The sequence below is a fragment of the Kribbella sandramycini genome (assembly GCF_013131805.1).
Taxonomy (GTDB): Bacteria; Actinomycetota; Actinomycetes; order Propionibacteriales; family Kribbellaceae; genus Kribbella; species Kribbella sandramycini.
The window spans coordinates 690,680-746,480 of record NZ_JABJRC010000001.1 but is presented as its reverse complement, the minus strand read 5'-3'; the positions used below and the strand labels follow the sequence as shown (position 1 = coordinate 746,480).

55 protein-coding genes and 2 tRNA genes (2 of these 57 cut by a window edge) are annotated in these 55,801 nt (G+C 69.3%); 31 read left to right on the top strand and 26 right to left on the bottom strand.

The window, feature by feature from the left end:
- On the bottom strand, window positions 1-262 hold the 5' end (the start) of the coding sequence (locus HPO96_RS03250) for a TetR/AcrR family transcriptional regulator (RefSeq protein ID WP_171670848.1). Its footprint begins 311 nt before the window's first position; the window shows 262 of its 573 coding nt (coding positions 1-262); the start codon lies at window positions 260-262; its stop codon lies off the left edge, out of view.
- A gap of 119 nt (window positions 263-381) precedes the next feature.
- Here HPO96_RS03250 and HPO96_RS03245 point away from each other — a divergent pair, with 119 nt between their 5' ends.
- Window positions 382-1,311 carry an alpha/beta hydrolase gene (locus HPO96_RS03245; protein ID WP_171670846.1) on the top strand — a complete coding sequence of 310 codons (930 nt, stop codon included), beginning with the start codon at window positions 382-384 and terminating at the stop codon, window positions 1,309-1,311.
- Here the strand turns inward: HPO96_RS03245 and mug are convergent.
- The 4 genes from mug to HPO96_RS03225 form a co-directional block, all read right to left on the bottom strand.
- Window positions 1,304-1,804 (bottom strand): G/U mismatch-specific DNA glycosylase, encoded by a 501-nt coding sequence (mug, locus tag HPO96_RS03240; protein ID WP_171670845.1) that lies wholly within the window; start codon window positions 1,802-1,804, stop codon window positions 1,304-1,306. The genes HPO96_RS03245 and mug overlap by 8 nt on opposite strands.
- A 110-nt stretch (window positions 1,805-1,914) precedes the next feature.
- The gene (locus tag HPO96_RS03235) at window positions 1,915-2,601 is read right to left on the bottom strand and encodes a hypothetical protein (RefSeq protein ID WP_171670843.1); all 687 of its coding nucleotides are present in this window, start codon (window positions 2,599-2,601) and stop codon (window positions 1,915-1,917) included.
- On the bottom strand, window positions 2,589-2,873 hold the full coding sequence (locus HPO96_RS03230) for a hypothetical protein (RefSeq protein WP_171670842.1): 285 nt from the start codon (window positions 2,871-2,873) through the stop codon (window positions 2,589-2,591). The genes HPO96_RS03235 and HPO96_RS03230 overlap by 13 nt, the downstream gene beginning before the upstream one ends.
- Window positions 2,870-3,184, bottom strand: coding sequence for a hypothetical protein (locus HPO96_RS03225; RefSeq protein WP_171670840.1), 315 nt, complete (start codon window positions 3,182-3,184; stop codon window positions 2,870-2,872). Before HPO96_RS03225 ends, HPO96_RS03230 begins: the two co-directional genes overlap by 4 nt.
- 89 nt (window positions 3,185-3,273) lie before the next feature.
- Between HPO96_RS03225 and HPO96_RS03220 the strand changes: the two genes are divergently transcribed.
- The 6 genes from HPO96_RS03220 to HPO96_RS03195 are packed head-to-tail and all read left to right on the top strand — an operon-like array spanning window position 3,274 to window position 10,458.
- Window positions 3,274-3,804 carry a hypothetical protein gene (locus HPO96_RS03220; RefSeq protein WP_171670838.1) on the top strand — a complete coding sequence of 177 codons (531 nt, stop codon included), beginning with the start codon at window positions 3,274-3,276 and terminating at the stop codon, window positions 3,802-3,804.
- 10 nt (window positions 3,805-3,814) lie between these two features.
- Window positions 3,815-5,050 (top strand): protein kinase domain-containing protein, encoded by a 1,236-nt coding sequence (locus tag HPO96_RS03215; protein ID WP_171670836.1) that lies wholly within the window; start codon window positions 3,815-3,817, stop codon window positions 5,048-5,050.
- A 51-nt stretch (window positions 5,051-5,101) separates the two neighbouring features.
- The gene (locus tag HPO96_RS03210) at window positions 5,102-5,797 is read left to right on the top strand and encodes an ATP-dependent Clp protease ATP-binding subunit (RefSeq protein WP_171670835.1); all 696 of its coding nucleotides are present in this window, start codon (window positions 5,102-5,104) and stop codon (window positions 5,795-5,797) included.
- 10 nt (window positions 5,798-5,807) lie between these two features.
- Entirely contained in the window at window positions 5,808-7,082 is a 1,275-nt protein-coding gene (locus HPO96_RS03205; protein ID WP_171670833.1) for a serine hydrolase domain-containing protein, read from the top strand.
- A 29-nt stretch (window positions 7,083-7,111) separates the two neighbouring features.
- On the top strand, window positions 7,112-8,509 hold the full coding sequence (locus HPO96_RS03200) for an ATP-binding protein (RefSeq protein ID WP_171670831.1): 1,398 nt from the start codon (window positions 7,112-7,114) through the stop codon (window positions 8,507-8,509).
- Complete coding sequence (locus HPO96_RS03195; protein ID WP_238354683.1) at window positions 8,509-10,458, top strand: vWA domain-containing protein; 1,950 nt, start codon at window positions 8,509-8,511, stop codon at window positions 10,456-10,458. The genes HPO96_RS03200 and HPO96_RS03195 overlap by 1 nt, the downstream gene beginning before the upstream one ends.
- A 110-nt stretch (window positions 10,459-10,568) precedes the next feature.
- On the opposite strand, the gene HPO96_RS03190 is transcribed toward HPO96_RS03195, so the two are convergent.
- Window positions 10,569-11,423, bottom strand: a complete 855-nt coding sequence (locus HPO96_RS03190) for a TroA family protein (RefSeq protein ID WP_171670830.1) — start codon at window positions 11,421-11,423, stop codon at window positions 10,569-10,571.
- 222 nt (window positions 11,424-11,645) lie between these two features.
- Between HPO96_RS03190 and ppdK the strand changes: the two genes are divergently transcribed.
- Window positions 11,646-14,297 (top strand): pyruvate, phosphate dikinase, encoded by a 2,652-nt coding sequence (gene ppdK, locus HPO96_RS03185; RefSeq protein WP_171670828.1) that lies wholly within the window; start codon window positions 11,646-11,648, stop codon window positions 14,295-14,297.
- A gap of 308 nt (window positions 14,298-14,605) precedes the next feature.
- Entirely contained in the window at window positions 14,606-14,887 is a 282-nt protein-coding gene (locus tag HPO96_RS03180; RefSeq protein WP_171670827.1) for a YciI family protein, read from the top strand.
- Window positions 14,888-14,954: 67 nt separating this feature from the next.
- Here HPO96_RS03180 and HPO96_RS03175 read toward each other — a convergent pair whose 3' ends face one another.
- Window positions 14,955-16,172 (bottom strand): hypothetical protein, encoded by a 1,218-nt coding sequence (locus tag HPO96_RS03175; RefSeq protein WP_171670825.1) that lies wholly within the window; start codon window positions 16,170-16,172, stop codon window positions 14,955-14,957.
- Between the two features lie 153 nt (window positions 16,173-16,325).
- Between HPO96_RS03175 and HPO96_RS03170 the strand changes: the two genes are divergently transcribed.
- From HPO96_RS03170 to HPO96_RS03150, 5 genes are all read left to right on the top strand, one after another.
- Window positions 16,326-17,852, top strand: a complete 1,527-nt coding sequence (locus tag HPO96_RS03170; protein WP_171670824.1) for a helix-turn-helix domain-containing protein — start codon at window positions 16,326-16,328, stop codon at window positions 17,850-17,852.
- Between the two features lie 61 nt (window positions 17,853-17,913).
- Window positions 17,914-18,513 carry a RibD family protein gene (locus tag HPO96_RS03165; RefSeq protein ID WP_171670822.1) on the top strand — a complete coding sequence of 200 codons (600 nt, stop codon included), beginning with the start codon at window positions 17,914-17,916 and terminating at the stop codon, window positions 18,511-18,513.
- Between the two features lie 44 nt (window positions 18,514-18,557).
- Window positions 18,558-18,935 carry a nuclear transport factor 2 family protein gene (locus tag HPO96_RS03160; RefSeq protein WP_202885473.1) on the top strand — a complete coding sequence of 126 codons (378 nt, stop codon included), beginning with the start codon at window positions 18,558-18,560 and terminating at the stop codon, window positions 18,933-18,935.
- Between the two features lie 47 nt (window positions 18,936-18,982).
- On the top strand, window positions 18,983-20,215 hold the full coding sequence (locus HPO96_RS03155; RefSeq protein ID WP_171670821.1) for a deoxyguanosinetriphosphate triphosphohydrolase: 1,233 nt from the start codon (window positions 18,983-18,985) through the stop codon (window positions 20,213-20,215).
- Window positions 20,216-20,281: 66 nt separating this feature from the next.
- Window positions 20,282-21,511, top strand: a complete 1,230-nt coding sequence (locus HPO96_RS03150; RefSeq protein WP_171670819.1) for an NAD(P)/FAD-dependent oxidoreductase — start codon at window positions 20,282-20,284, stop codon at window positions 21,509-21,511.
- Between the two features lie 74 nt (window positions 21,512-21,585).
- Here HPO96_RS03150 and HPO96_RS03145 read toward each other — a convergent pair whose 3' ends face one another.
- On the bottom strand, window positions 21,586-22,455 hold the full coding sequence (locus HPO96_RS03145) for a TolB-like translocation protein (protein ID WP_171670817.1): 870 nt from the start codon (window positions 22,453-22,455) through the stop codon (window positions 21,586-21,588).
- A gap of 10 nt (window positions 22,456-22,465) precedes the next feature.
- Window positions 22,466-24,055 (bottom strand): glycoside hydrolase family 99-like domain-containing protein, encoded by a 1,590-nt coding sequence (locus tag HPO96_RS03140; RefSeq protein WP_171670815.1) that lies wholly within the window; start codon window positions 24,053-24,055, stop codon window positions 22,466-22,468.
- A 52-nt stretch (window positions 24,056-24,107) separates the two neighbouring features.
- Between HPO96_RS03140 and dnaG the strand changes: the two genes are divergently transcribed.
- Genes dnaG through HPO96_RS03120 form a run of 4 tightly spaced genes read left to right on the top strand, consistent with a single transcriptional unit; the run spans window position 24,108 to window position 27,779 of the window.
- The gene (dnaG, locus tag HPO96_RS03135; protein ID WP_171670813.1) at window positions 24,108-26,012 is read left to right on the top strand and encodes a DNA primase; all 1,905 of its coding nucleotides are present in this window, start codon (window positions 24,108-24,110) and stop codon (window positions 26,010-26,012) included.
- Between the two features lie 47 nt (window positions 26,013-26,059).
- Window positions 26,060-26,347 (top strand): YiaA/YiaB family inner membrane protein, encoded by a 288-nt coding sequence (locus tag HPO96_RS03130; protein WP_171670811.1) that lies wholly within the window; start codon window positions 26,060-26,062, stop codon window positions 26,345-26,347.
- A 44-nt stretch (window positions 26,348-26,391) separates the two neighbouring features.
- Complete coding sequence (locus HPO96_RS03125; RefSeq protein WP_171670809.1) at window positions 26,392-27,192, top strand: metalloregulator ArsR/SmtB family transcription factor; 801 nt, start codon at window positions 26,392-26,394, stop codon at window positions 27,190-27,192.
- Window positions 27,189-27,779 carry a dihydrofolate reductase family protein gene (locus HPO96_RS03120; protein WP_171670808.1) on the top strand — a complete coding sequence of 197 codons (591 nt, stop codon included), beginning with the start codon at window positions 27,189-27,191 and terminating at the stop codon, window positions 27,777-27,779. Before HPO96_RS03125 ends, HPO96_RS03120 begins: the two co-directional genes overlap by 4 nt.
- On the opposite strand, the gene HPO96_RS03115 is transcribed toward HPO96_RS03120, so the two are convergent.
- Entirely contained in the window at window positions 27,761-28,324 is a 564-nt protein-coding gene (locus HPO96_RS03115; protein ID WP_171670806.1) for a DUF4232 domain-containing protein, read from the bottom strand. The two genes, HPO96_RS03120 and HPO96_RS03115, sit on opposite strands and share 19 nt — an antisense overlap.
- Before the next feature lie 116 nt (window positions 28,325-28,440).
- Here HPO96_RS03115 and HPO96_RS03110 point away from each other — a divergent pair, with 116 nt between their 5' ends.
- The gene (locus HPO96_RS03110; RefSeq protein WP_171670804.1) at window positions 28,441-29,613 is read left to right on the top strand and encodes a DUF1684 domain-containing protein; all 1,173 of its coding nucleotides are present in this window, start codon (window positions 28,441-28,443) and stop codon (window positions 29,611-29,613) included.
- A 6-nt stretch (window positions 29,614-29,619) separates the two neighbouring features.
- On the opposite strand, the gene HPO96_RS03105 is transcribed toward HPO96_RS03110, so the two are convergent.
- The 4 genes from HPO96_RS03105 to HPO96_RS03090 all read right to left on the bottom strand — a co-directional run bounded on the left by HPO96_RS03105 (window position 29,620) and on the right by HPO96_RS03090 (window position 31,639).
- A complete protein-coding gene (locus HPO96_RS03105; protein ID WP_171670803.1) occupies window positions 29,620-30,306 on the bottom strand; it encodes an SRPBCC family protein in 687 nt (228 codons plus the stop codon).
- Window positions 30,299-30,895, bottom strand: coding sequence for a helix-turn-helix domain-containing protein (locus HPO96_RS03100; RefSeq protein ID WP_171670801.1), 597 nt, complete (start codon window positions 30,893-30,895; stop codon window positions 30,299-30,301). Before HPO96_RS03100 ends, HPO96_RS03105 begins: the two co-directional genes overlap by 8 nt.
- A 42-nt stretch (window positions 30,896-30,937) precedes the next feature.
- Window positions 30,938-31,246 (bottom strand): hypothetical protein, encoded by a 309-nt coding sequence (locus tag HPO96_RS03095; RefSeq protein ID WP_171670800.1) that lies wholly within the window; start codon window positions 31,244-31,246, stop codon window positions 30,938-30,940.
- A 102-nt stretch (window positions 31,247-31,348) separates the two neighbouring features.
- Window positions 31,349-31,639 (bottom strand): hypothetical protein, encoded by a 291-nt coding sequence (locus tag HPO96_RS03090; protein WP_171670798.1) that lies wholly within the window; start codon window positions 31,637-31,639, stop codon window positions 31,349-31,351.
- Between the two features lie 178 nt (window positions 31,640-31,817).
- On the opposite strand from HPO96_RS03090, the gene HPO96_RS03085 reads away from it, so the two are divergent.
- The gene (locus HPO96_RS03085) at window positions 31,818-32,678 is read left to right on the top strand and encodes a phosphotransferase enzyme family protein (RefSeq protein WP_171670796.1); all 861 of its coding nucleotides are present in this window, start codon (window positions 31,818-31,820) and stop codon (window positions 32,676-32,678) included.
- A 60-nt stretch (window positions 32,679-32,738) separates the two neighbouring features.
- Here the strand turns inward: HPO96_RS03085 and HPO96_RS03080 are convergent.
- A tRNA-Ile gene (locus HPO96_RS03080) sits at window positions 32,739-32,815 on the bottom strand.
- A 93-nt stretch (window positions 32,816-32,908) separates the two neighbouring features.
- Here HPO96_RS03080 and HPO96_RS03075 point away from each other — a divergent pair.
- A complete protein-coding gene (locus tag HPO96_RS03075) occupies window positions 32,909-33,079 on the top strand; it encodes a hypothetical protein (protein WP_171669883.1) in 171 nt (56 codons plus the stop codon).
- Window positions 33,080-33,332: 253 nt separating this feature from the next.
- Here HPO96_RS03075 and HPO96_RS03070 read toward each other — a convergent pair.
- The 4 genes from HPO96_RS03070 to HPO96_RS38905 form a co-directional block, all read right to left on the bottom strand.
- Window positions 33,333-33,408 (bottom strand) — tRNA-Asn (locus HPO96_RS03070).
- A gap of 127 nt (window positions 33,409-33,535) precedes the next feature.
- Window positions 33,536-34,084 carry a hypothetical protein gene (locus HPO96_RS03065; protein WP_171670794.1) on the bottom strand — a complete coding sequence of 183 codons (549 nt, stop codon included), beginning with the start codon at window positions 34,082-34,084 and terminating at the stop codon, window positions 33,536-33,538.
- Between the two features lie 168 nt (window positions 34,085-34,252).
- The gene (locus tag HPO96_RS03060) at window positions 34,253-35,140 is read right to left on the bottom strand and encodes a sigma-70 family RNA polymerase sigma factor (RefSeq protein ID WP_171670793.1); all 888 of its coding nucleotides are present in this window, start codon (window positions 35,138-35,140) and stop codon (window positions 34,253-34,255) included.
- 84 nt (window positions 35,141-35,224) lie between these two features.
- Window positions 35,225-36,781, bottom strand: a complete 1,557-nt coding sequence (locus HPO96_RS38905; RefSeq protein ID WP_171670791.1) for an amidohydrolase family protein — start codon at window positions 36,779-36,781, stop codon at window positions 35,225-35,227.
- Window positions 36,782-36,817: 36 nt separating this feature from the next.
- Between HPO96_RS38905 and HPO96_RS03050 the strand changes: the two genes are divergently transcribed.
- The 3 genes from HPO96_RS03050 to HPO96_RS03040 all read left to right on the top strand — a co-directional run bounded on the left by HPO96_RS03050 (window position 36,818) and on the right by HPO96_RS03040 (window position 39,923).
- Entirely contained in the window at window positions 36,818-37,684 is an 867-nt protein-coding gene (locus tag HPO96_RS03050; RefSeq protein WP_337796493.1) for an exodeoxyribonuclease III, read from the top strand.
- Window positions 37,681-38,802, top strand: a complete 1,122-nt coding sequence (locus tag HPO96_RS03045; RefSeq protein ID WP_171670789.1) for a hypothetical protein — start codon at window positions 37,681-37,683, stop codon at window positions 38,800-38,802. Before HPO96_RS03050 ends, HPO96_RS03045 begins: the two co-directional genes overlap by 4 nt.
- A 125-nt stretch (window positions 38,803-38,927) precedes the next feature.
- Window positions 38,928-39,923: an IS481 family transposase gene (locus HPO96_RS03040; protein WP_171670787.1), complete on the top strand. Its 996-nt coding sequence runs from the start codon at window positions 38,928-38,930 to the stop codon at window positions 39,921-39,923.
- On the opposite strand, the gene HPO96_RS03035 is transcribed toward HPO96_RS03040, so the two are convergent.
- Genes HPO96_RS03035 through HPO96_RS03025 form a run of 3 tightly spaced genes read right to left on the bottom strand, consistent with a single transcriptional unit; the run spans window position 39,920 to window position 42,341 of the window.
- Window positions 39,920-40,420 carry a mycothiol transferase gene (locus tag HPO96_RS03035; protein WP_171670785.1) on the bottom strand — a complete coding sequence of 167 codons (501 nt, stop codon included), beginning with the start codon at window positions 40,418-40,420 and terminating at the stop codon, window positions 39,920-39,922. The two genes, HPO96_RS03040 and HPO96_RS03035, sit on opposite strands and share 4 nt — an antisense overlap.
- A gap of 22 nt (window positions 40,421-40,442) precedes the next feature.
- Window positions 40,443-41,147 carry a M50 family metallopeptidase gene (locus tag HPO96_RS03030; protein ID WP_171670784.1) on the bottom strand — a complete coding sequence of 235 codons (705 nt, stop codon included), beginning with the start codon at window positions 41,145-41,147 and terminating at the stop codon, window positions 40,443-40,445.
- A gap of 18 nt (window positions 41,148-41,165) precedes the next feature.
- The gene (locus HPO96_RS03025; RefSeq protein WP_238354681.1) at window positions 41,166-42,341 is read right to left on the bottom strand and encodes a hypothetical protein; all 1,176 of its coding nucleotides are present in this window, start codon (window positions 42,339-42,341) and stop codon (window positions 41,166-41,168) included.
- 71 nt (window positions 42,342-42,412) lie between these two features.
- Here HPO96_RS03025 and HPO96_RS39500 point away from each other — a divergent pair, with 71 nt between their 5' ends.
- Window positions 42,413-43,270 (top strand): neutral zinc metallopeptidase, encoded by an 858-nt coding sequence (locus tag HPO96_RS39500; RefSeq protein ID WP_171670782.1) that lies wholly within the window; start codon window positions 42,413-42,415, stop codon window positions 43,268-43,270.
- Between the two features lie 47 nt (window positions 43,271-43,317).
- On the opposite strand, the gene HPO96_RS03015 is transcribed toward HPO96_RS39500, so the two are convergent.
- Window positions 43,318-45,522, bottom strand: coding sequence for a bifunctional SulP family inorganic anion transporter/carbonic anhydrase (locus HPO96_RS03015; RefSeq protein WP_171670780.1), 2,205 nt, complete (start codon window positions 45,520-45,522; stop codon window positions 43,318-43,320).
- A 149-nt stretch (window positions 45,523-45,671) separates the two neighbouring features.
- Here HPO96_RS03015 and HPO96_RS03010 point away from each other — a divergent pair, with 149 nt between their 5' ends.
- Complete coding sequence (locus tag HPO96_RS03010) at window positions 45,672-46,445, top strand: SDR family oxidoreductase (RefSeq protein ID WP_171670778.1); 774 nt, start codon at window positions 45,672-45,674, stop codon at window positions 46,443-46,445.
- Between the two features lie 4 nt (window positions 46,446-46,449).
- Here the strand turns inward: HPO96_RS03010 and HPO96_RS03005 are convergent, their stop codons facing one another.
- Window positions 46,450-48,522, bottom strand: coding sequence for a fibronectin type III domain-containing protein (locus HPO96_RS03005; RefSeq protein ID WP_337796492.1), 2,073 nt, complete (start codon window positions 48,520-48,522; stop codon window positions 46,450-46,452).
- 201 nt (window positions 48,523-48,723) lie between these two features.
- Here HPO96_RS03005 and HPO96_RS03000 point away from each other — a divergent pair, with 201 nt between their 5' ends.
- The gene (locus HPO96_RS03000) at window positions 48,724-50,208 is read left to right on the top strand and encodes a lysyl oxidase family protein (protein WP_337796491.1); all 1,485 of its coding nucleotides are present in this window, start codon (window positions 48,724-48,726) and stop codon (window positions 50,206-50,208) included.
- 54 nt (window positions 50,209-50,262) lie between these two features.
- Here HPO96_RS03000 and HPO96_RS02995 read toward each other — a convergent pair whose 3' ends face one another.
- A complete protein-coding gene (locus HPO96_RS02995) occupies window positions 50,263-51,774 on the bottom strand; it encodes an MFS transporter (RefSeq protein ID WP_171670775.1) in 1,512 nt (503 codons plus the stop codon).
- 124 nt (window positions 51,775-51,898) lie between these two features.
- On the opposite strand from HPO96_RS02995, the gene HPO96_RS02990 reads away from it, so the two are divergent.
- Window positions 51,899-52,771, top strand: a complete 873-nt coding sequence (locus tag HPO96_RS02990; protein WP_171670773.1) for a LysR substrate-binding domain-containing protein — start codon at window positions 51,899-51,901, stop codon at window positions 52,769-52,771.
- On the opposite strand, the gene HPO96_RS02985 is transcribed toward HPO96_RS02990, so the two are convergent.
- On the bottom strand, window positions 52,768-53,568 hold the full coding sequence (locus tag HPO96_RS02985) for a UbiA family prenyltransferase (RefSeq protein WP_337796490.1): 801 nt from the start codon (window positions 53,566-53,568) through the stop codon (window positions 52,768-52,770). The two genes, HPO96_RS02990 and HPO96_RS02985, sit on opposite strands and share 4 nt — an antisense overlap.
- Window positions 53,569-53,586: 18 nt before the next feature.
- Between HPO96_RS02985 and HPO96_RS02980 the strand changes: the two genes are divergently transcribed.
- The 3 genes in view from HPO96_RS02980 to HPO96_RS02970 are tightly spaced (each overlapping or abutting the next) and all read left to right on the top strand, a layout consistent with a single transcriptional unit that may run on beyond the window.
- Complete coding sequence (locus HPO96_RS02980; RefSeq protein ID WP_171670771.1) at window positions 53,587-54,639, top strand: type III polyketide synthase; 1,053 nt, start codon at window positions 53,587-53,589, stop codon at window positions 54,637-54,639.
- Window positions 54,639-55,136 (top strand): isoprenylcysteine carboxyl methyltransferase family protein, encoded by a 498-nt coding sequence (locus tag HPO96_RS02975; protein ID WP_171670769.1) that lies wholly within the window; start codon window positions 54,639-54,641, stop codon window positions 55,134-55,136. Before HPO96_RS02980 ends, HPO96_RS02975 begins: the two co-directional genes overlap by 1 nt.
- Window positions 55,133-55,801, top strand: partial view of an NAD(P)/FAD-dependent oxidoreductase gene (locus tag HPO96_RS02970; protein WP_171670767.1) — the 5' portion only. It continues 345 nt past the right edge of the window; only the first 669 of its 1,014 coding nucleotides appear in the window; it begins with the start codon at window positions 55,133-55,135; its stop codon lies beyond the right edge, outside the window. Before HPO96_RS02975 ends, HPO96_RS02970 begins: the two co-directional genes overlap by 4 nt.

Below are 55,801 nucleotides of genomic sequence, written 5' to 3'. Positions count from 1 at the left end.
AGACCGCGAGGATCCGGTCGCGGGGGTCGGTCTTGGCCTCGACGTGGTCGGCGAGCATCGTCTGCCAGCGGATTTCCCGGCGGTCCAGGTAGGCCTCGATCAGCACGTCCTTGGAGGGGAACAGCTGGTAGAGGCGCTTGAGCGAGACACCGGACGCCGTCCGGATCGCGTCCATCCCGACGGCCTGGACGCCGCGCTCGTAGAACAGCGCGTCGGCCGCGTCGAGGACCTGCTGCTGCGCTGTCGCGGTGTCGATCGCCATCCGTTTCTCCTCCTGTGACCCGCGCCACCTTGCGCGGAGAACCATCGTTCTCCTAGAGTACAGGACATCGGGGAGAACGCACGTTCTCCACTTTCGAACCCCGCCAGGAGGAGATCACCATGACTGTTCTCGAGCCCGCCGCGCAGGCCTTCGCCGACGCCACCGCGAAGCCGCCGTTCCTGTTCGAACTGCCGCCGGCCGAGGGGCGCAAGGCCGTCGACGAGGTGCAGAGCACCGACTACCCGAAGCTGCCGGTCGACGAGGAGTGGATCACCGCTGCGGACGGGACGCGGGCGCGGATCATCAAGCCGCAGGGTGCGACCGGCGTCCTCCCGGTCATCCTCTACATCCACGGCGCGGGCTGGGTCTTCGGCAACGCGCACACCCACGACCGGCTGGTTCGCGAGCTGGCCGTCGGCGCCGGCGCCGCGCTGGTGTTCCCGGAGTACGACCTGTCGCCGGAGGTGCGCTACCCGCACGCGCTGGAGCAGAACTACGCCGTCGCCCGGTGGATCGTTGCTTCCGGCAAAGATCACGGGCTGGACGCGTCCCGGCTGGCGATCGCGGGCGACTCGGTCGGCGGCAACATGACCGCGGCCGTCACACTGCTCGCCAAGGAGCGCGGGGATGTGAACTTCGTCCAGCAGGTGCTGTTCTACCCGGTCACCGACGCGTCGTTCGACACGGCGTCGTACCGCGAGTTCGCCGAGGGCTACTTCCTGGCGCGGGACGGGATGAAGTGGTTCTGGGACCAGTACACGACCGACGAGGCTGAGCGGAACCAGATCACCGCATCGCCGCTGCGTGCGACGACCGAGCAGCTGACCGGGCTGCCCCCGGCGCTGGTCATCACGGGTGCGGCCGACGTCCTGCGCGACGAGGGTGAGGCCTACGCGGCCAAGCTGCTGGAAGCCGGCGTCCCGACGACTGCCGTCCGGTTCGCCGCGATCATCCACGACTTCGTGATGCTCGACGCCCTCCGCGACACCTACGCCGCGACCGCCGCCATCGAGCTCGCGATCTCGACCCTCCGCAAGGCGCTCAGCTGACGTGCTCCAGCTCGGCGAACGCCGCCGCGAGTTTGGGCAGGGTGTAGTGCGCATTGAGTCCGCTCGGGTTGGGCAAGACCCACACCCGAGTGGACCCGATTCGCTTCTCCTGCAATCCCATCCCCGCGTCCCGCTCCCCGAACGCGTCCCGGTACGCCGTCACCCCGACCACCGCCAGCCACTCGGGCGCGAACTCCAGCACCTTCGCGACCAGCCGCTCCCCGCCGGCCACCAGCTCGGCCTTGCTCAACTCGCCGGCCTTCGCCGACGGCCGCTCGACCACATTCGTGATCCCCAACCGCCAGCCGAGCAGCTCGCTCTGCTCCTCCGGCTTCAACTGCCGCGGCGTGAACCCGCTCAGGTGCAACGCCGGCCAGAACCGATTCCCCGGCCGGGCGAAGTGATGGCCCGTCTCTGCCGACATCAACCCTGGGTTGATCCCGCAGAACAAGACCCTGAGCTTCGGCCCGATGACATCCGCAATCCCCTGCACGCGGAAACGGTAGCGCCAAGGACAGGAGGTGGTGGGGTCAGCCGGGGCTCCGCACGCGGGGCGGGGGCGTGCGGAGCCCCGGCGGGGCGGACTACCTCCTGTCGTTCGTGTCAGTCGTTCTGGTTGTTGAGGTTGGCGGGGAGCTGGGAGGCGATGCAGGAGCGGGCGACGAAGAGCCAGATGGTTTCGCCGAGAGCGTCGACGCGGATCATCGAGGCGCCCAGGTCGTTCGTGGAGTAGCGGTAGCCGCCGGTGGTGGGGAGGGGGAAGTTGACCGGGTCGTGCAGGCGGCCGGTGCTGTAGGTGGAGTCGGTGAAGTAGTTGTAGTAACCGGTGCAGGCGGACGGGTTGATGCGGACGATGATCGCGCCGTTGCCGGTGTGAGGTGCGGCGTCGAAGTCGCGGCCGAAGCTGCGGCGGTGCGACAGGCGCTCGCTGGTGTCGGCGGAGCAGCTCGCGGCGACCGGGGTGGAGCTGGAGAGGTCGAGGGCGGCGGGCACCAGGAAGGCGCAGAAGTTGGAGCCGTCGCCGGCGCGCCAGCGGCCGAAGTGGAAGTTGTTCGGCGTCGTGGTGTGGACGTCGAAGCGGGTGCCGGCGATCGCCGTCCCCATCACGTAGCCGCAGGACTTGTTGGCCAGCCAGCCGCCCGCGGGGATGGTCCCGTGGTTGTTACAGGCGGCCGGTTTGGTGACGTTGCCTTTGGTCACGTACTGATTGACGGCCTGCGCCGGTACGCCGACGCCCAGCAGCACGGCCGCGATCGCGGCGCCGAGCAGCCGGCGCATCAGCAGAACCACCCGTCCTGGACCCAGCCGTCGTGGTTGATGTCGCCGTACGCGAACCCGAAGGCCCACTCGCCGCGGATCTCCTTGACCAGGAAGGTCTGCGGTTTGTGCAGGGTGCCCATCCGGGCGCCGCCGGGTTTGACGCGCAGCTCCAGGTCGACCGCGCACACGGTCTCGCGGACGCCGACGGTCCCGTTGGCGGCGTGGGCCGGAACCGCGGTCAGTGCGGTTCCGGCGGTCAGCAGGGCGGCGGTGAGTGCGGTGATCCGCACGACGCGGTTCACCAGCTGCCCCAGCCACCGAGGCACTCGTACCGGACGAAACCCCAGTCGTTCGGGCCGAAGTCCTGGATCGAGGCCCAGCCGTTGTACACCGGGTGCTTACCGCGAGTGTGACCGACCTTGTTGCCGTTCTCCAGGGTGCGGATCCGGTTCACCGGACCCGGGATCGAGAAGTTGTAGTTCTCGTACATGGTCGCGTCCTGGCAGGTGATCACCGCGTGCTCGGGCGGCTCGACGGCGTGCGCGGTGGCGGCGCCGGTGACCAGTGCGCCGAGGGTGAGAGCGATGAGGAAGGGGGCGGTCTTCCGTGTCATCAGAACCTCCGTTGGATTGTCATCTGTGATGACGGTAGATCGTGTCACTCAAGATGGCAACAGGTGTCATCAGTGGATACAGTGAGCCGATGGGCGCGGAACGCAAGGCCTTCTACGGCATCGCCGAGATCGCAGACGCGCTCGGCCTGAACCGCCAGCTCGTCACCGCCTGGCGCCGGCGCCGCAGTCACGGCATCCCCGAGCCGGACGGCGAGCTCTCCTCCGGCCCGATCTGGCGCGGCGCGACCATCGAGCCGTGGATCGACGTCGTCCGCGCCCAGCGCGATGCGCCCGCGCAGCCGATCAGCCCCGAGTTCGCCCTGAAGGCCGGCCGCCGGATGCTCCGCGTCGCGGCCCTGCTGCTGGAGGAGCCGATCCGGCTCAAGCTGCTCAGCCAGTCGCTCGCCGAGGCCCGCGAGTTGCTCCCGATCGCGGACGACGCCGCCGATGACCACCTGGGTCGCGCCGTCCGCCAATTGCTCTCCCCGCTGCGCGCAACTGGTGACGAACCGGGCAATCTGCACCGTTTCCGGCGCAAAGTTCTGGCCGAGGTGGCACAGCTGGCACCGCTCGTCGACCTGGCAGCAGAATCCCTTCCAGAAGCTGACAGTGCAGGTTAATGTGCCCTCCGTGATCGTCGAAGTACCTGGCTACCGCCTGGCGGAGCCGCTGGGTGCGGGTGCGACAGGGGTGGTGTACGCGGCGAGCCGGCTGGCCGATGGGGGGTCCGTCGCGGTCAAGGTGGTGCATCCGGAACTGGTCGACCCGCAGTACCGTGACCGGCTGCGCCGTGAGGCCCGGCTGGCGGCGTCCGTCGTCCACCCCGGGGTTGTGCGCGTGCACGAGGTCGGCGGTGAGCGCGACCAGGCCTGGCTTGTGATGGACCGGCTCAGCGGGCCTGATCTGCAAGCCCTGCTGGACGACGAAGGCCCACTGCCTGCCGCGCGCGTCGTTGAGCTGCTCGGCGCGGTCGCGGATGCCGTCGACGCGGTGCACCGGGCCGGGGTGATTCATCGCGACCTCAAACCGGCCAACATCATCCTCGACGGCGACCGGCCGCTGGTCGCCGACTTCGGCGTCGCCCGCCAGCTCGCCAGTCTCGAATCGACCACCGGCCTCGACCTCAGCGGCGACGCCTGGCTGCGCAGCGCCTCCGGCCCCGCACTCGGTTCGATGGCCGGAACTGTCGCCTACATGGCCCCCGAACAATGGCGCGGCGAACCAGCCACCCCCGCCACCGATGTCTACGCCCTCGGTGGCACCCTCTATGCCCTCCTCACTGCCCGCCGCCCCCACCCCCAACGCACCCTCCCCGAACTCGCCTACGCCGTCGCCATGCACCCGCCCCCCACCACTGCCACCCCCTACGACCCCGTCATCCAGCGCGCCATGTCCAAAGACCCCGCCGACCGCTTCCCCACCGCAGCAGCCTTCGCCACCGCACTCCGCGAGGCCGGTGCCGGAAGGACCGCCTCGGCTGTTCCCCGCTGGAGCCGGCTCGCCGCCGTGCTCCGTCCGGTGGAAGGAGCTGAGGCTGTCGGCGACGGCCGGCCGGCCGGTCGGCCGTTCGGGCGGGCTCGGGGTGGGAAGTTCGTGGCAGGCGCGGCAGTGATCGCTGTTCTCGGTGGGGTCGGCGCCGCGTTCTTGGCCCACGGCAAGGAGTCCGCCGACGAGGTGCTGACCGTTTGCGCGGAGGATGCGACGGTGCGCGAGGCGCCGCGCAGCCGAGTGATCGTGGCAACCGTCTACCGAGGCGATCACCTGGTCCCCATCAAACCCCGCGACGGCGACACCTGGGTCCAAGTACGCCTACCCGACGGCCGCACCGGCTGGTCGCTCACGGAGTTCGTCCGCCGCGGCTGCTGACCGCGTCAACTCAGGGTTGACGCATCGATATCGTCAACCTAAGGTTGACGCATGACTCCTGGACCTGATCTGCAGCAACTCATCACGACGATCAAGGCGGACGCCGGCAGCGACGACGAGCTGGCGCAGCTCGCGACGGCGGCGTCCACCATCAGTGAGCTGACCAGTACGGGCGACGCGGCGCTCGGGTTCTTCGTGGATCGCGCGCGGGGCGCGGGGAAGTCGTGGGTCGAGATCAGTGCGGTGCTCGGCGTGAGCAAACAGGCCGCGCACAAGCGGTTCGCCGACGCGACGTCGTTCGACCGGTTCACGCCGCGCACGCAGTCCGTCGTCCGCGCGGCTGTGGATGTCGCCAACGGGCGCAACCAGCACTTCGTCGGCGCAGAGCACGTGTTGCTCGCGTTCTTCACGCAGCCGCAGGCGATCGCGACGCAGGTGCTCGTCGGCCGCGGGCTCACCGAGCAGACCCTGTATCAGGCGGTCGACGCCGTCAGCCCGGTCGGCGAGGCGGGTCAGCCGATCGATGCGCAGAATCCGCCGTACACCCGCGGCGCGACGCACGTCCTGCAAGGTGCGGTCGCATCGGCGCTGACCCTCGGCCACAACTACGTCGGCACCGAACATCTGCTGCTCGCGTTCTACCGCGACACCGGCGGGATCGGGACCAAGATCCTGCAGGATCAGGGCCTTGACGAGGACACCGCGCTGCACGACATCCGCGCCTTCCTGGACCAGCTCGCGAAGTAGGGTCGGGGGCATGCCTGACTGGTCTGTGCGGTTGAGTGAATTGGCGACGACGGCCGCGGTGCCGGGGGCTGTGCTCGGGATCTGGGCGGACGGCGAGCTGACGGTCGTTCCGTACGGCGTGCTCAACACCGCGACCGGGGTCGAGACCACGGCCGACTCGGTGTTTCATCTCGGGTCGGTGACCAAACCGTGGACGGCGACGATGATCGTTCAGCTGGTTGCCGAGGGGCGGCTCCAGCTGGACGACGCCGTGGTGAAGTTGTTGCCGGGGGCGCCGATTGATCCGCGGGTGACGGTGCGGCAGTTGCTCACGCACACCAGTGGTATCGACGGCGACGTCTTCACCGACACCGGGCGTGGTGACGACTGCGTCGAGCGGTACGTCGAGCTGCTCGGGGCCGCGGAGCTGTTGTTCGAACCCGGTACGGCGTACTCGTACTGCAACGCGGGGTACGTCGTGCTCGGCCGCATCATCGAAGTACTCGACGGCCGCGGTTGGGATGCCTCGCTGCGCGCTCGTTTGATCGAACCGCTCGGTCTGACCAAGACCTGCACGCTGCCGGAGGAGGCGATCCTGCATCGGGCCGCCGTCGGCCATGTGATCCCCGAGGGGACGCCGGTGCGCAGCTGGCAGCTGCCGCGCAGCATCGGCCCGGCCGGCACGATCGCGGCGACAGCGGGCGACCTGCTCGAGTTCGCCCGCCTGCACCTCACCGACGACCGCTACCGCGCCATGCGGGAGCCGCAAGGTCTCACGGTCACCACCTCCGCCGACCTCGGTCTGTGCTGGCGCCTCTACGAATGGGGCGGTCGCAGCCTGTTCGGCCACGACGGTTCGACCATTGGTCAGAAGGCGTTCCTGCGCATCGACCCCGAGGCGGACGTCGCGGTCTGCGTCCTGACCAACTCCGGGAACGGGTCCGCGCTCTTCGAGCCGCTCATCTCCGAGGTCTTCACCCATTACACCGGCGTGGCGCATCCGGCCGCGCCCGAGCCGATCGACGTCCCGACCGACGATCGTCACGTCGGCTCGTACGCGCGGGCGTCCGTGCAGATCGACGTCGTCCGTCGGGCCGACGGCGAGCTCGGCATCACCTACCGCGCCACCGGCGACCGGCTCGCCTTCACTGAGCAGGCCGTCATCGAGTACGACCTGCGTCCCACCGCGCCTGCCGACGGCAACCACTTCGTCACCCGCGACTCACCCCAGCACCCCTGGGTGCCGATCACCTTCTTCGGCACCCACGTCCTGTCCGCCGATCGTTTCACCCCGAAGCTGTCTTGATTTTGGGGTGACCGAGCTAACGTCGTCACGTGACCAGTGCACCTGCTGAACTTCCGCGTACGGCCGGTGACCTTCGGGCCGCCGGTTATCTGCCTCGGTCGGTGAAGGCCGAGCTTCGTGACAATCTGCTGAAACAACTCCGCGCCGGGCAGGACCCGTGGCCCGGCATCGTCGGGTTCACCCGGACGGTGATCCCGCAGCTGGAGCGCGCTCTGCTCGCGGGCCACGACGTCGTCCTGCTCGGTGAGCGCGGCCAGGGCAAGACCCGGCTGCTGCGCACGCTGATCGGCCTGCTCGACGAGTGGACGCCGGTGATCGAGGGCGCCGAGCTGCCCGAGCACCCGCTCGACCCGATCACGCCCGCGTCGATCCGGCGCGCGGCCGAGCTCGGCGACGAGCTGCCCGTGACCTGGCTGCACCGCAGCCTGCGGTACGCCGAGAAACTCGCGACCCCGGACACCTCGGTCGGTGACCTGATCGGCGACGTCGACCCGGTCAAGGTGGCCGAGGGGCGCAGCCTCGGCGACCCGGAGACCATCCACTTCGGGCTGGTCCCGCGGGCGCACCGCGGGATCGTCGCGATCAACGAGCTGCCGGATCTCGCCGAGCGGATCCAGGTCGCGCTGCTGAACGTGATGGAGGAGCGCGACATCCAGGTCCGCGGGTACACGCTGCGGCTGCCGCTCGACGTGTTGCTGGTGGCAACCGCCAACCCGGAGGATTACACCAACCGCGGCCGGATCATCACCCCGCTCAAGGACCGCTTCGGCGCCGAGGTCCGGACGCACTACCCGCTCGACATCGACGCCGAGGTGGACGTGATCCGGCAGGAGGCCGAGTTCACCGCCGAGGTCGGGGAGCCGTTGCTGGAGGTGCTGGCGCGGTTCGTCCGGCACCTGCGCGAGTCGCCGGCGATCGACCAGCGGTCGGGTGTCTCGGCCCGGTTCGCGGTCGCGGCGGCGGAGACGATCGCGGCGGCCGCGCTGCGGCGGAGCGCGATCACCGGGGAGGAGCCGGCCGTCGCCCGTCCGGTCGACCTGGACGCCGTCCCCGCCGTCCTGCGGGGCAAGCTGGAGTTCGAGCCGGGGGAGGAGGGGCGCGAGATCGAGCTGCTCGAGTACCTGCTGCGGCGGTCGGTGGCCGACACGGCGCGCGAGCGGTTCGCCGGTCTCGACCTGTCGCCACTCGCCCAAGCTGTTGCCGATGGCAACCTTGTGACCACCGGCGAGCGGGTGCCGGGCAAGGATGTGCTCGCCGCGCTGCCCGAGTTGCCTGTGCTGCACGACGTCGCGGCCCGGGCCGGAGTCGACGCGGATGAGTCGCCCGGCCGGATCGCCGCGGCGGTCGAGCTCGCGCTGGAGGCGCTGTACCTGTCGAAACGGCTGGCGAAGGACGCCGATGACGACTCGACGGTCTACGGGGTCTGATGACGATCCCGGAAGGCTGGTCCTACGGCCCGTGGCACGACGGGCCTGATCCGCTCGCCGCGCCCGTCGACCTGCGCGACGCGCTCGACGAGATCGGGCGCGAGGTGATGAACGGGTCGTCGCCGCGGTCCGCGCTGGAGGAGTTGCTGCGGCGTGGCACCCGGCGTACGCAGGGTCTGGACGACCTGACCCGCCGGCTGTGGGAGCGCCGTCGCGAGATTGAGCGGCGGCACAATCTCGATGGCACGTTGCGCAACGTCCAACGGTTGCTGGATGAGGCTTTGGCGGCGGAGCGGCGTGAGCTGTTCCCCAACCCGTCGGACGACGCCCGGTTCCGCGAGGCGCAGCTCGACGCGCTTCCTTCGGGGACGGCGGCCGCCGTGCGCGAGCTGGCGTCGTACGACTGGCAGTCGGCGGAGGGGCGGCAGAAGTTCGAGCAGATTCGCGAGCTGCTCGGGCGGGAGTTGCTCGGGTCGCGGTTCGAGGGCATGAAGGAGGCGCTGCAGCAGACCACGCCTGCGGACGTCGAGCGGGTCAACGAGATGCTCGCCGATCTGAACGCGTTGCTCGCCGCGCATGCGCAGGGGCGGGGCGAGGTGCCTGAGTTGTTCGCCGAGTTCATGGCCAAGCATGGGGAGTTCTTCCCGGAGAATCCGCGGAACGTGGACGAGTTGATCGACGTCCTGGCGCAGCGGGCGGCCGCGGCGCAGCGGATGCTGAACTCGATGACGCCGGAGCAGCGGGCCGAGCTGGCCTCGCTGTCGCAGCAGGCCTTCGGGAGTCCACAGTTGGCGCAGCAGCTCGCGCAGCTCGATGCGCAGTTGCAGTCGCTGCGGCCCGGGGAGGACTGGACGGGCTCGGCGCAGATGAGTGGTGAGGATCCGCTCGGGCTCGCGGAAGGTGCGCGGGCGATGTCGGATCTGGCTGAGCTGGATGCGCTCGCCGAGCAGTTGTCGCAGTCGTATCCGGGCGCGCGGCTGGAGGATATCGATCTCGAGGCGCTGACTCGGCAGTTGGGCGATGAGGCGACGGTTGACGCGCGGCGGCTGAGTGAGTTGGAGCGGCAGCTTCGGGAGCAGGGGCTGGTCGAGCGCGCGCCGGACGGTTCGCTGCGGTTGTCGCCGAAGGCGTTGCGGCAGTTGGGTCAGACGGCGTTGGCCGACGTCCTGCGGACGGCGCGCGGCTCGGGCGAGCGGGACGCGGCGAACGCCGGGGCGGCGGGTGAGCTGAGCGGGTCGTCGCGGCCGTGGCAGTTCGGTGACACCCAGGCCTGGGACGTGCCGCGGACAGTGCGGAACGCCGTACTGCGGACGGCCGGGCGCGGGCCGGTGCGGCTCGACGTCGCGGACGTCGAGATCGCCGAGACCGAGCATCGGGCCCGGGCCGCGGTCGCGCTGCTCGTCGACACCTCGTGGTCGATGGTGCAGGAGAACCGTTGGCTGCCGATGAAGCGGACGGCGCTCGCGTTGCACCAGCTCATCTCGACCCGGTACCGCAACGACGATCTCCAGCTGATCACCTTCGGCCGGTACGCCGGCGTCGTCGAACTGCCCCAGCTGATCGGCCTCGAAGGCACGTGGGAGCAGGGCACCAACGCCCACCACGCCCTCCTGCTCGCCGGCCGTCACCTCCGCCGGCACCCCGACGCGCAGCCTGTCGTCCTGATGGTCACCGACGGCGAACCCACCGCCCACCTCGAACCCGACGGCACCGCCGAGTTCTCCTACCCACCCGAGCCTGCCACCCTCCGCAAAACCGTCTTCGAAGTCGACCGCCTCGCCAAACTAGGTGCCTCTCTCACCGTCTTCCGTCTCGGTGACGACCCCCGCCTCAACGTCTTCGTAGACCTCCTCGCCCGCCGCTCCGGCGGCCGAGTCCTGGCCCCCGACCCCGACGGCCTCGGCGCCGCCGTAGTCGGCGACTACCTAAGAACCCGCCGCACTCTCTAGCGCCGCACCGCCCCCACTTACCAACTATCCGCGGTACCGCCGCCGCCACGCTCAGCGGCACGCGCGCACCCACCCTCAGCGGGAGTTGGTGAGTGTTGGCGGTCCGCCCGTCACCGCACTCGTCGCGCCTTCGCTGCGTCCGGCGTACCCCCACCCAGAATCTCCGCCAGCAACTCGATCCCGTCCACCACCCGGGGCCCGGGCCGCGCGAAGTAACTGTTCGCATCCACCGCCCACACCTCAGCCCCCACCGGCACCCGCTCCACCACTCCGAGCGCCTGCTCAGCCGCCGCCTCCAACCCAAACCCACAAGGCGCCACCACCACAACCTCAGCCCCCGCCAACTCCTCCCACCCCACCACCCCCGACCGCCCACCCACCACCCCCACCACATTCACCCCACCCGCCACCGCCACCATCTCCGGCACCCAATGCCCCGCCCCGAACAACGGCTCCACCCACTCCACCACCCCCACCCGTCTGCCCGAGCGGTTCGCACGAACCTGATCCAGTCGCTCGCGGAGGTCGGCAACCACGGGTGTGCTGTCGCGGCCGATTGCGTGGGCGACTTGTTCGATGGAGGTGAGGATGTCGGGGAGGGTTTGGGGGTTGGTGGTGACTACGCGGGCGGTGCAGCCGAGGTAGGTGAGGGCTTCGGTGACGTCGGTGGTGTCGAGGGCGCAGACGGCGCAGAGGTCCTGGGTGATGACGACGTCGGGGGCGAGGTGGCGGAGGGCGCCGGCGTCGAGGGTGTAGAGGTCTTCGCCGGCGGCGGCGCGCTCGCGGACGACGGCGTCGATCTCGGCGGGGGTGAGACCGGGCGGCAGCGTGGTGGTGGAGACGATCGGGCGGGTGCGGGCCGCGGCGGGGTGGTCGCACTCGAAGGTGACGCCGACGACGTCGTCGCCGGCGCCGAGTGTGAAGCAGATCTCGGTGGCTGCGGGGAGAAGCGAGACGATGCGCACGTTTCAGACTCTAAACCCTGGGTTTGTCTTGCGTTGTCAAGGCAGGTAAGGGTTTTCCGCCTTGGGTTTGTGGGGAGGGTCACGTGTCTCGTTGTGAGACCAGTGTTCAACTGGACTGGTTTTCGGGCTTACTCTGAAAAGACGCCCCCGCCACCGGAGCCGACGGGCCTAGCGGGCCACCTCACCGCGTCTCAGCAGCAGCACCCGCACCCAGGGAGTGACATGCCGAAACTCGTCTACGACTTCGCCGAGGGCGACAAGTCCCAGAAGGAACTGCTCGGCGGCAAGGGCGCGAACCTCGCGGAGATGACCAATCTCGGTCTGCCGGTGCCGCCCGGGTTCACGATCAGCACCGAGGCCTGCAAGGTCTACCTGGCCACCGGCTCGGTCCCGCCGGAGCTGGCCGACGAGATCGACCACCACGTCGACGTCCTGCAGCAGAAGATGGGCAAGAAACTCGGTCAGGCCGACGACCCGCTGCTGGTCTCGGTCCGCTCCGGCGCCGCGGTCTCGATGCCCGGCATGATGGAGACGGTGCTGAACGTCGGCCTCAACGACGACTCGGTGAACGGCCTGGCGCACCAGTCGGGCAACCCGCGCTTCGCCTGGGACGCCTACCGCCGGCTGATCCAGATGTTCGGCAAGACCGTGCTCGGGATGGCGGGCGACGTCTTCGAGGACGCGATCGAGGCCGCCAAAGAAGCCAAGGGCACCCGCAACGACCTCGACCTGGACGCCGACGACCTGAAGGCGCTCGTCGAGACGTTCAAACAAGCTGTCCTGGAGCACACCGGCCGCGAGTTCCCGCAGGATCCGCGGACCCAGATGGATCTCGCCACCGAAGCCGTCTTCTCCTCCTGGAACTCCGACCGCGCGATCCTCTACCGCCGGCAGGAGCGGATCGCGACCGACCTCGGCACCGCGGTCAACATCTGCTCGATGGTCTTCGGCAACCTCGGCATGGACTCCGGCACCGGCGTCTGCTTCACCCGCGACCCGTCCACCGGCCAGCCCGGCGTGTACGGCGACTACCTGCAGAACGCCCAGGGCGAGGACGTCGTCGCCGGGATCCGCAACACCGTTCCGCTCGCCGATCTCGAGCAGATCGACAAGACGTCGTACGACGAGCTGATGGCGATCATGGCTACCCTCGAGGGCCACTACCGCGACCTGTGCGATATCGAGTTCACCGTCGAGCGCGGCAAGCTCTGGATGCTGCAGACCCGCGTCGGCAAGCGGACGGCGGCCGCCGCGTTCCGGATCGCGACCAGCCTGATCGACGAGGGCGTGATCGACACCGACGAGGCGCTCAAGCGGGTCAAGGGCGCGCAGCTCGCGCAGCTGATGTTCCCGCGGTTCGACGGCGATGCCGACAAGGAGCTGATCACCAAGGCGATCGGCGCCTCGCCGGGCGCGGCGTCCGGCAAGGTCGTGTTCACCTCGGCCGCGGCGGTCGAAGCGGCCGACCGCGGCGAGAAGGTGATCCTGGTTCGCCGGGAGACCAACCCCGACGACCTGCACGGGATGATCGCGGCCCAGGGCATCCTGACCAGCCGCGGCGGCAAGACGTCGCACGCGGCCGTCGTCGCCCGCGGGATGGGCAAGACCTGCGTCTGCGGCGCCGACGAGCTCGACGTGAATGTTGCCCAGGGCACCATCAAGGTCAACGGCACGGTCCTGGAGGCCGACGCGACGATCTCGATCGACGGCACCACCGGTGAGGTCTTCCGCGGCGAGGTCCCGGTGGTCGCGTCACCCGTCGTCCAGTACTTCGAGGGCGCCCTGGACGCCGACGCCGGTGACGAGCTGGTCGCCGCCGTCCACCGGCTCATCTCCCACGCGGACGAAGTGCGCCGGCTCGGCGTCCGGACCAACGCCGACACCGCGGACGACGCCGCCCGCGCGCGCCGGTTCGGGGCCGAGGGGATCGGCCTGTGCCGGACCGAGCACATGTTCCTCGGTGAGCGCCGCGAGGCGGTCGAGCGGCTGATCCTGGCCGCGGACGACGCCGAGCGGGACGCCGCGCTGGCCGAGCTGGAGCCGCTGCAGCGCGGCGACTTCCTGGAGCTGCTCGGCGCGATGGACGGGCTGCCGGTGACGATCCGGCTGATCGACCCGCCGCTGCACGAGTTCCTGCCCTCGATGGAGGACCTCGCGGTCAAGGTCGCACTGGCCAAGGAGCGCGGCGAGGAGCCGGGGCGCGAGGCCAAGCTGCTGTCCGCGGTCCAGCGGCTGCACGAGCAGAACCCGATGCTCGGTCTGCGCGGCGTGCGGCTCGGGCTGGTGATCCCGGGGCTGTTCGCGATGCAGGTGCGGGCGATCGCGTCCGCGGCCGTCGAGCTGCGCGGCCAGGGCAAGGACCCGCGGCCGGAGATCATGATCCCGCTGGTCGGCGCCGTCCAGGAGCTGCACCTGGCCCGTGACGAGGTCTCCCGGGTGCTGGCCGAGGTCGGCGTCGAGTGGGAGATCCCGATCGGCACGATGATCGAGCTGCCGCGCGCCGCCGTCATCGCCGATCAGATCGCCGAGGCCGCCGACTTCTTCTCGTTCGGCACCAACGACCTCACCCAGACCACCTGGGGGTTCAGCCGCGACGACGTCGAGGGCTCGTTCTTCTCCCGCTACCTGGAGAAGGGCATCTTCGCGGTGTCGCCGTTCGAGTCGATCGACACCGAAGGCGTCGGCGCGCTGGTCCGGACCGGCGTCGACCGCGGCCGGGCCGCCAAACCCGACCTGAAACTCGGCGTCTGCGGTGAGCACGGCGGCGACCCGGACTCGATCCACTTCTTCCACCAGGTCGGGCTCGACTACGTGTCCTGCTCGCCGTTCCGGGTCCCGATCGCCCGCCTCGAAGCCGGTCGCGCGGCGCTCTGAACGTGGTCGCCAGGTCTTGACAGCGCAGCCGCGTGACGGTCTGTACGAGCGTGCCCGCGCTCTCATCGGACCGGACGGGAAGTCGGTCACGAAGCGTCACCGGGGCCGACTTTCTGCTGCACTTTCTCTTAACCAACCCCTTGCATTGCGGGCCCCGGGTTGGTCAGAATAACCGGGCGGGAAGGGAGTGCACCGTCGACTTTCGGGTCACTCGAACCAGCCGCTGTGGCGGCTCGTGACTCCCTCTCCCGCACCAAATTCTCGTTGTGTACAAGGCCGTATCCGGCACCCGTTGTAGGGTTCCGGGTATGGCCTTCTACGTTGTCCAGCTGCAGTTCGACCTTGCCGAGACCGACGAGCGGCTGGCGGTCCGCCCGGCCCATCGCGAGTACCTCAACGAGCTGAAGGCGGCCGGCAAACTCGTCGCCGCCGGCCCGTTCACCGACCAGACCGGCGCCCTGCTGGTGTACGACGTCGCCGACGAGGCCGAGCTGCGCGACATCCTCGCCAAGGACCCGTACACCCCGGCCGACGTCTACCAGCTCGCGCTGCTCACCGAGTGGCAGCCGCTGTTCCCGTTCAGCGAGTGAACTGAGGGCGCGCCTCCCGACCCCACGCCTACTGCGCTGCACTCGGCGCGGAGTCGGGAGGCACGCCCTAGACCGCGCCCTCCAGGTCGAGGTGGTCGACGTAGGCCCACAGCCAGACGAGCGGCGCCAGGACGAGCTCCGGGTCGCCGTCCTCGTCGGCGATGAAGATCATCGAGCCCTCGCCGTTCGAGATGTCCTCGATGACCGCCTCGCAGACCGCCAGTGACGCCTCGAAGATCAGCACCTCCGGCCCGTTCTCCCAGCGCGGCTGGGGGAGCGGGAGGACGGGCGCCTCGTCGGCGCCGCCGAGCTCGACCGAGACGCGCTGCAGCTCCTCGTAGAGGTCGAAGGTGATCAGCCCGGCCAGCGGGCGGCCGTCGTACCCGATCAGGTACGGGTCGTCGGCCCCTTCGCGGAAGTTGTCCCGCAGGTCGGGCAGGGCGGCCCGCAGGTCGGTCGCCTCCAGGTACGGCGCTTCGTCGAGCTCCTCTTCGTCGTCGTCCAGCTCGCCCTGGCCGCTGCGCATCTCGTCGAACTGGTGCAGCAGGTCGTTCAGCTCGACGTACGCCTCGCTGCCGGGCGCGCGCTGGGCGCGGCTCTCCAGCTCGTGCAGGTGGTCGACCAGCTCGTCCTCGAAGTGCAGCTCGTAGCGCGGCAGGCCGGGCTCGCGGCCGGCGTTGATCTGCGCGACCAGCTGGGTGGAGACCGGCCCGAGCCGCTCGGCGAGCACTTCGAGCGGGGTGGTCGGTTTCTCCTCGTCGTCGTGCGCGCAGGAGTCGTCCTCGACGGTGCCGCCGCCTTCGAGGGCGAGCAGCACCTGGAACGCCGGGAACGCGAGCAGCGCCGCGGTCGCCATCATCCCGTCGCCGATCAGCATCAGCGGGTTGCCGCCCGCCTCCGTCCGGCGCAGGTGGTCCGGCATCAGGGTCGCGGCCTGCTCGACGTTCACCTGGCTGGCCAGGGAGGACAGGCCGTGGTCGGCGTCGACGCCGAGCAGCTCGACCAGTCGCTCCGAGCTCATGTCGAAGTTCGACCGCAGCCAGTAGCGCAGCCAGCCGGCGTCGACCGGGTTGCTGAGCAGGTCGTTCACCCGGGCCCGGAAGTCGGCCAGATCGGCGATCGCGAGCACGACGAGCACCGGCTCGTCGCCGTCGCCGATCACCAGCGGCCGGGTGTCGCCGTCCTGGAAGCCGTCGATCACCTGGTGCAGGCTGTCGGCCGCCGCCTCCAGCGGCCACGCTTCCGCTTCGAACTCCCTCACCACCTCGGAGGTGTCGTCATACATCTGCTGGTCCTCTCCGAATGGCGGCGGGAGTTGGGTAAGTGTAGGCGGCGGGCGGCCCACCGGGGGTGCGGGGTCGATGCCCCGTGACATTGGCTACGCTGGCACCGGAGGGTCGGTGCAGGGGTATCTCACATGTGAGATAAGGTCCGGCGCATGACTGATGACTACCTGAGCCGGATCGGCAATCTCATCCGGGACGCCCGCAAGCACCGCGGCTGGACGCAGACGCAGCTCGCGGATGTGCTGAACACCAGCCAGAGCGCGGTGAACCGGATCGAAAAGGGTCATCAGAACCTCACCCTCGAGATGCTCGCCCGGATCGGCGAAGCGCTCGACTCCGAAATTGTCTCTCTCGGTGGCGGTCCGGTCCACCTCCGTGTCGTCGGCGGTTTGCGGCTTTCCGGCGCGATCGACGTCAAGTCGTCCAAGAACGCCGGCGTCGCGCTGTTGTGCGCGAGTCTGCTCAACAAGGGCCGGACGACGCTGCGCAAGGTCGCCCGGATCGAGGAGGTCAACCGGCTGCTCGAGGTGCTGAACTCGATCGGCGTCAGGACCACCTGGCTGAACGACGCCGGCGACCTGGAGATCGTCCCGCCGGCGCATCTCGACCTCGGCGCGATGGACGCCGCCGCGGCCCGCCGGACGCGCTCGATCATCATGTTCCTCGGCCCGCTGCTGCATCGCGAGGACACCTTCCAGCTCCCGTACGCCGGGGGCTGCGACCTCGGCACCCGCACGGTCGAGCCGCATATGACGGCGCTGCGCCCGTTCGGCCTGGACGTGAAGGCGACCGCCGGTGAGTACCACGCGGTGGTGAACCGGGCGATCACGCCGGTCAAGCCGATCGTGCTGACCGAGCGCGGCGACACCGTCACCGAGAACGCGCTGATGGCCGCCGCCCGGATCGACGGCGTCACCGTGATCCGGAACGCCAGCTCGAACTACATGGTCCAGGACCTCTGCTTCTACCTGGAGCTGCTCGGCGTCAAGGTCGAGGGCGTCGGATCGACCACGCTGACCGTGCACGGCAAGGCCGAGATCGACGTCGACGTCGACTACGCCCCGTCCGAGGACCCGATCGAGGCGATGAGCCTGCTCACCGCGGCGATCGTCACCGGCTCCGAGATCACCATCCGCCGCGCACCGGTCGAGTTCCTCGAGATCGAGCTCGCGCTGCTGGAGGAGATGGGCCTCGACTACAGCCGCAGCGACGAGTACCTGGCCGAGAACGGCCGGACCCGCCTGGTCGACCTCACCACCCGCCCGTCGCAGTTGCACGCGCCGATCGACAAGATCCACCCGATGCCGTTCCCCGGGCTGAACATCGACAACCTGCCGTTCTTCGCGGTGATCGCGGCGAAGGCGACCGGGCAGACGCTGATCCACGACTGGGTCTACGAGAACCGCGCGATCTACCTGACCGACCTGAACAAACTCGGCGGCCGGGTCAAGCTGCTCGACCCGCACCGGGTGATGGTCGAGGGCCCGACGCACTTCTCCGGCGCCGAGATCATGTGCCCGCCGGCTCTGCGCCCGGCCGTCGTCACGCTGATCGCGATGATGGCCGCGAAGGGGACGTCGGTCCTGCGCAGCGTCTACGTGATCAACCGCGGCTACGAGGACCTCGCCACCCGCCTGAACTCGCTCGGCGCGCAGATCGAGACCTTCCGCGACATCTAGTCAGTCATCCCTGGAAGCCGTCACCGGACAACTGTCGGTGGCGGCTTCTAGCGTTTGCGCCATGCGGCCTCATGTGGTGGCTCAGGTGGCGGTCTCCCTCGACGGGCGGACGGCGGGGTTCGACGCGGATCTCGCCCGGTACTACGCGATGGCGACGCTGTGGCAGGAGGATGTGACGCTCGTCGGCGCCGACACCATCCTCGCCCAGGAGGGTTTGCTCAGGGCAGCTCCAGGTGGAGATTCGCGAGCGTCCGGCCCGTTGCTGGCTGTGGTGGACAGCCGGGCGCGGGTGCGGTCCTGGGAGGTGCTGCGGGGGCTCGGGCATTGGTCCGACGTACTCGCGCTGTATGCCGACCAGACGCCTGCGCGGCCGCCGGATGCGACCACTCGTGAGTTGGTGACCGGGTATGAGCAGGTCGATCTCGAAGAGGTGCTGCGGCTGCTGGGAAGGCGCGGCGCGGAGGTGGTGCGGGTCGAGTCGGGTGGGGCGCTGATCGGCGTCCTGCTGGAGCTGGGGTTGGTGGACGAGCTGGCGCTGCTCGTGCACCCGGTGATCGTGGGGGCGGGGGAGCCGTGGTGCGGGGCGACGGTGCGGTTCCGGCATGCCGGAACCGAGGTGTTCAGCGGCGGAATCGTCTGGTCCAGGTATTGCCTTGACTAAACTGGGTACACTGTACCTAGTTTCAGATTCGAGGAGGATCAGGCTTGTCCGAAGCGAGTGTGCGGGAGTGGTTCGAGCGGTACGACGCGCTGGCGGCGGCGCGGGATTACGAGGGAATGGCCGACCTGGCGCTGTTCCCCCTGAACGAGGTGTCCGACGACGGCAAGGGCAACGGGAGCGCCACCCAGATCGACCGGGCGGCGTATCTGGCGCAGATGGAGCAGGTGATGGGCGGCGGCGGTGAGTTCAGCTTCGACGTCACGCGCACGCCGCATTTCCTGTCCGACGCGCTGGTCTTCGTGATCACCGACGGCACGATGACGTACGAGGGCCAGACGCAGCCGGTCCGGTACGGCGATCTGCTGGTCAAGGTCGACGGCGGCTGGCGGTTCCAGTCGATGGTCCAGGGCGGCTGGGGTTAACCCGCACGTCCCGAAAATGTCGGTATGCGCCGTTACTGTGAACGGTGATGAGGAAGCAGCACGAGTGGTACGACGAGCACGACGCTGAGCGCTGGGTCGCGGAGCCGGTCAAACGACCGGGCCGGACAGCGTTCGCGCGTGATCGCGCCCGCGTGCTGCACAGTGCGGCGCTCCGGCGGCTGGCGGCCAAGACCCAGGTCGCCACCGCCGGCAGCGACGACTTCGTCCGGAACCGGCTGACGCACAGTCTCGAGGTCGCGCAGATCGGCCGCGAGCTGGCCTCGACCCTCGGCTGCGATCCCGACATCGTCGACGCGGCCTGCCTGTCCCACGATCTCGGCCACCCGCCGTTCGGCCACAACGGCGAGCGGGCGCTCGACGTGCTCGCGGCCGAGATCGGCGGTTTCGAGGGCAACGCGCAGACCCTGCGGCTGCTCACCCGGCTGGAGTCGAAGACCTTCGATCCGGCCGGCCGCAGCGTCGGGCTGAACCTGAGCCGCGCGACCCTCGACGCGGCCACCAAGTACCCGTGGGCCCGGCGTCCGGGGGAGCGCAAGTTCGGCGTCTACGACGACGACCTGGCCGTCTTCGGGTGGCTGCGCCAGGGCGTCGGCGAGCGCCGCTGCCTGGAGGCCCAGGTGATGGACTTCGCCGACGACGTCGCCTACTCGGTGCACGACGTCGAGGACGGCATCGTCGCCCGGCACATCGACCTCGCGGCCGTCGGCGCCGACCGGGCGCCGTACTGGGAGATCGTCCGGCGAATGTACTTGCCGCAGGCAACCGATGCCGAGCTCGACGAGGGCTGGCAGCGGCTGACCAAGCTGCCGTACTGGCCGGCCGGCCCGTTCGACGACAGCCGGCGCGCGCTCGGCGGCCTGAAAGATCTGACCAGTCAGCTGATCGGCCGGTTCGTGACCGCCGCCGAGCAGGCGACCCATGTCGTTTTCGGTCGGTCCCGCCTGATCCGCTACGAGGCCGATCTCGTCGTCCCCGACGGCGTCCGCCTCGAGATCGGCCTGCTCAAGGGCATCGGTATGTTCCACGTGCTGAACTCGCCCGAGCGTCAGGCCCGCCGCGCCTCCCAGCGCGAGCTGCTCACCGAGCTGGTCGAGGCCCTCTCGAAGACCGGCCCGACCCACCTGGACGCCGCCCTCCGCGCCGACTTCCTCGAAGCCGCCGACGACAGCGCCCGCCTCCGCGTGATCATCGACCAGGTCGCCTCCCTCACCGACCCGTCCGCCCTCGCCTGGCACCAAGCACTAGTAGGGGGTGCCTAGCAATCCCGCACCGAGCACCTCCTCGCTACGTCGCGGAATTGCTAGGCACCCCCTAGTCTCGGGAGTATGACTGCTGAGCCCATCGTCATCGTCGGTGCGAGCCTCGCGGGAGCGACCGCGGCCAAGACCTTGCGGGAGGAGGGCTGGAGCGGCGGCGTCGTGCTGATCGGCGCCGAGACCGAGCTGCCCTACGAGCGACCGCCGTTGTCGAAGGACGTCCTGCTCGGTAAGAAGGGGCCGGAGTCCGCGCAACTGCACGACGAGCAGTGGTACGCCGACAACTCGGTCGAGCTCCGCCTCGGCACGACCGTCACCGCGATCGACCCCGCCGCGCACACCGTCACGCTGGACGACGGTTCCCAGCAGGCCTACTCGAAGCTGCTGCTCGCGACCGGGAGCCGGGTCCGCCGCCTCGACGTACCGGGTGGCGACCTGCCGGGTATCCACTACCTGCGGACGGCGCAGCAGTCGCAGGAGCTGACCGACGCGTACGCCGCGAAGCCGCGGGTGGTCGTCGTAGGCGCCGGCTGGATCGGTTTGGAGGCTGCTTCGGCGGCGAAGGAGCGCGGTTGCGAGGTGACTGTGGTCGCGCCGCAGTCGACCGTGCTCGCCTCGGCGATGGGTGAGCAGGTCGGCGAGCTGTACGCCGACCTGCACCGTAAGCATGGGGTCGTGTTCCGCTTCGGTGCGCGGGTCGAGGGCTTCGAGGGTGCCGACGCGGTGACCGGCGTCCGGATCGCCGGCGAGGTGCTCCCGGCAGACCTGGTGGTCGTCGGGGTCGGCGTCCAGCCGAACTTGGAGCTGGCCGAGGCGGCCGGCCTCGAAGTCGCCTCCGCCGAGGAGGGCTCGGGTGTGGTCACCGGCGCCGACCTGCAGACGTCCGCCGCGGACGTGTACGCGGCCGGCGACATCGTGCGCTGGGCGCACCCGAAACTCGGCCGGTCGCTGCGCGTCGAGCACTGGCAGAACGCGAAGGACACCGGCGCGGTCGCCGCGAAGGCGATGCTCGGACAGGAGGTCGCGCACGACGCCCAGCCGTACTTCTTCACCGATCAGTTCGATCTCGGCATGGAGTACGTCGGCGACGTCCCGCGCGGCACGTCGTACCACGTCGTCCTCCGCGGCGACCCGGCCTCGGGCGCCTACCTGGCCTTCTGGCTGAGCGACGACGAGCACGTGCTCGCCGGAATGCACGTCAACGTCTGGGATGCGACCGACAGCATCCGCGCCCTGATCGGCCAACAGGCCGACCCGGCGCGCCTCGGTGACAGCTCGATCGAGCTTTCGGCTGTGTAGGGCGAACCGCCCCCACTCACCAACTGTCCGCAGTACCGCCCCCGCCACGCTCAGCCGTGGCCGGGCAACCGCCTTCAGAGTGAGTTGGTGAGTGCTGCAGATCCGCCCACCGGATAGGCCACGTAGGCGAACGCCGTGCTGTCCGGCGCCCAGCTCGGCACGTTCATCGTGCCCTGGCCGCCGAACAGCGTCGCCAGCTCGCGGATGCCGTCGGGGGTGAGCAGGCGGACGCGGACGTCGTCGATATCGGCCGGATGCCCCTCGGTGCCGGGCGGGAAGCTGACGTAGGCGACCGCCGAGCCGTCGGGCGCCGGGTGCGGGAACCAGTTGACCCGCTCGTCGTCGGTGAGCTGCTCGGCGACGCCGTCCGCGATCCGGAACAGCTGGGCGTGCCCGGCGCGCTCGGAGTTGAAGTAGATCCACTTCCCGTCCGGCCCGTACTCCGAGCCGTCGTCCGCGTGCTCGTCGTCGGTGATCTGGACGTCGGCGCCACCGGCGGCCGGAACCGTCCAGACGTTGGTGATCCGCCGGCCGTCGACCGGCTCCAGGCCGATGTAGGCGAGCGTCGTCCCGTCGGGGGAGATGCCGTGCAGGTAGTGCCGGAAGTCGGGCCCGCGGTCGTTGCTGACCCGGCGCCCCGGCCCGCCGGTGAACGGAACGGCGTACAGATGACCGTCGGCGGCCGAGACGTACACGGTCTGCCCGTCCGGGCTCACCACGTGATCGTTGTTGATATCCGGCACGCCGCCGAGCTCGATCTCGACCAGCCCGTCGTCGACCCGGAACAGCCGCCCGTTGCCGTTGACGATCAGCTCACCGCCCGGCGTCCAGTTCGGCGCCTCGAACAGCATGTCGTCCGAGCTGAACACCAGCCGGGACACACCGCTCGCGACATCGACGACATACAGCTCGGACCGCTGACCAGGGCGCAGAGTTCGGGGCACGGTCGCAAACCTAACCGACGCAGCCCGGCCCGGGCAGGGACAGTTCAGCCTGCAGGACGTCGAGATACGCACAGCCGTCGCGTTCGTTGGGCTCGATCACGCCACCCTCGTGCCACTCGTTCCACGCATACAGGTAAAGGTGGTTGTCCACCGTGGACGGCCGCGTGGACGCATTCATGTCGGCGACGGCGGTGCGCACCGCCTGCCGGAAGCTATCGATCGACTGATCCGGCATCCAGCGGATGGCATCCACGTTCGGGTTCTCGATCGGATACCGCGGCCGCTCGTCGAAGTCGGCCAGCACGCAGCGACCGAACGGCCCGGTCGGCGCCTGGTGGTAGAACTTGGTCTGGTCGCGCAGGTAGGTCGCGTACGAGCGCGACTCGATCGCCGGGCCGTCGGTCGTGCAGTACGGTGCCTCCGCGCCTGCGTTCGCGACCTGCTTCGGGTCGAAACCGGCCTGATTGATCATCACGTACAGGTCCTGGCCGGACTTCGCGCGGACCGCGTCAACGAACTGCTTGATTTGCGCGTTGCTGCCGTCGCCGAGCCCGCGGGCGTCGCAGACGTTCAGGATCTTCCGGCCGTCATTCGTCCGCAAAACGTTGTCCTGCTGCAGGTATCGCGCCAGGTTCGTCGCGACCGCGTCGTACTGGGCGACCGGGATGTTCAGCGGCGCGTACGGATGCGCGCAGACGCCGATCGTGAAGTCGATGCTGTCCTTGTTCGACGCCTGCAGGAACGCTTCGAGCGCGGCGTCGGTCAGATCCTGCCGCTGCTTCTTGCTGTCCCAGTAGTAGTAGAAGTTGAAGAAGCTCAGCCCGGCGGAGGTCGCCTGCTCGATGTGCTTCTCCAGCGTCGCGGGCTGCGAGTCGTCGTAGTACCCGATCGAGGGTTTGAGATTCGACCAGTCCGTGCCGGGCCAGTTGTCGGTCGCGTACGGCGTCCCGGCGTGGAAGTCGCGGACGCCGCCCCACCAGTCGTTGTCGCGGCCGTAGATCTCCTTGGTCCGCCCGATGATCGTCGGGTGGCCGCCGGTGTGGAACATGCCGAAGTACACGGCGCCCGCGCGGACGGCGGTCGGGCGGACGTAGCCGACCGGGCCGTCGAGGGTGTAGCCGGCCTTCAGCAGCTCGGCCGTGCGCGGTTCGAGCGCGAGCCGCCACTCCTTGCCGTTGGTGAAGCGGCGGAGCTGGACGAGCCCAGGCGCGGGCTCGGCGTTGACGTATCCGGCGATGTCCTCGTCCGTCCAGCCTTTGCGGACCAAGGTGTCGCGCTCGTCGGGGGACGTGGTGAAGAGCCAGCGGGTGGCGTTCGTGGTCGGCTTCAGCCGGTAGAGCGGGATGGAGCCGGCTTTGGGCTCGCGGTCGACGGCGGCCAGCGCGCCAGGCTGTCGGCGGTAGCCGGCCGCGGTCGCGGCATCCAGCTCCTGCGGGTCGGCGGTGTAGAGGCGGCCGGTGCCATGTGGCGCGACCAGCTCGACGAGCGGCTGTGGGTGGGTCGGCCGGATGGCTGCGGTGGCCGGCTTCTCGCCGGTCAGCACGAGCGTGGACGCGAGCAGGGCGGCGCTGAGAACGAGCAGCCCGAGAGTGCGACGCACTGGTTGGTCCTCCCATGATGGGTTCGGTTGCCGAGGATCGTAGACTCGCGGGGTGGCAGGCAGGATCAAGGAAGAGGACATCGCGCTGGTGCGCGAGCGCGCGCGGATCGACGACGTCGTCGGCTCGTACGTGACCTTGAAGAACGCCGGGGGCGGCTCGCTGAAGGGGCTGTGCCCGTTCCACGACGAGAAGTCGCCGTCGTTCAACGTCACCCCGGCCCGCGGCTTCTTCTACTGCTTCGGCTGCCAAGAGGGCGGCGACGTGATCGACTTCATCCAGAAGATCGATCAGATCACCTTCCACGAGGCGGTCGAGACGCTGGCCTCGAAGGTCGGCATCCAGCTGCGCTACGAGGAGTCCGGCGCCCCGATCCAGCGCGGCCCGGCCAACCAGCGCCCGCGGCTCGTCGAGGCGCACAAGGTCGCCGCGGAGTTCTACGTCGACCAGCTGTTCGGCGCGGCCGACGCCTCGCTGGGCCGCCAGTTCCTGGACAAACGCGGGTTCGATCGCGATGCCGCCGTCCAGTTCGGGGTCGGATTCGCGCCGCGCGGCGGGGATGCGCTGATCGGCCACCTGCGCGGCCGTGGTTTCACGAACACCGAGCTGGTCTCCTCCGGCCTGGCCGCCGAGAACCAGCGCGGCCTGTACGACCGGTTCCGCGGCCGGCTGATGTGGCCGATCCGGGACGCATCGTCCGATGTGATCGGGTTCGGCGCGCGGCGGCTGTTCGACGACGACAAGATCGAAGCGAAGTACCTGAACACGCCCGAGACGCCGATCTACAAGAAGTCCAAGGTGCTGTACGGCGTCGATCTGGCCCGGCGCGAGATCGCCAAGGGCCGGCAGGCCGTCGTCGTCGAGGGCTACACCGACGTCATGGCCTGCCACCTGGCCGGCGTCCAGACCGCGGTCGCCACCTGTGGGACGGCGTTCGGCGACGACCATGCCCGGGTGTTGCGGCAGTTGCTGCTCGACCACGACCAGTTCCGCGGCGAGGTGATCTTCACCTTCGACGGCGACGAGGCCGGCCAGCGGGCAGCGCTCAAGGCCTTCGCGGGTGACCAGGCGTTCGCCTCCCAGACGTACGTCGCCGTCGAGCCCGACGGGCTGGATCCGTGCGACCTGCGGCTGCAGAAGGGCGACGCCGCCGTCCGCGAGCTGATCGGGCGGCGGGTGCCGCTGTACCGGTTCGTGCTCGGCAACGTACTGGGGAAGTACGACCTGGATCGCGCCGACACCCGGATCGACGCGTTGCGCGAGGCCGCGCGCCTGGTGGTCAGCATCCGGGACAAATCGAAGGTCGACGCCTTCACCCGCGAGCTGGCCGGCCAGCTGGGGATGGAGGTCGATCAGGTCCGGCCCGAGGTGCACCGGGCCGCGTCCCGGCCTGCGCCGCAGCCGCAGGCCAACGGCCGCCCGCCGGTCACCGTGAGCACGGAGGCGCCGCCGGCCCCGCCGCGGGCCGACGTCCCGTCCCCGCGCGACCAGCGGTTCGTCATCGAGTGGGACGTGCTGAAGGTCGCGATGCAGCATCCCGCGCTGGTCGGCGTCGCGTTCGACGAGCTGGACGACCACGACTTCACACACCCGTGGCTGGTCGCGATCCGGGCCGCGATGGCGAAGGCGGGCGGTCCGTCGGCCGCGGCGCCGGGGGAGGCCTGGGTGGTCGCCGTCCGCGAGGCTGTCGGCAACGATCCGGCCGCCGCGGTGGTCGGCGCGCTCGCGGTCGACCCGCTGCGGCTCGGCCGGGAGCCCGACGAGCAGTACGCGCTGGCCCTGCTCGCGCGGTTGCAGGAGCTGACCTGCGCCCGCCGGATCGCGGATCTGAAGTCGAAGCTGCAGCGCACGAACCCGATCGACAAGGCCGACGACTACAACCGGATGTTCGGCGAGCTGATTGCGCTCGAGGCGTACCGCGCCGACCTCCGGAAGAAGGCCATCACCGGCGCGATCTGAGTAGTTCAGCGCATGTCGCGCGGCGTTGGTTTCGCGACGATCTACGCATGAACAAGCCGATTCAGCCGTCCCAGACCAACGCCTACTACGTCCAGGCCATCTTGTCGTTCGGCCTGTCGCTGACCGCGATGACGATCGCTGTCATCTACCTGCCCGCGGCCGGCTGGGTCCGGGCGTTCCTCGGCCTCGGGCTGCTGTACCTGGTCACCTCGACGATCACGTTGTCGAAGGTGGTCCGGGACCGGCAGGAGCTCTCCGGGGTCAGCACCCGGGTCGACCAGGCACGCCTCGACAAGCTGCTCGCCGAACACGATCCGTTCCGCGTCGACAGCTAGATATTCCTTGACAAGAATATTCTCTTTGGAGAATACTTCTGGTCATGGAACAGATCGCGGCGGTGCTGGGGGACGGGACGCGGTGGCGGATCGTCGAGTTGCTGGCCGAGCGTCCGCGCTCGGTCGGCGAGCTGGCGGAGCTGGTCGGGATGCGGCAGCCGCAGGCGACCAAACACCTCCAGACGCTTGCGCGCGCCGGGCTCGTCACCGTCGTCCCACTCGGGCAGCGGCGGGTCTATGCGCTCGACGTCGAGCCGCTCCGGGCCCTCGAACTGCGGGTCCGGGAGCTGATCGCCACTGCTGAGGCGCATGCGGGGGATCGGGACGTGATCAGCCGCTATCAGGCGGCGATCGCGGCCGAGTCCGCCCGCGCCGACCGGGATCGGTGGGCCGACGGGCGGACGTTCGCCTTCGAGCGCGTGTTGCCGGTGGAGCCGGCCGTCGTCTGGCGGCACTGGGTCGAGCCGGCGTTACTCGCCGAGTGGTGGGCGCCGCCGTCCTTGCGCGTCACGGACGCCGTCCTCGAACCGCATGCCGGAGGGCGCGCCGTGCTCGAGTACGCCGACGCCGAGGGGCGCTATCGCGCCGAGGGTGTCGTGCACGCCGCCTCGGAGTCCGAACGGCTGGTCTTCGATCTTGCGTTGCTCGACGCGCCGGCAGTGGTGTCGTTCCGGACGACGTACGACCTGACGCTGACCGCCGTCCCGGAGGGGACTCGCCTGCAGCTCGATCTGCGCATCACCGACAGCACTGTCGAGGCTGTCCCGGCCATCGCGGGGATTCCGACCGGGTGGAACCAGGTTCTCGACAATCTCGCTCATCAAGTTCAAGGAGCTCAGTCATGACCGAACGGCTTGTCACCGCCAACATGTCCCTCAGCCTCGACGGCCGCTACCACGGCCCGGGCGGTCCGGCGGACTTCGGCGCCTTCATTCCATATGTGACCAGTGATGTCGCCCGGGACCACATGACGCGGATGTGGTCGGATGCGACGACCGCCGTCCTCGGCCGGGTGAACGCGGAGGGGTTCATCGGATACTGGTCAGCGGTGGCTGTGGACGACGACGCCGATCCGCGCGACCGTGCCTATGCGCAGTGGCTGGTCGGCGCCGACAAAGTGGTCTTCTCGCGCACGCTGACCGAGGCGCCGTGGGAGCGCACCCGGCTCGTCAATGCGCCCGTCCCGGAGACTGTCGCCGCGCTGAAGTCGTCGGGCTCCGGTGACATCTTCGTCAACACGTCGCCGTCCATCATCAAGCCGTTGCTGGCGGCGGATCTGATCGATCGCCTGTACCTGATGGTCTTTCCGGAGATCGTGGGCGGCGGCGAGCGGCTCTTCGAGGACGGCCTGCCGCGCGGGAGCTGGCGGCCGGCGCATCAGGAGGCCGGGGCGCTCGGCGAGCTCGCGCTGATCTACGACCGCGTCCGCTGATGCCAGGCGGTGAGCTTGACGGCGCCGGTGGTTCCGAGGTCGAGCTCGACCGGCCAGACCACCGGGCCCTCTTGTTTGCCCCGGGCAATGGACAGGAAGGTGGCGTTCCGGACCTCGCCATCGGTGGTCGTGTTCGACCAGGACACGAACGCCTCGACCGATTTCCCTTGTTTCAGGCGGATCTTGCCCGGCCCGGGATCGGTCGCCAGGTACGACGAGCCGCGGCTCACCGTGATCTTCATCGGCCGGCGCTCGCCGTCCAGAACGACGATCTCGGGATAGCCCTCGACGGCCATGTCGTCGGCCCGGCAGTTGGTCAGGGTCACCGCGACTGAGCGGTGCCCGAGCGCGGGCTCCACTTCGCTGACCTGGATCGAGCGCCCCGATGCGGGACACGTCGCCGGCGGCCGGGTCGGCGTCCGCTTGACCGGCGTCGGCGTACCGATGATCTTCGGCGTCGGCACGACGGCGCTCTCCCCGCCGGTCGCGCGCTCCGTCCCACAGGCGCTGAGAATCAGCGCCAACCCCACCCAAGCCAGCTTCACCCGAGGACGGTACCGCGCGGGCGGGCCGGATGCGCCTGGGACAGCTGAGAATCGAGGTTCTTGCGTTATGCGCAAACCATGATGCCTCTAGCGCCTGACGATCCTACGTTGGCGACATGACAACGAAGGGACAGCTCATGCAGGACATGCACACCGGTCAGCAGGTTCCGGCGGATTTCGACGCCTGGCGCCGGGAGCGTTGGGACGAGATCGCCGGACCGAACGGCAAGGCCAAGGTCGTTGCGAAGGGCATGATTTCCGGCTCGTCCGTCCAGATGCTGCCGGGGATCCCCGGCGAGTGGAGCACGGACGCCGCGGGTGCGTTGACCGTGACGGCGTCCGCGGCGGACGGGGTGACGGTCGGGGAGACGCTGGTCGACGGGACGGTTGTGGTGCCGTCCGGTAGCGCGCTCGGGTTCTCCGGCGGCCGGGCCGGAATGGCGGGCGGCGCGAACGGCGCCTATGGAGTCGTCGTGACCGATCCGCGCGAGGTGGAGCGGCTCGGGCTGAGCGGGATCGACAGCTACGCCTACGATCCGGCGTGGGTCTTCGAGGGGTACTACCGGGCTGCCGCCGCGGGACGCCAGATCGAGGTGGAGCGGCTGACCAGCCCGCCGAGTACGGACCGGATCCTCGGCCCGCTGGATCTGGTGGTGACCATCGACGGCGTCGAATACGTGCTGACGGTGCTGGAGGAGCAGCCCGGGCAGCGGTTGGTCGTCTTCACCGACGAGACGAGCGGCAACGAGACCCCCGGCATCGGCCGCTGGCTGACGCTGCCGGACGCCGTACCGGGGGAGCCGCTGGTGATCGACTTCAACAAGGCGACGCTGTCGTACCACCACCTCCAGGCGACGGTCTTCACCTGCCCGCTGTCGCCGGAGGGCAACCACCTTCCGCTGCGGATCACCGCCGGTGAGCGGTCCCTGGTCTTCGATGTGAGGGCCAAGGCTGTCACCTACCTGCGCCACCTCGAGAACCGCGACTGGGACGCCGCCCGAGCCATGTGCACCGCCGCGGCAACCGTCTGGCACAACGACGGCAAGGGTGACGAGTCGATCGACGCGAACATCTCCGGGATGCAGGCCCAGATCGGCGCCATCGAGTCGATGCGGTACGACGTACAGCGGCAACTCGCGGCCGGCGACGAGGTGCTCCAGCAGCACGTCGTCCACGTCGCCACCAAGGACGGCCGGCGCGGCGAGGTCCATGCCGCCGTCTACTTCCGCTTCGACGGCGGCCTGATCAGCCGGATCGAGGAGTACGCCAACTTCGTCCCGGCTGAGTAGCGGTCACTACTGGACGGCCGCCGTCCACCAGTCCTGCCAGTGCTTGGTCAGCTCGGTGTGCCGGGCCTCGTCGACGCCGTACAGGCTGAGGAGTGCCCTGGCCGCGCCGCTCTCGGCGTCGTGGGTGAGGACGACGAGGCCGTCGTTCCAGCCGTCGACCGTCAGGCCGAGCTGGTGCTCGGAGCGGAACCAGACCGTTCCGGTCGCCTTCTCGGCGGGGAAATCGAGCTCGTAGCGGTCACCGACGTTGAGCTTGCTCGCGTCGAGGGCCGTCGCGGGCGCGGTCTTGCCGGTGCCGGACACGAGCACCGTCCGGCGGGTGTCGCCCGGGTGCCGCTCGACGGCGAACCGGAGCTGCTGCATGAACGTGATCCAGCCCTCGGTGATGTCGTCGTAGTACCGGGCCCAGTCGGGATCGTCGCCCACCGCGGCGCGGATCAGCGTCAGTTCGGTCCCGCCGCCGGCGGCATCCGCGAGCTCGATCCGGTCGCCGCCGTTCAGATCGATCGCGTGTCCCTCGGTGCTGACATCGGTGAAGTAGATCAGCTCGATCTCCTGGTCCAGGCTGCCGTCGACCCCGCCGGTGAACTCCCAGCCGTGCCACTGCCGGATCTGCTCCTTGTCTCGCAACGCCGCCCACACGGTGCTGGGCGGCGCGGCCACGGTGACCTTGATCCGCGGGCTGTCATTCATCGGTTTCTCCTTCATTCCTTGGTTCCGTAGTTCTTGGTTTCCGCGGCGCCGGATGGGCGCCTGCAATCAATCGGTACGCCCGGCCCTCGCCCGAGTCGAACTGCCCCACGACCTGCCGTACGGCATCGGCCAGCGCATCACTGAAGCGATGCAGATCGCCCGGCTCCGCGAACCGCACCTCGGTTTCCAACGTGAACGTCAACAGCCGCTGACCCGCCTCGCCTGCGGCCGCCTGCATCCGCGCGACATCCCGCACCGTCCCCGCGGCCACCTCGACGAGATGCTCAGCGGCGTACTGGTCCTGAATCCCCTCGAACGCTCGTCCCATCACGCCCGGATCAACCACCACCGCGCCGTCCACAGCCCGAAACACCCGCTCCACGAACCCCCGCCGCTGCCGCTCCTCCACCACCTCGACCAGCCCGGCCTTCTCCAACTCCCGCAACTGATAGTTGACCCGCTGCCGAGTAACCCCCAACACCTTCGCCAACTCACTGGCCGACCCGGGCTCCCGCAACAACTCCAGCAACCGCCGCCGCACCGGCGACAACGCCACCCGAACCGTCTCCGCCTCCTCGATGTACCGCACCCCCGCAGTCTGCCAATAGAAAGAAAAATTTGTCAATAAGCCTCATGTCCACCCAGCGACGGTCGTCGTCTCGCCGACCTCCTGGGTGACGGCGTTGACCACGAGCACCGCAAGCGACGGCTCACCCCGCCGCCGACAATCAACCGCCACCAGATCAAGCAACCGCCCAAGCCCGTTGAGCGCATGCGGCAACCCCAGCTCCCGCTTCAACCCGCCGTACGCGACCGTCTCGCCTCGCCGCGCCAGCCCGATCAGGTACTCCCGCACCCGCGGCACGCAATCCACATCGAGCGGCGTAACCCGCAACTGCCGCCCCTTGACACCGACCGTCTCACCAACCCGCAGCCCCATCACCCGATCGTCCCACCGGGCACCGCGCCTGGGCACCCGCAAGATCGACCTCATGCCAAGGCCCCCACAGCGGAACTGCGGGGGCCTTGGGATGGTGGTCGATCACTTCAGGTCGGCGAGGAACCACCACCTGCCGCTGATCGGGTGGCGCTCACAAGGCCCGACCCAGTGGGCGGCGCCGCTGAACGCGAGCCCACCGCGATCGAACTGGCAATCCGGTTCGTCGACGTACGGCCCGAACTGCTTCACGGCCTGGGGGCCCGACGTCCCACTGACGACGGATGGCGCGGCGACCGCCGTCGCAGCCGGGACCAGCAGCGCCGCGACGGCCGCCGTCCCGATCATCAACCCGCCGGCGATCCGCCTGGTGTGCCGCACATATGCGTTTCGCATCTTCGGTTCCTCCACTCTGTGGACAGCAAGACAGAGGTAATCACCGGCCGTGAGCGCGGCTCCAAGGATTCGAATACCGCTCAAGTCCTTGACGAGGCCATGGCCCTTGGCTGTTTGCCGGCCGCGCCCGCTAAACCCCTCGCGTGGCTCCGCTCGTCGGCGGTAGCGTCCTGCCTCGATGTGGAGCGAAGTGCGACCGCCGACGAGCGCGCAGGTCGGAGCCGATTTCGGGGTCGAGGTGGGTGAGCTGCGGGCTCATCCGGGTGGGTTCGAGGCGGATGCGTTCAGCGACGGGCGCTGGTTCGTGAAGCTCTGGCGGGGACAGCCCGACAGTGACGCCGGGTTGGCGCTCACGGCCGAGTTGGCGAGTCGCGGCATTCCCGTTCCCACCGCGCAGCGAGCTCTTGATGGCTCCTACACCGCTGGGCACCTCGGCCGGCGCTACGCCGTGTTTCCGTACGTCGACGGCCGCCAGGCGACCGCGGCGGACGCCGAGGCGATTGCGCGAGCAATGCGAGCGGTGCACGACCTCACCGACCTCGTCCTCCCGCGGGCCGAGCTGCACGAGTGGTGCCTCGAGGCGCTGCGCGATCGGCAGGATCACCCGTGGCTCGCCGGCCGTCGTGACGAGGTGCTGGCCAATGTCGACCGGCTCGAAGCGGTGATGGAGCGGGCCCGCGCAATCGACGTCCCACACGTCGTATGCCACCACGACCTCTTCCCGCACAACGTCCTGATCGACCGCGACGGCCGGATCGCCGCGCTCCTCGACTGGGGCACCGCCCGCCTGGCCCCACGCGAACACGACCTCTTCGTCGCCCTCTGCGAGCCCAACACCGTCCGCTTCCTCCAGTCGTACGGCGCTGAACAGCTAGACCCCACCCACCTCGAATACGCCCGCCTGGCCCGCTCCCTCCGCGACCTCGCCGTCCGCCTCCGCGACGAAGTCGACCTGGAAGGCATCAACACCTGGGGCCTCACCGGCCTACGCCGCGTCGACGCAGACCTCGCAACCGCCCGCCCGTTCTGCGCCACTTGACCGGCTGCTCGACGGCGGTGCCCTCGTCGCGCTCCGGCCGGGTGGTCGACCGGAAGTTTGTGGTGGGGCGGGTGGGGCTCGAACCCACGACCCAAGGATTATGAGTCCTCTGCTCTGACCGGCTGAGCTACCGCCCCGTGCCGGGTGATCGTATCTGGTGTGGGTGGGGGGTGGGGGAAACCAGGGGTGGTTCAGGGGTTGTACGGACTTGGTTTTGGGGTGGGGCGGGCATGATGGAGGTCAGGTTCGAGAAGGGAACGACGATGGGCTGGTTCATTTTTCTGGTGCTCGTGGTCGGGGCGGTGGCGGCGTTCAAGTACCGGGTGCCGTTGCTGGCGAAGTTGACCGGGCAGCCGCAGCAGCGGATTCAGCGGGCGATCGATCGGCGGAAGGGTAAATAGGCGACGGTAGGTGCGCCCGGTACGCCGTACGTGCGTGCCGGGCGGATGGCGTCGGCCGGGCCGGAGCGGGTTGGCCCGGGCGGGTGCGGCCCGGGCGCGGTGAGGGCGGACCGCCGGCACTCAGCAACTCGCGCTGGAGGGGGTTGTTGGGGCGCGGTTGAGCGTGGCGGGGGCGGTACTGCGGATAGTTGGTGAGTGGGGGCGGTTCGGGAGAAACAAGTAAGCCGAGTCTCTGGTGAGACTCGGCTTTTGGTGGCTCCCGCGACTGGACTCGAACCAGTAACCTGCCGGTTAACAGCCGGCTGCTCTGCCAATTGAGCTACGCGGGATGGGGGTGTTTCGGTGTCCCAATCCCTCAAGACCTGAGTAGGTTAGCAGGCCGGACGCGTAGGACAAAAACGGGATTCCATCGGTGGGATTTCGGCTTCCGGGTCAGGTTCGGGGTGGCCGGTCGGGTCAGACGCCGAACTCGTCGCGGACGGCGGCGAGGGCGGCTTCGGCGCGGTCGAGGAGGCCGGGCTGGGTGGGCTCCAAACCCTTGTCCAGCACGAAGTTCCAGGTGATGGGGGCGTCGGTGGCGGCGGGGTTGCGGCGGCCGACGATGCGGACGCCGCGCTTGCCGGCGAGCAGGACATGGCGCTGGACGACGATACTCGCGTCGACCCGTTCGCGGAGGAGCTGGCCGAAGCGGCCCGGGTCGTCGAGTTTGAGGTCGGTGGCGCGGAGCGGCGTACCGAAGTCGGTTGTTTCGTAGACGTGCAGGACGGAGGCTTCGGAGTCCCAGCCGGCGCGCTCGATCTGCTCCCAGCCGACGCGGCGGACGCGGTCTGCCGAGGGTTTGTCGGCGGCGACGTCGTCAGCCGGTAGATAGACGGCCTCGCGCGTCCCGGCGACCCAGTTGCCGTCGGTCAGTTGGACGGCGGCCAGGATCGATTCCTTACGCCCCGCCGCACCGCCCACAGCAGTCGCCAACTCAGCCGGCCAAGTCTTACGCCCGAATCTCACACCCCCATCCTCCCAGCCGCCTCAACTCGCGCGCGCCCGACCTGTTGCGGGAGCTGAGTAAGCGGCAGTCACTCGTTGCGGTAGGCCCGCTCCAGCTGTGGCGCTGGAGCGGGCTGGACCTCCGCGCGCTCGGGGGAGCTGGTTGGTGCGCGGAGGCGGTTGTGGGGGTCAGGCGGCGTAGTCGCGGAGGTAGTGATGGGCTCGGCGGCGGAGGTGGCGGAGGGCTTCGCGTTCTAGGGCGCGGACTTGGGTGGGGGTGAGGTTGAGGTGGGCGGCGGTTTCTTCGGGGGTGGCGGGTGGGTGGTGGGGGTCGAGGCCGTAGCGGAGGCGGATGACTTGTTCTTGGAGTTCGTCGAGGAATTGGAGTTGGTGGGCGAGGTCTTGGCGGAGGGCGGCTTGGTGGAGTCGGGGTTCTTCGTCGAGGACGGGGTCGGCGTCGGTGGATTCGAGGGGTTCGTGGTGGATCTGCCAGGCGAGGGCGCGTTCGACGCGGGCGACGGTCAGGGTGGTGGCGGTGGCGAGCTCGGCGGTGGTGGGCTCGCGGTTGTGGCGCTGGGTGAGCTGGTGGCGGACGGCGGCGACGCGACCGGCGTCGGCGTACGCCTGGGCGGGCATCCGGATCATCCGGGAGCGGTCGGAGATGGCGCGGCCGACGGCTTGGCGGATCCACCAGATGGCGTACGTCGAGAAGCGGTGCCCGAGCCGGTGGTCGAAGCGCTCGATCGCGCGCATCAGGCCGATGTTGCCCTCCTGGACGAGATCCAGCAGGGAGATGCCTTTACCGGTGTAGCGGCGGGCGATCGTGACGACGAGGCGGAGGTTGCCCTCGATCATCCGGCGCCAGGAGTCGCGGCCGCGGGCGACGAGCTGCTGCAGCTCGGCCGCGTTCCCGGGCGCCGGGGTGTGGGTGAGGCGTTCGCCGGCGAGCAGGCCGGCCTCGATCCAGAACGAGTGTTCGCTGACCTCCTCCAGGGTGAGTAGTTCGTGCCGCCCGATCTCGCGCAGGTAGGCCACCAGCGCGGTCACGTCGGCCGGGTCGCAATCCAGTTCAGCCATCCGTCCTCCTGCTCAAGAGAATGCAGGCGAACGACCCTCCGCAGACCGGCAATCCGTAATCTGTGGATAACTCTCTGTCGATTGCTACTTCAAGTACGTCCGCAGCCCCGACAGCAATCCACCGTGGAACGGGTTCGCATCCACTGCGTCACACCACTCCGCCCCCGTCGTGATCGGCTCGATCGGCGGCACCTCCACCGGCTCCGGAGCCGCAGCCGCAGCCCCACGACGCCGAACCGCCACCTCCAGCTCCGGGGCGGGCATATCCGGCAGCAGTACGAAAGCGTCAAACTCCGCCAGAACTCCCGCATCTGCCCGTACGACATCCGACTCGACACTCAATGCGGAGGCGGCTCGGGTGAGGCTGTGGGCGGCTTGGTGGGCGGCGGTGGTGGGGTTGGTGCGGACGGCGTTGAGGGTGGTGAGGATGGTGGGCCAGGTGGTGGTGGGGGTGCCGTAGTCGATGTGGCGGGTCAGGGGGCCTAGACGGATGGGGGTGGCGGTGGGGGCGAGGGGTTTCATGAGGGAGGGGAGGCCGTAGCGGGGGCGGCCGCCTACTACGGCCAGGCGGATGTCGGGTTCGGTGGCGTTGATGAGGTTGCGGTAGGGGTCCGGGTGGGTGCGGCGGACGACGATGAGGTCGGCGAGGGCTCCGCGTTCGATACGGCCGACGGGGTGCGGCCAGACGGTGGAGAGGGCTTCGCCGGGGTTGCGGGTGGCCAGGGCGACCAGTTCGGCGTCGGTGAAGACGGGGGCGGGCTGGGCCTTGTTCCAGAGGTCGGCGACCTTGAGCTCCCAGAGCACATTACGGGTGCCGGACGGCGCCCAGTCCGAGCCGATGCAGAGGCGGACGCCGGCCGCCTTCGCGGCAGCCACATCAGCCGTCGCGCCGTATAGCCAGTAGTTGGAGAACGGCGACCAGACCAGACTCGCCCCGCCGGCCCTCATCAGCGCGAAGTCGGCCGCGTTCAGCGCGCCGCCGTGGATCGCGACGAGCTGCGGCTTTACCACGCCCACCTCGTCGAGCAGCTGGAACTCGGCCCGCAGCTTCGGATCCGACCCCTCCGCCGAGTGCGCGATGAAACCGCGCCCGGCCGCCACCGCCGCCGCGTACGGCGCGAGCGCTTCCTTGCTGTCGGCAACCAAGGTGCTGACCCGGATGAAATCGTCCCGCGTCCCCAGCTTCTCGGAGTCGACGTTCCGGATCAGATCGTCGTCCGGCGGCACGGCCCCGCGCGGGTTGCCCTGAATGGACGTCGTCCCGCCGACGATCGCCCGCGTCTCGACGTACCGCAGCAGCGCGCGCCCGGCGGCGGCGCCGAGCAGCCGTGCCGGCTGGCTGATCTGGGCGCTGTACGTCGGCGCCCGGCCCCACTGGTTGTGCGACGTCCACGGCACCTCGCGGGACGGCTCAGTCCACAGCGGCAGGCTGTTGTACATCAGATGGTTGTGCAGATCGATCAGCCCTGGGCAGATGATCCCGCCGGCGGCGAAACTCGGCGCGTCCGCGAACCCGGCCGGTACGTCGTCCAGCGGCGTCACCGCCGCGATCAGCCCGTTGTCGCCGACGTACACCGCACCCCGTGCCAGCACCCGCTCGTCGGAACGCATTGTCATGACCGTGCCCCGTAGTACGAACATCTACTGAGGGTAAGCGGGACCAGGTATCTTTGGTCGGTGCGACTGGCGACGTGGAACGTGAACTCGGTGAAGCAGCGGATACCCCGGCTCCTGGCCTGGCTGGACGAGCGGCAGCCGGACGTCGTCTGCCTGCAGGAGACCAAGCTGGCCGACGACGCGTTCACCGCGCTGCTCGGCGCAGAGCTGACGGCCCGCGGCTACGAAACCGCCCTGTACGGCGAAGTCCAGTGGAACGGCGTCGCGATCCTGTCCAAGGTCGGCATCGAGGACGTCGTGACCGGTGTCGCCGGCGCCCCCGGCTTCCCGAACCCGGAGGCCCGCGCCGTCGCGGCGACCTGCGGCGGCATCCGAGTCCACGCGCTGTACGTCCCGAACGGCCGTGAGCCGGACTCCGACCACTACCGCTACAAGCTCGAATGGCTGCAGGCCCTCAAGGAGGTCGTGGCCAACGGCCCCGCCGACCAGATCGTCTGCGGCGACATGAACATCGCGCCGACCGACGCCGACGTCTTCGACCCCAGGGCGTTCATCGGCTCCACCCACGTCACCCCGCCGGAGCGGCAGGCGCTCGCCGACCTGATGGCCGCCAAAGACCTGCGCGACGTGGTCCGCGACCGCTGGCCGGACGACGTCGTCTACAGCTACTGGGACTACCGCGCCGGTATGTTCCACCAGAACCTCGGCATGCGGATCGACCTCACCCTGGCCACTCCAGGCGTCGCCGAGCGCGTCAAAGCCGCCTGGATCGATCGCCAGGCCCGCAAGGGCACCGGCCCGAGCGACCACGCGCCCGTCATGGTCGATCTCGACGTCGCGCCGGACGGCGACGTCGGCCCGATGATCCCGCCGCCGTCCGCGCCGCGGCCTCGCAAACGCCCGGCGACGCTCCCGCAGAACCGATGATCCACCGCCTGCTCGCGGCCGCGCTGGTCTTGTCGCTGGCCGCGTGCACCAGCGAGGAGCCCAAGACCGAACGGCCGATCCACTGGGAAAAGGTGGACGTCGGCGCGGAGCCGGTCGCGCTGGCCGAGCACGACGGCCGGATCCTGGTCGGCCTGAAACATCAAGGCGCCAAGGTCGTTCCGGGCGCCGTCCTGCTGAACGGCTCCGAGCGCAAGACGATCCCGGTCAAACCGTCCGCCGCGAGCCCGTACTCGTTCGAAGCGATCTGGTACTCGATCGCCTGGGACGGCAAGCAGATCCTCGGCCTCGGCGGCGCCTCCGGCGGTGCCCACGGCAACGTCCGCTGGACGGTCTGGACGGGCTCCACCGACACCACCCTGACCGAGCACCCGCAGACGTTCGACACCTTCAACGGCCTGTCCGCCGGTCAGATGAGCTCAGCCGTGATCACCCCGGCCGGTCAGGCGCTGACCGGCTCGTGGGAAGGGATCGAGACCGGTCTGGACGCCGCGATCTGGCTCCCGCAGCAGAACGACAAATGGCTCAAGCAGAACTCGGCCAAGACCCCGCTGCAGAACACCAAATCGATGCTGGTCGGCGCGAACTTCGGAACAGCGGACGGCGACGGCATCCTCCTCGCCGGATCACAGGTCCGCCTCGCGCCCAACGTCGTCGAGCAGCACGCGGCGGTCTGGCGGTCGCAGAAACTCAACCAGGGCTGGGCGCGCACCGAGCTCCCCGACTCCGGTAACCGCGGCCAGGCGATCACCGCCCGCTGTACGACGTCCTGCGTCGTCACCGGCGCGGTCGACGGCAAGCTCGCGATCTGGCGGCTCGGCCCCGGTAAGCCGCGCCGGTTGACCGGCGTGCCGGACATCCCGGTCGGTGACAAGGACCAGTTGCCGCAACCGCTCACCAACGGCTCCGACGACATCACGCAGATATTTGCCCAAGACAACAAAATCCGGATCCTGTCCGGCCGGGAAGGCGCCTGGCGCGTGTTCGACGCGAGCGGCGGGATTCAGGGGCCGGTGGGTCAGCTGGTCCGGGCCGGCGACAACTTCGACGCCTACCTGATTGCCGGCGGCGCGCTCTGGCGGGCCAAGGGCCTGCTCTAGCTGTACTGACCAGGCACGTTGGTCGAGGAAGTGCGACGACACGCGGTGAGTGTCGTTGATGAGTGAAGGTCTCCTGGCGTGGAGTGGAGCTGTCTAGGAACCAGTCCAACCACCAGGAGACCTTCGTGTCCCACGCTAACGCTGCTTTGACCCCTCGCGCACGTCTTCGGCTGGCGCGTCTGATCGTGGACGACCGATGGCCGATCGCCAGAGCAGCTGAACGTTTCGAGGTCGCCTGGCCGACGGCGAAACGCTGGGCCGACCGGTACCGCGAACACGGACCGGCCGGCATGACCGACCGCTCGTCGCACCCACATCACCAGCCCCGCAAGACCCCGCCGGACGTCGTCCGCCGCATCGTCAGCCTCCGCCGCCGGCACCGCCTCGGCCCGGTTCAGCTCGCCGACCAGACCGGCATACCGGCCTCGACCGTGCACGCCGTACTGGTCCGCTGCCGGCTCAACCGCCTGTCCCACCTGGACCGGATCACCGGCGAACCGGTCCGCCGCTACGAACACCCCCACCCCGGCGCGATGCTCCACGTCGACGTCAAGAAACTCGGCAACATCCCCGACGGCGGCGGCTGGCGCTACGTCGGCCGCGAGCAAGGCGGCAAGAACCGCACCGCGACCACCGGCAAACCCCGCACCAAACACTCCAACAACAAGATCGGCACCGCGTTCGTCCACACCGTCATCGACGACCACTCCCGAGTCGCCTACGCCGAAATCCACGACGACGAAACAGCCGCCACCGCGACCGCAGTACTCCGCGCCGCGGTCGCCTGGTTCGCCGACCGCGGCATCACCACCATCGAACGCGTCCTGTCCGACAACGGCTCGGCCTACCGCTCCAACCTCTGGCGCGACACCTGCACCGAGCTCGGCATCAACCCCAAGAAGACCAGGCCCTACCGGCCACAGACCAACGGCAAAATCGAACGCTTCCACCGAACCCTCGCCGACGGCTGGGCCTTCAAACAGCTCTACCTCACCGAACAAGACCGCCGCGACGCCCTACCAGCCTGGCTCCACCACTACAACCACCACCGACCCCACACCGCAATCGGCAACACCCCGCCCATCACCCGCTTAACCAACCTGCCTGGTCAGTACATCTAGCTGACCAGGCCCTTCACGTACGCCGCCTGCCCGATGTGCTCGAGGTCGTCGTCCAGCACGCTGACCAGGCGGACAGCGAGCGTCACCGGCGGATTCCACCGGGTGTCGACGATCCGGTCCAGCTCGGGCTCGGTGAGCAGACGAAGGAAGTCGAGCGTGCGGGCGTGGACGGCGTCGTAGTACCCGCGCAGCAACTCGGCCGACAGCACAACCTGACCGACCTGCTCGGAGCTGTGGTCATAACCGGTGTCGGCCGCATCGAACGGCAGGCCGAGGCGCGCGTGCCAGCCGTCGGCGGTGTGTACCTGCTCGTGCCCGGCGGCGTCGGCGAGGTGGTCGTCCTGGATCCGGGTCAGATGCCAGATCAGCCAGGCGATCGAGTTCGCCGTGTCCGACGGCCGGGCCGTCAGCGCCTTCTCGTCGATCCCGCCGAGAACGGCGTGCACCTGCTCCTGCACCCGGCTGAACCCGTCGATCAAGATCTCGCTCGACTTCATCACGATCCTCCTCGAGACACTGTTATCCGGGCAGTACCCCGGACCACACGACTCCAACGGCGAGGCACGCCAGCGTGACGAGACCGAACGCCCCGACCCACAGTAACGCCGGTACGCCGGTGAGCCGGCGCAGCTGATCGGCGTCCGAGCTCCGGCCCTGACCACCGCGGCGCGAGTGCTGCAGTTCGAGCACGGCCCGCGGCGCGGCGAGCAGCAGGAACCAGGTCAGCAGATGCGCGAAGGCGGACTGCACCAACGGCGAGCCCCACCAGGTGACGCCGAAGACGATCGCGCCGAACACGAGCACCGACCAGAGGCCGAACAGGTTCCGGATCTGCAGGAGCAGGATCACCAGCGCGACGAGCAGCCCCCACAGCAGCGCGACGGCGTACCCGCGGCTGAGCACGAACGCCGCGGCGAGGCCGAACAGCGCCGGCCCGGGATACCCGGCCAGCAGGACGGCGATCATCCCCGCACCGGTCGGTTTACCGCGGGATGCCGTCACACCGGAGGTGTCGGAGTGCAGGCGGATCCCCGAGAGCTTCCGCCCGACCAGCGCCGCGATCAGACCGTGCGCCCCTTCGTGCGCGATCGTCACGACCTGCCGCGTGTGCCGCCAGATCGGCCGCCAGGCGATCAGGAGCAAGGCGGCCACCCCGGTCCCGATCACCACGCGGAGCGATGGCTCCGGCTGTGCCGACGTGATGCTGTCCCAGAACTCACTCACCCGCCCATCCTTGCAGTACTACGGAAATGGGATGTGCACGGTCACGCGTTCGCGCAGTTGCTCGTTCATCACCCACAGCTCGCCGGTGGCCGGCCAGTACGACAGGTTCTCGGTGTTCTTGGGCGCTTTCGTCCACACCGACGTCGACGTCCCGCCGGTGCCGGTGTGCAGGCAGCTCGGGTAGTCGACGCCGTTGCCGATGTCGTCCGCGTACTCCGGGCAGACGCCCGCGATCACGAACTTGTTGTTGTACGACACCGCGCCCTGCATCCCCCAGACCGGGGAGTTGAAGGCCTCGATCGCGCGGACGACGCCGTCCGTCCCGGCCCGCGGTAGCCCGGTCGCCTTGTCGAGCGGCCAGCGGACGATCCGGCCGCCGCCGCGGGTGGTGTGCTCGACCGCGACGAACGAGCCGGTCCCGGCGTGGTCGAGGGCGAGGCTGGCGAAACAGGGCCGGACGCCGGACGTCGACGCGCACCCGCCCCCGGCGTACCAGTAGGCGCCGACCTGGGGGAGCGCGAACGCGTGCCAAAGCGCGTGGTACTTGCCGTCGGCACCTAATCCGACCTCGCCGGTGCTGGTGTCGGTGCGCCAGATATGCCGCAGGTCGAAGACCCGCAGGACGGCGCCGCCGGTCGCCACGACGAGCAGGTTGCCGGACCAGTACAGCCCGTGCCCGTGCCCGGCGATCGCCTGGAAGTTCCCGTCGGCGGTCGGCTCGACGAGCAACACATGCCGGTACTTGTTGGTCGCGACGTCCAGGAACGAGACCCGGATCGCGGTGTCGCCGCTGTTGTGCCAGCTCGCGACCACCACCCGGCGCGCCCCGCCGGCGGGCTGGGCATCACCCGATCCGGACAACCCCTGCGGGATCCAGACGTTCAGGTCGTCGTCCTCGCCGTCCTGCCAGCAGAACCCCTTCGGGTTCAGCGCGGCGTTCAGGTACGTCGAGTGACACAACGGGCGGCCGGTCCGGTTGGACGCGGCGAGCACGTCGGTCACGCCGACCGGCGCGAGCTGCGGTTTCGTCTCCAGCTGAGCCACCCGCGCGGCGTACGTCGCGAACGTGTCACCCGAGACGAGCTGAAAACCGGACGCATCAATCCGGGGAAACGTCGCCGCCGCCTGAGCCGTCGGCGCGCTGAGCACACCGATCAACAGGCCGACGGTGAACAACATTCGACTGATCCGCATACGTCGATAATCGTTGACATGCGCGAATCGTGCGGCCGCCATGGCGTGGCGGTTCAGTAAAGTCTGGTCGCGTGAAGACCTGGGGGCCTATTCTGCTGTGCGCCGTCCTGCTGCTGGTCGGCTGCGGGGCCCGTAGTGGTCACGCGCAGAGTCCGGAGGAGGCAGCGGCGTCCGAGGCCGCTGCGCTGCGTTCGCAGCTGCCGTCAGCGGCTCCGAATGTGCCTGGTACGCCGGTCCCCGTGCCGCCGCAGCCCGCCGCGCTGGTGAAGAACCGCATCTTCACCGCAGGCCAGTTGACGTCGACCTGCACCGAGCCCGCCGGGACGTTCGACACCGTCGAACTGCTGCAGGAGTACTACGCGCAACTCGTCGACTGCTTGAACAAGGCGTGGGGTCCGGTCGTCCGGAAAGCCGGCTTCAGTTTTCGGGGGCCGCGGCTGTCGGTGCTGCCGCGGATGCCCTCCGGCTACAGCGACAACGCCGGCTACTACCAGGACGGGCACATCTACATCGTCGCTGAGCTGGATCTCGACCTGGAGAAAAAGGATCCCGAGCTGAATCGGGTGTTCCGCGCGTTCCTGATCGCGCACGAGTACGGGCATCATCTCCAGGCGCTGACCGGAGTGTTCGCGGCGAAGTACGAGCGCGACGCCACCCTCAACGGAGTCGACGCGCGCTGGCAGGAGAATCGCCGGATGGAGCTCCAGGCGGATTGTCTCGGCGGCGCCTTTCTCGGCGCGGCGAAGAAGTCCTTCGGGATCGACGCGCACTGGGTCCAGCGGTGGAACGAGGTCTTCACCTGGTTCGAGGATCCGGCCAGTGATCACGGCCAGGGCACGACGCGGCAGACGTGGGCGGTCAAGGGCCTGGATGCGGCCGGGCCGGCCGCCTGCAACACGTATCAGGCTGCGCCGATCGAGGTGCGTTGAGGGGAAGGCCCCCGGTGCGACGCCAGTGACACCGGGGGCCTTCCGTCTCAGCGAGCCGAGCGTCGGCCCGCGGTGGCGAGCTCTTCGTCGGCGCGGACCAGGTAGGGATCGCGGTCCAGGACCAGGCGGGCCGCGGCCGCGCCGATGTCGAACCAGATCCCGATCAGCTCAAGGCGGCCTTCGGCCTCGGCTTTGCGGACGCAGGGGAAGCTGCGCAGGTTGGTGAGCTGGACGCCGACGTTCGCCACGGAGAGTTTGTCGGCGGGGGAGAGCGTCGAGCCGGTCGCCGGATCGACGACGTCCGGCATCCCGACCGCCCGGCGGACGGACGGCTCGAGGTGGCGCAGCCAGTTCTGCAGGCCGGTGCCGCCGGGGGCGTCACCCTTCAGCGCGGCCGCGGCGGCCCCGCAGTGCGAGTGGCCGCAGACGACGATCGAGCTGACGCCGAGCACCTCGACGGCGTACTCGATCGCGGCATCGACGGAGTTGCTGTTCGAGCCGTTCGGCGGCACCAGGTTGCCGACGTTGCGGACGCAGAACTGGTCGCCCGGGCCGGTCGTGGTGATCATGTTCGGCACGATCCGCGAGTCTGCGCAGGTGATGAACAGCTGCGTCGGCCGCTGCCCCTCGGCGGCGAGTTTGGCCAGCATCGGCCGGATCTGGTCGGCCGCCTCCTCGAAGGCGCGGATCCCGTCCAGCATCGAGACCCGGTGGTCCGGCTCGGCGATCACCTGGGGTTGCCAGGGGAGCAGCCGGCGGGCCGAATCCGGGCGCAGGGCGGCCCGGAACGCCATCCGGTTCAGGTCGACCGAGCCGCCGCGCGCGATGTGCCCGCGGCGCCAGTCCTCGATCGCTTCGTAGGCGGCGTGGTCGAGATGGTCGACGCTGAGCTCGATCCGGACGTGCGCGCCGGCCGGGATCGATCGCAAGGTACGGACCAGCGACGCGACACCGAGGAACACCAGCGTGCCGCGGATCCGGACGGTCCACTCGCCGTTCTCCTCGGTCGCGGTGACCGTTGCCTTGGCCAACCGGTACAGCACCCGGCCGAGCGCGAGCGCCAGGCCGATCAGCACACCCTCGGCGAGCCCGAGGACGGCGACGCCGCCCGCGGTCACGACGTAGACGAGCAACTCGTCGTGCCGGCGCAGGGTGCGGATGTGGGCCATCTGCACCAACCGCAGACCGGTGACCAGTAGAACGCCGGCCAGCGCGGCCATCGGGATCAGCTCGAGCATCGAGCCGGCGGCCAGTACGAACGCCGCGATCCAGATGCCGTGCAGGATCGCGGACGCCCGGGACTTCGCCCCGGCCGCCACGTTGGTCGAGCTGCGCACGATCACCCCGGTGACCGGCATCCCACCGAGAGCGCCGGACACCGCGTTGGCCGCGCCCTGCCCGACCAGCTCGCGGTCGAGGTCGGCGCGTTTGCCGTTGTGCAACTTGTCGACGGCGACCGCCGACAGCAGCGACTCCACACTGGCGACCAGCGCGACCGTGAGGACTGCGGCGACGATCGCCCACGGTGTACCCTCCGGCAGCGCCGGCGGGATCAGCTCCTGGAGCGGCTGGCCGGGCAGGTTGACGCGGGTGACGTCGGGCATCGAGACCGCCGCCAGCGCGGTCACCGCGACGACGGCGACCAGCGGGGCCGGAACGACCTTCACCTTGGGCAGTCTGGGCCAGGCGAGCAGGATGGCGACGGTGAGGACACCGATCAGCACCGAGTGGGGGTGATGCGCGACCAGTCGGCCGGGTAAGGCGGCGAGGTTCGCGATCAGGGAGCTCTGGGCCTGGCCGCCGAGCACCACGTGCAGCTGCTGGACGGCGATCGTGACGCCGATCCCGGCGAGCATGCCGTGCACCACGGCGGGCGACAGCGAGAGCGCGAGCCGGCCGATCTTGGTCACGCCCAGCAAGATCTGGACGAGGCCGGCCGCGCAGGTGATGGCCGCGGTCGCCGGCCAGCCGAACTGGCTGACGAGACCCGCGACGACGACGGTCAGGCCCGCGGCCGGGCCGCTGACCTGGAGGGCGGAGCCGCCGAGCGCGCCGGCGACCACCCCACCGACGACCGCGGCCACGAGGCCCGCGATCAGGGGCGCGCCGGAAGCTGCGGCGATCCCCAGGGAGAGCGGTATTGCGATCAGGAAGACCACCAGCGAAGCCGGTAGGTCATGGTGAAGGATGGACTTCCAGCGGCTGGCATCGGGCGCAGCACTGGAAGGGGGCGGTGAATGGGAAGTGGACATGGTCGGCACGGGTCCCTCCGGCGTCTGGTGCTCTCGGCATCTGGCGTCGAAACAAAGAGTGTCGATCTGATTACTGATCGTACTGGCCCGTTCAAGCCGGAAAAAGGAAAAATGCGAATTCGTTGCCAGCAGCATCGAGGAGTGCAGCAGTGGACCTGAACCTGACCGGAAAAGTTGCCGTCGTCACCGGTGCGAGCAAGGGCATCGGCCTGGCCTGTGCCGAGGCGCTGGCCTGGGAAGGGGCGACGGTGTTCGGCATCTCACGCGACCCGGTGCACCTGGGCAAGGCGCGTGAGGAACTTTCAGCGAAGGGGCTGGAGCTGATCCCCGAGCTCGCCGACCTGACCGACCCCGAGGCGACCGCGGCCGCTTTCGCGCGGATCGGCGTCCCGGACATCTTGATCAACTGCGCGGGCGCGGCCCGGCAGATCCCGGTCGACGAGTTGAGCAGTACGACGCTGCACGCCGCGATGGAGTCGAAGTACTTCACCTACATGCATGCGACCGAGGCCGTCGTCCGGCCGATGGCCGAGCGCGGCAGCGGCGCGATCGTGAACGTCGTCGGCCAGGGCGGCAAGTCCGCGAACCCGTTGCACATCGGCGGCGGCGCGGCCAACGCGGCGCTGATGCTCGCCTCGATGGGCTACGCCAAGGCGTACGCCGGGCAGGGGGTGCGGGTGAACGTGATCAACCCCGGGCTGACGCTGACCGGCCGGGTCGACGACCGGCTCGACGCCGCCACCCGCGCCAGCGGCCGGCCGCGCGAAGAGCTGCTGGCCGGGATGGTTGCCGACATCCCCTTGGGCCGGGCCGGCGATCCGGCCGAGGTCGCGAACGTCGCCGTCTTCCTCGCGTCGCCGAAGGCCAGCTACGTCAATGGCGCCATCATCGCGATGGATGGTGGCGCCACTGGCGTGATCTGAGCGGTCAGACGGTGATCCAGTCGATGTCGGCGATGTAGCCGGACGGGTTGTGGATCTTGAGCGCGTTGGCGCCGGCCGTCAGCTTGACCGGCAGGTAGGTGACCTGCGGCGTCCCCCAGTCGTTGTCGCCGAGACCGTGGTAGTTGATCCAGTAGCTGTCGCCGCCGTTGACGGTCAGCATGCTCTGCCGGCTGGTGTCGCCGTCGGTGTAGGCGATCTTCAGCAGGTAGGTGCCGGTCTTCGGGACGGTGATGTCGTTCAGCGTGACTGAGGCGTCGTACCCGATGTTGCCGATCTTCTTGCCGCCGGAACAGAGGCTGCAGCCGTTGGCGCCGGCGTTACCGGTGAGCGTGCTGTTCGCCGCCTCGGCCTCGTAGCGGACCGGTCCGCCGTTCTTCGAGGTCAGCATCGTGATCGGCGCGCTCGCCTCTGACGTCCGGTGGCCGTTCGCGCCCTTGACCGTGAAGGTGTACTGCGTCTGCGGCAGCAGCCCGGTGACGACGGCGCTCGGGGTCGAGCTGGTCGCGACCTGCTTGCCGTTGGCAAAGATCTTGTACGACGACGCGCCCGTGCTCGGCTGCCAGGCCAGCGTGGTCGTCGTCCGGCTGACGTCGGTCGCGGTCAGATCGGCCGGGACGCCGATCGCGGGCCGGTTGTTCGGCGTGATCTTGTACAGCTTCGAGCCGTGTGCGGGCAGGGCCGCGCTGACCGAGCCGGAGACGTTGCGGGTGTTCTTGTCGGCCCAGACGTCGCGGACGGTCGCCTTGCCGTTGATACCGAGCTGCCCGAAGTCGCCGGTCACCGTCGCCGGGGTCTCGGCCAGGTTGAACAGGCCGACCGTCACGCTGCCGTCGGCGTTCTTGGCGTACCAGACCTGCTGCAGCTGGTCCTGGTTCAGCGGGCGGGCCGGGTTCGCGGACTGGTTGATCGCGAGCACCTCACGGTTGGTCAGCAGCTTCAGGCCGTAGGCATCCAGCTTGGTCATGTCGTCGCCGACGAACAGCGGCGCCGCGTTGATCGCCCAGAACGTCATGTAGCTCTGCCGCTCGGCCTCGTTCAGGCCGTCCATCTCGCCGACGCCGACGTTGATCGCGTCCAGGTTGTTCCAGTGCCCGGGGCCGGCGTCGTCGATCCACTGCGGGAGGTCCCACCAGCGCTGCTTCACCGAGCCGTCCCAGCGGACGATCGTGTCGCAGTAGCACTCGACGTCGGTGTCGATCCGCCAGCCGTTCGAGTTCTGCTTCCAGACCTCGGCGTACCGGTGGCTGAGCGACCACGACAAGGTGTAGAGCATCGGGCGGCCGGCGTTCTGCACCGAGCGCCACCAGGCCTCGACGTCCTCGGTGTTGTTGTGGTTCGGGTCGTCCGGCGCGCCCTTCCAGGAGCCGGGGCCGACGCCGTCCATCTTGATGAAGTCGACGCCCCAGCTCGCGAACAGCTTGGTGATCGAGTCGGCGTACTTCTGGGCGCAGGGGCTCTCGTAGTTGATCTTGTACGCCGCGTCCCAGCCGTTGGTCTTGCGCAGGTCGGGGTAGACGATGTCGCGGGTGAAACAGCCCGGCGCGTTGTGGATCGGGGTGTTGCCCTCGCGGTAGACGTCCATGCCGAGGCCGACCACGGTGTAGATACCGAATTTCAGCCCGAGTTTGTGGATGTCGTCGCCGACGGCCTTCATCCCGCGCGGGAAGCGCTTCAGGTTGGCGACCGGGCGGCCGTACTCGTCGCCGCCGTCCTGCCAGCCGGCGTCGATGTTGATGTACTCGTAGCCGAACGGCTTGAGTTTGGTCGCCATCGCGTTCGCCTGCGCGAGGATGTTCTTCTCGCTGATGAAGCTGCCGGGACCGTCCGGGTTCACACCCGGGTAGTTGGTCGACTGCAGGCTCCACGAGCTCCAGCCGAGATACGGCTTGGCGGCCAGCTGCGGGTACTTGGCCGGGACCGGCCGCGGATCCTTGGCCGCGGGCTGCGGAGCGAGCGGCTGGGCGAGGGGGAGCGCGGCGTCGGCGGGGGCGATCACAGCTGACGTCGTCACCAGAGCGACGGCAGCCAGGGCAGCGGAAACACGGCGTCTGTTCACCCGGCCGAGCGTAGGGTCGATTAATTTACATCGTCAAGTATTCGCGACCGATGACTGTGAGTGCCGGTTGTGACACGAATGGCACACATTCTTGATCAACCTCCGGCGGGGGCGCCCGCGTCCTACGTCGCAGAGGGCCGGCTCGTGAGGACCCGGCCCGATGAAGGAGGGGGTTCCATCATCATCACGTCGAACAAGGCCGTGCGAACGGCCATTGCGGCGGCGAGCGCCGTCGGTCTGGTCGCGCTCGCGGCGTCCAGCGCGACGGCAGCAGGAACGGCGGCGCCCGCCAGGCCCGCGCTGGCCCTGGTCTCGCCGGTCACCGAGGTCACGCTGGACGCCGATCCGGACTACGGCACCCAGCTCAATCTGAGCACCTACGTCGTGGCCGGGAACGCGCCGATCGAGGTCCGGGCGACCCGGGCGAACTTCAACTCGCCGGTGGTCGCCAAGCAGTACGTGAACGGCAAGCCGGTGGCGATGCCGAAGGGTCTCGTCACGGACTTCTCCGGGCTGGGCAAGTTCCTGCACGTCGCGCTGACCGACGCGCAGGGCAAGAAGGTGCTCGACGTCGACCAGTCGCTGTGCCTGAACGGCGACGGGTCGCGGACCCGGCCGGACGCGCCGGCCACCTCGCCGTACCCGGACTACTGCAACTCCAACCCGTTCACGACCGGCGCGGTCTGGGGTCTGCAGAAGGGCTGGTCGGCCAGCACGTTCTCGTACGACGACAAGCCGGTCAAGCTTGCCGTCGGCAAGTACAAGGCCTTGATCACGGTCAACAAGGCCTATCGGGACCTGTTCAAGATCCCGGCGAACCAGTCCAAGCTCACGATGAACGTGAACATCGTCCCCGGTGACCCCGGGTGCGACCCGGGCCACGGCGACGGCTGCCGGACGGCGCAGGGTAAGCAGGGCCCGGCGCCGAAGGCCAAGGCGCTGCAGCCGCACGCCAAGCGCCCGGCCGGGAAGCCGTCCACCCCGAAGGGCCCGAAGCCGGACCTGGTCTCCGTACCCGCGTGGGGGATGGCGATCACCAAGGGCGAGGAGGGGACAGCCGACGCCGACCGCGAGTACTTGGCGTTCGCCGCGACCGTGTGGAACGCCGGCCCGTCGCCGCTGGTCCTGGATGGCTTCCGCCGGCAGGGCAAGGACCTGATGGACGCGTTCCAGTACTTCTACGACGACAAGGGTAAGGAGATCGGATACCAGAACACCGGCACGATGGAGTGGGACCCGCGGGAGGGCCACGTGCACTGGCACTTCACGGATTTCGCCCGCTACAGCCTGCTGAACGCCAAGCAGTCCGAGGTCGTCCGCAGCCAGAAGGAGGCCTTCTGCCTGGCCGCGACCGACATGATGGACTACACGGTGAAGAACGCGAACTGGCACCCGATGAACACCGACCTGCACACCGCCTGCGGCGACCACACGTCGCTGTCGGTGCGCGAGGTGCTGGACGTCGGATCCGGTGACACCTACAACCAGACCAAGCCGGGTCAGTCGTTCGACATCACCGACCTGCCGAACGGCGAGTACTTCGTCGAGGTCAAGGCCAACCCGGAGGGCAAGCTGTTCGAGGGCAACACCAAGAACAACGTCGCGCTCCGCAAGGTCGTGCTGGGCGGTGTGAAGGGCGCCCGGACGGTCAAGGTGCCGCCGGTCGGCGTGATCGACGCTCCGTAAGTAGCTGAGAAGACCCCGTGGCCCGCTCTCGCCGGCGGTCCACGGGGTCTTCGCTCAGCGGCGGGCGCTCCGCAGCCGGGAGCGCCGCGTCCGGCCCTCGGCCGGGCAGCGCCGAGCCTGCCCGAGGCTCACTTCACCGGATGGCCAGCGCTCGTGCGCGGGCTCGACCGGCGCCGGGGCGGCGACCCGGATCGTGTTCTGCTGCAGCGCGAGCCGGATCGGGGCCTGGTGCCACGGCGAGCGCGTCCGGACGACGACGACGCGGAAGCGGCCGTCCTTGCGGAGCCGCAAGCCGATCAGCACGGTCGCGATTGCGGGGACCAGGCCGGCGAGCGCCAGGCTGATCCGGGCGCCGAAGTTCTGTGCGATCAGACCGACCAGCGGGCCGCCGATCGCGCCGCCGCCGATGAAGACCAGGTTGTAGAGACCGGAGACGCGGCCGCGCAGCTTGTCCGGAGTGGTCAGCTGCACCATCGACTGGCAGGCGGTCAGGAACATCAGCGTCGCCATACCCATCGCGGCCAGCACGGGGATGAACGTCCACAGCGACGGCTGGACGGCGGCCAGCACCTCGGTGACCGTGAGCAGGGCCGCGATACCGACCAGGTTACGCAGGCGGGTCGGGCGGACGCGCCGGGCCGACAGCAGCGCGCCCGCCAGTGCGCCGACGGCCACCACCGAGTTGAGGACGCCGTACCCGGTCGCGCCGGTGTGGAAGACGCGGTCCGCGAACGCGGTCAGGGTGACGGGCAGGCTGATCGCGAACATGCCATAGATGCCGACCAGCGCGATCGCCCAGCGGACCGCGGGCTCGTGGAACGCGTACTGCAATCCGTCGCGGAGGCCGTCCCGGATCCGCAGGCCGGCTTGTTTGGCCGCCTTCTTCGCGGGCATCTCGCTCTCGCGCATCCGCAGCAGCGCGGTGATCGAGGCGAAGAACGTGCAGGCGTTGATCGCGAACGCCCAGCCCGCGCCGAGCGAGCCGAGCAGGACGCCGCCGAGCGCGGGGCCGATCATGCTGCCCAGCTGGAACGTCGAGGAGACCATGCTGATCGCGTTGCGGACCCGGTCCCGGCCGACGAGCTCGGTGACGAACGACTGGCGGGTCGGGTTGTCGACGGCGGTGGCCAGGCCGAGGAAGAGCGCCATCGTGTAGACCTGCCAGACCTGCACCTGGCCGGTGAACGCGAGCACGGCCAGGACGCCGGCGGCGGCGCCCATCGAGATCTGGGTGACGAGCAGGATCTTCCGCTTCGGGAACCGGTCGGCGATGACGCCGCCGTACAGGCCGAGCAGGAGGGTGGGGAGGAACTGGAGCGCGGTGGTGATGCCGACCGCGGTGGCGCTGCCGGTGATGGTCAGGACCAGCCAGTCCTGGGCGATGCGCTGGATCCAGCCGCCGGTGGAGCTGACCAGCAGCCCGCTGACCAGGAGGCGGAAGTTGCGCACCTGGAGGGCGCTGAAGGTGTCGCGGAACCCGGGGCGGCGGAGGGGTTCGGGGCGGGATGTCGTGGTGTGGGTGTGGAAGTCGGATTCTCGGACGGGACCGCTGGTCCGGGTGGTCAAAGCTGTTCCCTACGCGAGTGGGGTTGTCAGGGGAGGACATGTCCATACTTGTCGATCGGTCCTGGATTCCGACAGCGAATTACTCCTATTAGTCTTATTGCGTCGCGCTATAGGAGGTCTATCGATGTACGACCCGGACCAGCTGCGGACCTTCCTGGCCGTTGCCCAATCGCTCAGCTTCACGCAGGCGGCCGACCGGCTCGGGATCCGGCAGCCGACGGTCAGCCAGCACATCCGCAAACTCGAGAGCGCCGTCGGGCGGCCGCTGTTCCTGCGCGACACCCGGACCGTCACGCTGACGGCGGACGGCGAGGCGATGGCCGGGTTCGCGCGGACCATCCTGGCCGCACACGAGGAGGCGGCCGGCTACTTCACCGGCTCGGAGCTGCGCGGCCGGCTGCGCTTCGGCGTCACCGACGACCTGGCGCTGACGCCGTTGCCGCGCATCCTGCGCGACTTCCGCCAGCTGTACCCGCGGATCGATCTGGAGCTGACGGTGGCGCAGAGCCCCAATCTGCTGCGGCGGGTCGAGTCCGGCCATCTGGATCTCGCCTATGTCAAACACTCGGTCGGCACCGGGTATGAACCGAACGGGCGGCTGGTACGCCGGGACCCACTCGTTTGGGCCGGGATCGCGGGGACTCGGATCGCTCCGGACGGTCCGGTGCCGCTGGTCGCGTATCAGGCGCCCAGCCTGAGTCGCTCGCTCGGCGTGCAGACGCTGGAGCAGGCTGGGCGGTCCTGCCGGATCACCTGCATCGTGCGCGGCGTGAACGGCGTACTGGCCGCGGTGCGGGCCGGGCTGGGGATCGGGATCTTCGCGCGCTCGCTGATGCCGGTCGACTTGGTGGAGCCGCCGCCCAGCGCCGGGCTGCCGGAGCTGCCGGCTATCGACCTGGTGCTGATCACCAACCCGCGGGCGGCCAAGGAGCCCGCCGAAGCGCTCACTGCGGCGATTCTGGGCAGCAACGCGCCGCTGAAGCCGGACGCCGCCTAGAGCGCCGTTCCGCTCAGGATCAGACTCACGACACTGACCGCCGCGATTCCGAGCGTCAGGAGGAACGGCGCCTGCCGCCAGGCGACCACTACGACCAGCAGACCGGCGACGACGACCAGCGCTATCCAGCCGACCACTCCGATTGGCCCGGGTGGCGGAATGGTTAGGAGCGCGGCGGAGGCCGCCAGCGGGATGGGCACGAGGAGCCGGGCGTTGGAGCCTAGTCGTTGCGGCCAACCGCGGACTCCGGTCGCCAGGTCGTCCTGGAGGTCCGGTGCGACGTTTGCCAGGTGGGCACCGACGCCTAGTAGTGCTCCGGCCGTTGTTGCCCACCAGGGCGCCCAGGTGTCCGTGGTGCCGAGGGTGACGAACGAGGGCAGCGCGCCGAAGGCAACGGCGTACGGGAGCCAGGAGATCACTGTGGACTTCAGGCCGAGGTTGTAGGCCCAGGCGCACGCTATGAACAGCAGGTGCACCAGGCCGGCCGCCAGGCCGTTGGCCAGCGATACGGGGATGGTGACGACCAACATGACTCCGGCGGCGACTGCGAGCGTGCGGCGACTCACCAGTCCGCGCACCACCGGCTTGTCTTTCCGGTTCACAATGGTGTCGCGGGCGGCATCTATCGCGTCATTGCTCCAGCCGATCGAGAGGTGGCCGGTGAGGATCGTTGCTGCGACCAGGAGACATCCGGCTGGACTACGCCCTGCGGACCAGGCGAGAGCCGTGACGAGCGCGGTCACCGCGACGGTCGGCCCGAGGTGGCAGGCCAGCAGCAGACCACGCAGTGTTCGCACCGACACCACGATGGCACGATGACGCGGATCGCGGCGGTCCGGCCCGCGTTGCCGCCGCACCGCTATCAGCAGGCGGAGCTGACCGACGCCTTCGCGGCGATGTGTCTACCGGACGGCCGCGGGACTGCCCTGCTCCAGCGGCTGCATGCGAACGCCGGGGTCTCGATGCGGCATCTGGCGCTGCCCTTGGAGCAGTACAGCGTGCTGAAGGACTTCGGGGCCGCGAACGACGCCTGGATCGCCACCGCGGTCGACCTGGGCGCTGAGGCAGTTGCTGGCGCGGTGGCCGACGCCGGGCTCGCGCTGTCGGACGTCGACGTATTGATGTTCACCACGGTGACCGGGGTGGCGGCGCCGTCGATCGATGCGCGGGTTGCGGTGCGGCTGGGGCTGCGGGAGGACGTGAAGCGGCTACCGCTCTTCGGGCTGGGCTGCGTCGGCGGTGCCGCCGGGATCGCCCGGCTGCACGACTACCTGCTCGCCTGGCCGACGCAGGTCGCCGTACTGCTCTCTGTTGAGCTCTGCTCGCTCACACTGCAGCGGGACGACTCGTCGCTGCCGAATCTGGTCGGTGGCGCGTTGTTCGGGGACGGCGCGGCCGCTGTGGTGCTCACCGGGTCGTCGCATCCGGCTGCGGCTGGTCCGTCGGTGGTTGCGACGCGGAGCCGGCTGTATCCGGACTCTGAGCGGGTGATGGGCTGGGACGTCGGGTCCGGTGGGTTTCGGATCGTGCTGGGCGCCGACGTACCGGAGGTGGTGCGGACGTACCTGGGCGGCGACGTACGGGCGTTTCTGGCCGACCACGGGCTGACTGTGCCGGAGATCGGGACGTGGGTGAGCCATCCCGGCGGTCCGAAGGTTCTGGAGGCTGTTGCCGAAACACTCGACCTGCGGCCCGGTGCGCTCGATCTGACCTGGAAGTCGCTCGATGCGGTCGGCAACCTGTCTTCGTCGTCCGTGCTGCACGTGCTCGGTGAGACGATGGCGCTGCATCCTGCTCGTGAGGGCCCCGGCGTACTGCTGGCGATGGGCCCTGGCTTCTGTTCCGAGCTCGTCCTGCTGGAGTGGTGATGGTCTGGTACGTCGTACTCGTAGTGCTGGTCGGCTTCGAACGGGTGGCCGAGCTGGTCGTCTCACTACGCAACGCCAAGTGGAGCTTCGCCCAGGGCGGCGTGGAGTCAGGCCAGGGACACTACCCGTTCATGGTCGTTCTGCACACCGGACTGCTGGCCGGCTGCGTCGTTGAGGCCTACTTCCGCCCCTTCGTCCCTGCGCTTGGTTGGACCATGTTCGCCCTGGTCCTCCTCTCGCAGGCGCTGCGCTGGTGGTGCATCACCGTTCTAGGCCGCCAGTGGAACACCCGGGTGATCGTCGTCCCAGGTCTGCAGTTGGTCGCCCGCGGTCCCTACAAGCTGCTGAACCACCCGAACTACGTGGCCGTCGTCATCGAAGGCTTCGCACTGCCGCTGGTCCACAGCGCATGGATCACTGCGCTCGTTTTCACCGCGCTCAACATCCCCCTGCTCGCCGTCCGCATCCGCACCGAAGAAGCCGCCCTCCACCGGTGATCGATCTCCTCGTCGCAGGCTGCGGCCCGGCCGGCGCCGCCACCGCCATCCGCGCCAAACTCGCCGGACTCTCCGTGGTGGTCCTCGAACCCCGCAGTACCCCGATCGACAAGGCCTGCGGTGAAGGCATTGCTCACTCCGCCGTCAGCTATCTCAGCCGCCTCGGCGTAGACCTGACCGGCCGCCCTTTCCACGGCATCCGCTACCTGGACCCGACCCACGCCGTAGAAGCCCGCTTCAGCACCGGCTCGGGTCTGGGCACCCGCCGAACCACCCTCCAGCAAGCCCTCCACAGCCGCCTGCTCGACCTGAACATTCCCGTCATCCCCACCCGCGCCGGCCCCATCACCCAAACCCCCACCTCCGTAACCACCGCCGGCCACACCGCCCGCTATCTGGCCGCCGCCGACGGCCTCCACTCACCTATCCGCCGCCAGCTCGGCCTGGGGCTGGAGACACCTGCTGTCCGGCGCGGGCTTCGGCAGCACTTTCACGTAGTGCCCTGGAGCGACCTGGTGGAGGTCTACTGGTCGCGGCTGGGGGAGGCGTACGTGACACCCGTCGCGGACGACCTGGTCGGGGTCGCAGTACTCACCAGCCTGAAGGGGAGCTTCGACTCACATCTGGCGGCGTTCCCGGCGCTCCAGCGTCGGCTGCAGGGTGCC

What these genes read in the sequence shown, in the direction of transcription:
- HPO96_RS03245 (WP_171670846.1), top strand. Translation starts at nt 382, where the DNA reads ATGACTGTTCTCGAGCCCGCCGCGCAGGCCTTCGCCGACGCCACCGCG.
- HPO96_RS03225 (WP_171670840.1), bottom strand. Translation starts at nt 3,184, where the DNA reads ATGACACGGAAGACCGCCCCCTTCCTCATCGCTCTCACCCTCGGCGCA.
- HPO96_RS03220 (WP_171670838.1), top strand. Translation starts at nt 3,274, where the DNA reads ATGGGCGCGGAACGCAAGGCCTTCTACGGCATCGCCGAGATCGCAGAC.
- HPO96_RS03210 (WP_171670835.1), top strand. Translation starts at nt 5,102, where the DNA reads ATGACTCCTGGACCTGATCTGCAGCAACTCATCACGACGATCAAGGCG.
- HPO96_RS03205 (WP_171670833.1), top strand. Translation starts at nt 5,808, where the DNA reads ATGCCTGACTGGTCTGTGCGGTTGAGTGAATTGGCGACGACGGCCGCG.
- HPO96_RS03195 (WP_238354683.1), top strand. Translation starts at nt 8,509, where the DNA reads ATGACGATCCCGGAAGGCTGGTCCTACGGCCCGTGGCACGACGGGCCT.
- ppdK (WP_171670828.1), top strand. Translation starts at nt 11,646, where the DNA reads ATGCCGAAACTCGTCTACGACTTCGCCGAGGGCGACAAGTCCCAGAAG.
- HPO96_RS03180 (WP_171670827.1), top strand. Translation starts at nt 14,606, where the DNA reads ATGGCCTTCTACGTTGTCCAGCTGCAGTTCGACCTTGCCGAGACCGAC.
- HPO96_RS03175 (WP_171670825.1), bottom strand. Translation starts at nt 16,172, where the DNA reads ATGTATGACGACACCTCCGAGGTGGTGAGGGAGTTCGAAGCGGAAGCG.
- HPO96_RS03170 (WP_171670824.1), top strand. Translation starts at nt 16,326, where the DNA reads ATGACTGATGACTACCTGAGCCGGATCGGCAATCTCATCCGGGACGCC.
- HPO96_RS03165 (WP_171670822.1), top strand. Translation starts at nt 17,914, where the DNA reads ATGCGGCCTCATGTGGTGGCTCAGGTGGCGGTCTCCCTCGACGGGCGG.
- HPO96_RS03155 (WP_171670821.1), top strand. Translation starts at nt 18,983, where the DNA reads ATGAGGAAGCAGCACGAGTGGTACGACGAGCACGACGCTGAGCGCTGG.
- HPO96_RS03150 (WP_171670819.1), top strand. Translation starts at nt 20,282, where the DNA reads ATGACTGCTGAGCCCATCGTCATCGTCGGTGCGAGCCTCGCGGGAGCG.
- HPO96_RS03130 (WP_171670811.1), top strand. Translation starts at nt 26,060, where the DNA reads ATGAACAAGCCGATTCAGCCGTCCCAGACCAACGCCTACTACGTCCAG.
- HPO96_RS03125 (WP_171670809.1), top strand. Translation starts at nt 26,392, where the DNA reads ATGGAACAGATCGCGGCGGTGCTGGGGGACGGGACGCGGTGGCGGATC.
- HPO96_RS03120 (WP_171670808.1), top strand. Translation starts at nt 27,189, where the DNA reads ATGACCGAACGGCTTGTCACCGCCAACATGTCCCTCAGCCTCGACGGC.
- HPO96_RS03110 (WP_171670804.1), top strand. Translation starts at nt 28,441, where the DNA reads ATGACAACGAAGGGACAGCTCATGCAGGACATGCACACCGGTCAGCAG.
- HPO96_RS03105 (WP_171670803.1), bottom strand. Translation starts at nt 30,306, where the DNA reads ATGAATGACAGCCCGCGGATCAAGGTCACCGTGGCCGCGCCGCCCAGC.
- HPO96_RS03095 (WP_171670800.1), bottom strand. Translation starts at nt 31,246, where the DNA reads ATGGGGCTGCGGGTTGGTGAGACGGTCGGTGTCAAGGGGCGGCAGTTG.
- HPO96_RS03090 (WP_171670798.1), bottom strand. Translation starts at nt 31,639, where the DNA reads ATGCGAAACGCATATGTGCGGCACACCAGGCGGATCGCCGGCGGGTTG.
- HPO96_RS03085 (WP_171670796.1), top strand. Translation starts at nt 31,818, where the DNA reads ATGTGGAGCGAAGTGCGACCGCCGACGAGCGCGCAGGTCGGAGCCGAT.
- HPO96_RS03075 (WP_171669883.1), top strand. Translation starts at nt 32,909, where the DNA reads ATGATGGAGGTCAGGTTCGAGAAGGGAACGACGATGGGCTGGTTCATT.
- HPO96_RS03060 (WP_171670793.1), bottom strand. Translation starts at nt 35,140, where the DNA reads ATGGCTGAACTGGATTGCGACCCGGCCGACGTGACCGCGCTGGTGGCC.
- HPO96_RS38905 (WP_171670791.1), bottom strand. Translation starts at nt 36,781, where the DNA reads ATGTTCGTACTACGGGGCACGGTCATGACAATGCGTTCCGACGAGCGG.
- HPO96_RS03045 (WP_171670789.1), top strand. Translation starts at nt 37,681, where the DNA reads ATGATCCACCGCCTGCTCGCGGCCGCGCTGGTCTTGTCGCTGGCCGCG.
- HPO96_RS03035 (WP_171670785.1), bottom strand. Translation starts at nt 40,420, where the DNA reads ATGAAGTCGAGCGAGATCTTGATCGACGGGTTCAGCCGGGTGCAGGAG.
- HPO96_RS03025 (WP_238354681.1), bottom strand. Translation starts at nt 42,341, where the DNA reads ATGCGGATCAGTCGAATGTTGTTCACCGTCGGCCTGTTGATCGGTGTG.
- HPO96_RS03015 (WP_171670780.1), bottom strand. Translation starts at nt 45,522, where the DNA reads ATGTCCACTTCCCATTCACCGCCCCCTTCCAGTGCTGCGCCCGATGCC.
- HPO96_RS02990 (WP_171670773.1), top strand. Translation starts at nt 51,899, where the DNA reads ATGTACGACCCGGACCAGCTGCGGACCTTCCTGGCCGTTGCCCAATCG.
- HPO96_RS02980 (WP_171670771.1), top strand. Translation starts at nt 53,587, where the DNA reads ATGACGCGGATCGCGGCGGTCCGGCCCGCGTTGCCGCCGCACCGCTAT.
- HPO96_RS02975 (WP_171670769.1), top strand. Translation starts at nt 54,639, where the DNA reads ATGGTCTGGTACGTCGTACTCGTAGTGCTGGTCGGCTTCGAACGGGTG.